Source organism: Pararcticibacter amylolyticus, assembly GCF_003130405.1.
GTDB lineage: Bacteria > Bacteroidota > Bacteroidia > Sphingobacteriales > Sphingobacteriaceae > Arcticibacter > Arcticibacter amylolyticus.
This window is the reverse complement of sequence record NZ_QEAS01000001.1, coordinates 443,793-485,719: the sequence shown is the minus strand read 5'-3', so window position 1 is coordinate 485,719 and position 41,927 is coordinate 443,793. Positions and strand designations below refer to the sequence as shown.

Genomic DNA, 41,927 nt, shown 5'->3' with positions numbered 1-41,927 from the left:
ACTCAAAAAATATCCGTCATGAACAAAACCATTATTATCAATATCAACGGCATGGTTTTCCATATTGAAGAAGATGCCTACGAAGTGCTCAGGGCCTATATGACCGATGTCAAGCGCCATTTCGCCTATACAGCCGACAGTGAAGAAATTGTCACCGACATCGAGAACCGGCTTGCCGAGATGTTTAATGAGCGGCTCGCGGAGCAGAATAAACAGGTGATCGTCGTCCAGGATGTAACAGAAATTACTGCCCGGATGGGAAGTGCCAACGATTTTGACGTGCAGGATGAAGATAGTTCCTATAATACGTCCGGCTTCAGGGCAGAAAGAAAGCTTTACCGCGACACAGACGACCGGATAATAGGAGGAGTATGCTCCGGGCTCGGTCATTACTTTGATATGGAAGCGAAATGGATCAGAGTGATCACCTTGATTATTACACTCTTATGGGGAACCGGCCTGATTGTTTATATCATCCTTTGGATCGTCATGCCCGCTGCAAAAACGCGTACAGAAAAGATGGCGATGAAAGGTGAACCCATCAATCTTCAGAATTTTAAGAAGAATTTCGACGAAGAGCTTGAAGCTGTCAGGGGAAACCTCAACGACTTGCATAACTCCGCCAAACCCGGAATCAGGAGAACAGGAGATTTCTTTTCGGAATTTTTCCGCAATACCGGTGATGTGATCGGAAAAGTGGTTGTATTATTTGTCAAAATCATCGGGGGGATCATTATCTTCAGTGGGGTGATGTCTCTGTTCTTCCTGGTTATGGGACTGATATTCGCTGTTGGATTTTGGGACACCACAGGCTTCCAGGTCTTTCCGATCAATGTAATCAACCCGGAATACCGGAATCCTATATTTTTCAGCGCCTTTTTACTCCTGCTCATCCCTTTAATCGCATTGGTGCTGTTCGCCATCCGTGTGCTGTTCAACCGCAAGGTCATCACCAGAACCGGTTCATTCGCTTTGCTGATATTATGGATCACCGGCTTAGGAATGGCTGTGTTCTACGGATCAAAAGTAGGATCTGAATTCCAGGAAGACGCCCGTTTTGAGCAAACTACTGCATTGAAGCCCGAACCTGTGCTGTATATCCGTCAAAATTCAGCGAAGTTCCTGACACATGAGGATAGCCTGCGGTATGATATTGCAAAAGACCGTTTTGCAGGCCGCATCCTGATCGATGATGAGGACAATGAGATCGGAATGGCTACAAAATTCGACTTCTACATCGAAAAAAGTACCGATGGCACCTATTCGGTTACAAAGGAGATCACTGCCCGCGGCAGAAATTTCGAAGCGGCACTCAAAGCGGCCCAGAAGACGCTGTACCGCTTTGTACAGGCGGATTCCGTCATCACCTTCGACAAATATTTCTATTTAAGTGACAACACACCATACCGCGGACACGAGGTAAAAGTGATCCTCCGGGTACCGGAAAATACCAAACTGGTGATTGACCGGGAGCTGAATGGCCGTCTTCATAATTATAATCTGGATGAGTGTGTTCCTTCTGAAAGCAAATGGGAAACACCCTCTCAGTGGATAATGACGACAGATGGAATGACTTGTGCGATAGACAGCTTAAGGAAGAAAAGAGAAGCCGAATAAAATTTTGCCCAAATATCCTGTAACCTTACCCCCAGGCAACGCGTCATAGTACTGAAAGAAGATAACATCTTAAATAAACAATAAAATTTAAAAGATATCCTGAAAAGGGCCTCACGGCCCTTACAGGATAAGTATGCTCCTTTCAAAACACTAATCGCACGGAAATGAAACCAACATTATTTAAGCTCTTATTTGCACTGACCATCAATTTTCTGTTCCATCTTCCGCTTAAAGCACAGGAACTGAGCGTATCAGGAACCGTAACAGATGCCGGTAAAAAGCCTCTTGATTATGCTACGGTCTCTGTTCTGACGAAAGCAGACTCCAGCGTTGTTAAAACAATGTTTACAAACGATAAAGGACATTTTAACTTCAGGGGATTGAAAGAGTCTGAATATTTTGTATCGGTAAGCTCCGTCGGATTTAAAAAGTTTACTGGTAAATCGTTCAGCCTGTCGTCTCAAAACCCTCAGTTCCACGTGGAGCCGATACAGTTACAGCCTGAAAGCCGCGAACTTAAAGAAGTGAGTATCACAGCTCAGAAGCCTTTTATTGAACGCAAAGCTGACAAACTGATCGTGAATGTTGAGAATAGCAGTGTCTCTGTTGGCTCTACCGCTCTCGAAGTTCTTCAGAAGGCACCTGGCGTCAGTGTAGATAAAGATGACAACATCGCGCTGAAAGGACAACAGGGCGTGATGATCATGGTAGACGGGAAGCAGACCTATATGAGCAATGCCGACCTGGCTAACTTTCTGCGCAACATGCAGAGCAATGAGATCGAATCCATTGAAATCATCAATAATCCTTCTGCCCGTTATGAAGCAGCGGGGAAAGCGGGCATCATCAATATTAAGCTGAAGAAAAACAAAAGTTACGGAACCAACGGGACGTTAAATGCAGGCGGGGGGTACGGCAAAAGATATAAATCCAACGCCGGAATCTCTTTTAACAACCGAAACAAAACCGTTAATATTTTCGGCAGCTATAATTATTCCAATAATAAGCGCTTCCAGGATATGAAAATCGACCGGATCAATTCTGATGCCGGTAAAAACACCTACTTCTACCAATTTGGTAATTCTGACAGAAAAAATCAGGACAATAATTTTAAGCTGGGTGCCGACTATTTCATTGATAAGAACAATACGATAGGAGCATTAATGACCGGTTACATTAATAACGGGGGTGAGCTGTATGGCAACAATACCTTGATCGGAGCTACCCGCGGTGCGAACGATTCTTCTGTAGTGGCATTGAATGAAGGCAACTATAAATACCGCAACTTCAGCTACAATGTAAATCTCAAGTCGGTGCTGGATACTTCAGGACAGGAACTGCAGGTGGATCTGGATTACTCGAACTATTATGGGAATGATAACACCTTATACGATAATATCTATTACTACAATCCTTCAGCTACGAATGGAAATCCGGAACTCCTCCGGAATCATACACCTTCAAAAATTCATATTTACTCAGTAAAAGCAGACTATACCTATCCGCTTTCGAAGCGGATGAAACTGGAAACCGGGCTTAAGAGCAGTATGGTTAAGACTGATAATAACTTCCAGTTTAACCGCTTTCTGGAGGAAGCGTGGCAGAACGACCCTCGCCGCAGCAATCATTTCATCTATGACGAAAATATCAATGCGGCTTACATAAACTACCGGATAGAATGGAAGAAAACCACTCTTCAGGCTGGTTTACGGGGAGAACAGACAAACTCTAAAGGAAACCTCGTTACCACCGACTCTGTTGTGAACCGTCACTATTTCAACCTGTTTCCGAGCGGTGTGATTAGCCATAATTTTACCGATAATCACACAATAGGACTTTCTTATAGCAGGAGAATCAACAGGCCCAGTTACGATGCATTGAACCCTTTTGAATATTATCTCGACAAATACACTTACAACCAGGGAAATCCTTTCCTTAAACCTGAGTATACCAATGCATTTGAGCTTTCGTACACTTACAAAAAAGCATATACTGTCTCCTTTGGCTACAATATTACCAATGATCTGATCACGGAGGTACTGCTGCCTAATCCGCAAAAGGGAGCATTATATCAAACCAATCAGAATCTGGCTAAGCAAAACGCTTACAGCGCTACTGTCAGTGCGCCTTTTACATTTACAAAATGGTGGAGCAGTAATAATAATATAAACATCTTTTACCTCGGATTTAAGACTCCCAACCTGAATGGCCAGGAAATAGACAATGGGAAAACTGCATTTCAGATCTATTCGAGTCAGAATATAAAACTTGGAAAGACTACTTCGCTTGAGCTGAACGGCGATTACCAGTCGTCTCTGATCTACGGGACAATCAAAATAGAACCCCAATATGGCATCGACATGGGATTAAGCCAGTCTCTTTACAACAAAAAGCTCAATGTGAAGCTCGCGCTGAATGATGTCTTTAACACAAGGACCCAAAAAATATCCAGCGCCTATCCCGGCCTTTCTTACTCTTTGAGTCAGAAACGTGAAACACAGGTGGTGCGTCTGAGCTTATCCTACCGCTTCGGAAGCAATGAGATAAAGGCAAGCAGACAGCGCTCTACCGGACTTGAATCTGAGGCAAACAGAATTAAAAAATAACCCGTTGCGCATTTTGAGTAAAAGCAATAAATGAAAAGAAAAAGGCAATAAAATTGCGCATGTCAGGCTTGGCTCTTGTATAGCTTTTTAAATTTGCTCCCCGGCATTCGCCTGATTGGCGTCTGATCTGTAACGCTACTGCAACGCTTTCCCTACGCTTTTGCTTCGACAATTCCCGAACGGAAAGCGTAGGGAAAGCGTTCCGAAAGCGTAGGGAAAGCGTTGCAGATCCGAAGCCAATCAGGAGACAACCCGGATATCAGGACATGCCAAAGTAATCTGAAGACCAATCCCTGACAATACCGGGACAGTATCGGGATGATTCGCAGTGGTCTGCGACTTTTTTACGTGTCTTCTGCGAGTCGGCTGCGACTCAAACCCGAGGCCGACACGAGCACGACTCGCGGAAGACACGCAGAAAACACGTAGCCTCCCGCCTGTTGTCCCGGAACTGTCCCGGAAAAGAGCTGGAACTGTTTTATCACGGAATAGCTATTTGCCTTATGAGGTAATTGTTATTCATCCACTCCCTAAAGCAAAAAAGCCCGGATCATTCCGACCCGGGCTCTCACTATTTATTTACTTTAAACTTTTAACACTTTACGTTCCACTCCTTAAGAGCATCCTCCCTGTGTACCACAGTTCAGACACTTATAACATGTACCAGAGCGAACCATGATATGACCACAATTTGTACACGCAGGAGCGTCAGACTGAGCACCTCCTGAAATATCAAGAACTGGCTTATATACCTTATCTGAAGCAACTTTCTCAGTGGGAGCTTCGGTTGCGAAAGAATTTTCATAAGGATTTTCATCCTCGTCTTCCAGCTGCGGATTACCCAGAACTGCATTCCCCTCTGTTACCACGTGAACAAGATCAGAGCGGTCGAGATAATCATAACCCAGTAAGCGGAAGATATAATCGATGATGGAAGTCGCACTCTTGATATTGTCATGCCCGGCTACCATACCCGATGGCTCGAACCGTGTAAACACAAATTTATCAACAAATTCTTCCAGCGGAACACCATATTGCAGGCCAATGGAAACTGCAATTGCAAAGCAGTTCATCAGAGAACGGAATGTTGCTCCTTCCTTATGCATATCGACGAAGATCTCTCCTAAAGTTCCGTCTTCGTATTCACCGGTACGAACATAAATGGTCTGGCCACCAACGGCAGCTTTTTGTGTAAAGCCGCGGCGCTTGCCCGGAAGCACCTTCCTTTGTACTACCGAAGAAAGCTGACGCTTGAATGTAGTATCTGTAGATTTCTCTATAATAGCACGGGCTGCTTCCAGCACCTGCTCAGGAGTAAGATCGCTTAGTTTTACATTTGCAGCTTCACCAAGAACTTCTTCTACGCTATCCAGTGATTCTTCGTCGTTATTAGAAGCTTTGGTAGAAAGAGGCTGGGATAATTTACAGCCGTCGCGGTAAAGAGCATTTGCTTTCAGAGCAAGCTTCCATGACAGTTCATAACAATCCTTTATTTCTTCTACAGTTGCTTCATTAGGAAGATTAATGGTCTTGGAGATCGCTCCTGAAAGGAACGGCTGAGCAGCTGCCATCATCTTGATATGCCCGTGAGCGTGGATATAGCGTTGTCCTTTAGAACCACATTTATTGGCACAATCAAAAATAGGGTAGTGGGCTTCCTTCAAATAAGGAGCGCCTTCAATGGTCATCGTTCCGCAGACATACTCATTTGCTTCAGCAATCTGCTGACGGCTGAAACCAAGAGCCCTTAACAGGTTAAATTCAGGTGAATTGTATTTCTCCGGTTTGAATCCAAGGCGCTTGAGACAATCTTCTCCGAGGGTCCACTGGTTAAACACAAATCCAATTTCAAAAGCTGAAATCACTGCTTTATCGAGCTTTTCAATTTCTGCCTGTTTAAAACCTTTTGCTAACAGCGTATCGAAATTAATATGCGGTGCTCCTTTTAAAGTAGCAGTACCTTTTGCGTAATTGACGATCGTTTCGATCTCATGCTCCTGGTATCCAAGGTTCTTCAATGCAGCAGGTACCGCCTGGTTGATGATCTTGAAGTAACCGCCACCTGAAAGCTTCTTAAATTTGACCAATGCAAAATCAGGCTCTATACCTGTAGTATCACAGTCCATCACCAGGCCGATAGTTCCGGTTGGCGCAATTACTGTAGTCTGAGCATTGCGGTATCCATATTTTTCTCCAAAGTCTACTGCCTTATCCCATGCGTTGCAGGCGGCAGAAAGAAGATAATCCGGGCAATATTTCGGATCAATTCCCGGAGGCGCTATTTCAAGTCCTTCGTAGTTCCCGGTTGAGTTATATGCAGCAAAGCGATGGTTCCGCATTACCCGGAGCATGTGCTCACGATTGTCTTCGTAACGTTTGAATGCTCCCAGTTCCCTTGCCATCTCGGCTGAGGTAGCATAAGCAGTACCCGTCATAACAGCTGTAATAGCTCCGCCGATGGCTCTTGCCTTTTCACTGTCGTAAGGGATACCGGCAACCATCAGCATAGAGCCGAGATTAGCATATCCGAGTCCGAGAGTGCGGTAGTCATAGGATAACTGGGCTACTTCTTTTGATGGGAATTGAGCCATCAGCACGGAGATCTCCAGAACTACTGTCCACACACGGCAGGCATGTTCAAATCCCTTTACATCAAAAATAAAGGTATCGGGATTGAAAAAGTGAGCCAGGTTGATAGAGGCAAGATTACATGCAGTGTTATCCAGGAACATATATTCTGAACAAGGGTTGGATGCATTGATCCGCCCCCCTTCAGGACATGTATGCCATTCATTGATGGTAGTGTCGTACTGTACCCCGGGGTCAGCGCAAGCCCATGCGGCAAACGCGATATCCTGCCAGAGTTTTTCAGCAGAGATCGACTTCATGATCTTACTGTCAGTACGGGCTTTTAAATCCCATGTTTTTCCTTCTTCCAGTGCCCGGAAGAAAGCGTTAGGGATACGAACAGAGTTATTTGAATTCTGACCAGCTACGGTGCGGTAGGCTTCTCCTTCGTAGTCAGATGAATAACCCGCAGCGATCAGCGCTGCAACTTTTCTTTCTTCTTCAACTTTCCAGTTAACGAAATTTTCAATTTCCGGATGATCGAGGTCAAGACAGACCATTTTCGCAGCGCGACGGGTTGTTCCGCCAGACTTAATGGCGCCGGCAGCACGGTCTCCTATTTTAAGGAAGGACATGAGGCCGGAAGAATAACCGCCTCCCGAAAGTCTTTCGTTTTCTCCGCGGATCGAAGAGAAGTTTGTTCCTACTCCTGATCCGTATTTAAAGATCCTGGCTTCACGTACCCAGAGGTCCATAATACCTCCTTCGTTTACCAGGTCGTCATTAACCGACAGGATGAAACAGGCATGAGGCTGAGGACGCTCATAAGCCGAAGTTGACTTCTTTAGTTCTTCTGTCTCAGGATCCACAAAATAATGTCCCTGCGGCTTTCCTGTAATTCCGTATGCTGTATGTAAACCGGTATTAAACCATTGAGGTGAATTAGGTGCAGCAAGCTGACCGACAATCGTATAAACTAATTCATCATAAAAAATATCTGCGTCTTCCTTTGTAGCAAAATACCCGTAGCGTTGTCCCCATTGTCTCCAGCAGTCGGCCATCCGGTGGGCAACCTGCTTTATGCTTTTTTCAGATCCGGTTGTGCCATCAGGTTGCGGCACTCCCGCTTTTCTGAAATACTTTTGCGCAAGGATATCTGTAGCGACCTGGCTCCATGAAGCCGGAACTTCGACATCCTTCATTTCAAAAACTGCATCACCCGCTGGATTCCGGATGACCGATGAGCGCTTCTCGTATGTAAAAAGGTCATAAACGTTCACTCCCTCCTTCGAGAAATAACGCTGGAACCGCAGTCCGCTGCCGGCCCCCTTCACTGTCTTTGCTGCTGTGCTTTTGCCCATAGTTTGACTTTATTTATATACAATAATTTCTTAAGTTTTCTTTCTTCGGTATTCTCGTCACAGGTAGAACCACTGTAAAATTCAGGGGTTTTTATCCAAATTTAATACTAAGGTTACCTATGATGAATTTTCGTTTTCCACAGGGTATATGAACAATGTGCCCTCACTGCATAAAATGCAGGAAAGAGGCCTGATTTATAAAGAATTGTCTTGTGGAAAACTAGGGCTTCCTGCGGAAGCCCGACATCAGCTGTTAGCTTTCGGCGTCAGCATCTACTCATCGCTTTAAAAACCAGAAAGAGGCTGTCTGATGGTTCAGACAACCTCTTTCTGTAACTTATTATATTCCTGCTGACTGCTGATTGCTGACAGCTGAAGGCATTATTCCACAATCGTTACCCTGATCATGTTCGTTTTGCCTCTCTTCTCGATAGGCATGGCTGCGGTATTGATTACTGCATCGCCGGGAACGATCATTTTCTCTTCTTTGAGAATACGGTTAACGTCGCTGATAGTCTTGTCTGTACTTTCCTGCTTGTCGTAATAGAAACCTCTTACACCCCAGAGAAGACTGAGAGTATTCAGCAGGTTCTTATTATTCGTGAAGATATAAGTAGTGGCTTTCGGACGGTGGCTGGAAATTTCAAAAGCAGTATAACCGGATGATGTCATAGAGATGATACCACAGGCGTTTGTCTTTTCAGAAAGATATACTGCTGAACCGCACACCGCATCGGATATGTAAGTTGCTGAATCCGGATGTAACTTCTTAGGTGTATAATAAGGATAAGCAGTCTCTTCGATATTCCGGATGATCTTACTCATGGTGTCGACTACGATCACGGGGAATTCACCAACAGAGGTTTCACCGCTAAGCATAACAGCATCAGCACCATCGAGAACAGAGTTAGCTACGTCGTTCACTTCCGCACGGGTTGGGCGCGGTGTAGTGATCATACTTTCAAGCATCTGAGTGGCAATTACCACCGGCTTGGAAGCTTCACGGCATTTCCTTGCGATCATCTTCTGCAATACCGGAACCTGCTCCATCGGCATTTCCACACCGAGGTCACCACGGGCAACCATCACTCCGTCTGTAGCACGGATGATTTCGTCGATATTTTCTACAGCTTCAGGTTTTTCGATCTTTGCAATCACCCTGGCAACTTTCCCGCTGCGGTTAATGATACGCTTCAGGTCGATAATATCTTCTCCTGTACGAACAAATGACAGGCCGATCCATTCTACATCATTCTTAAGAGCAAATTCAAGATTGCTCAAATCCTCTTCAGTAAGACTTGGGATAGAGATCTTGGTGTTCGGAAGGTTCACCCCTTTGCGTGAAGTCAGAATACCTCCGTGTACTACTTCGCAGGTAACAGTATCCTTATTATTGGTATCCAGTACGCGAAGCTGAAGTTTTCCGTCGTCGAGAAGGATGATCTCTCCTGCTCTTACATCTTTGGGGAAATTCTGATAGGTAATATAGATCTGTTTGTCGTCACCGACCATTTCATTGGTGGTAATTTCGATCTGATTTCCGTTTATCAGCTGGATACCGCCGTCTTTTACCATCCCGATACGGATCTTAGGACCCTGAAGGTCGGCAAGGATCCCTACATGGATTTTATACTTCTGATTGATATCACGGATCAAATCGATCACCTTCTGATGATCTGCCTGACTTCCGTGTGAAAAATTAAGGCGGCAAACGTTTACGCCGACCTTGATCATACTTAACAGTGTTTCTTTGCTGGCCGATGCCGGCCCTAATGTTGCCACTATTTTTGTACGTTTGTGAACTTGTCTCATCTTAACCAATTATAAATATCTGTTTAACCGGTGCAGGCGCACCTTTATTAACTGTCCGTTTAATTTTGCTTATTGTGCGTATATTTCTGCTAAAATACCAGATTTTCTTTAGATTTTAACTTTCCGGGATTTACTTCTGCGGCAACTACTATCTCCGGTATCCTGTTTAAGCCTTCCATAAAATTGTCAGTATCCTCCTCGTCAAGGTAATTTTTGATGAGAATAAAATAATCTGTCTGTTTCATTTCGGGAATTAAATATCCTTCTGTACCTTTATTTGCTAACAGGAAAAAATCTGTTTCTGTTTCAGGAATCCTGTAATGATATCTTGAAAAGTAACTTGGTTCCCCAGAGGAAGTTAGCTCCAGGGATAATTCTGAAATACGAACAAAATCGATAGAAAGCGCCCTGTTGATCTTGAAACATAGCAGATAATCCTTCAAAGAAGAGGTAACCGCTATCAAAACAAAATCGAGGTCTGGTTCGTATTTTAGTGTAAGCCTGTTCAAAATAAAATAAAAACGGCACGAAGGTACAAAAGAATACCAATTGTAGATGCATGTTATTCATTTTTAACCAAAAACAAAAAGGTTTGATATTTACCAGAATTTATTTTTCTTTGCACAGAATTTTTAACCATTAAAATATAAAAATCATGTCTGATATCGCTTCAAGAGTAAAAGCAATTATCGTTGAAAAATTAGGTGTAGATGAGAGTGAAGTGACACCTGAAGCATCATTCACTAATGACCTGGGTGCAGACTCTTTGGACACTGTAGAATTGATTATGGAGTTCGAAAAAGAGTTCAACGTTGCTATTCCTGATGACCAGGCTGAGACCATCGGTACAGTTGGCCAGGCTATCGCTTATTTAGAAAAAAACGTAAAGTAAATCACGCTGCCACACTATAAATGGAGCTAAAAAGAGTTGTAATAACAGGACTTGGTGCGCTTACCCCAATCGGCAATACCTTAACAGAATACTGGAACGGATTGATAAATGGGGTGAGCGGTGCTGCTCCGATTACAAGGTTTGATGCTACTAACTTCAAAACAAAGTTCGCCTGTGAAGTAAAGAACTTTAAAGCCGAGGATTTTCTCGACAGGAAAGAAGTTAGGAAACTAGATCCCTTTGTCCAGTATGCATTGGTTTCCACAGACGAGGCTGTACAAGATGCAGCCCTCGACTTTGAAAATTTGGATACCAACCGCATCGGAGTGATCTGGGGAGCCGGAATCGGAGGATTAAAAACATTTTTGGATGAAGTAAGCAGTTTTGCTAAAGGCGACGGCACTCCGCGCTACAACCCGTTCTTCATTCCCAAGATGATCATTGATATCGCAGCCGGACATATTTCGATGAAGTATGGTTTGAGAGGTCCTAATTTTTCGACTGTCTCTGCATGTGCTTCATCTACCAATGCGTTGATCGATGCTTTTAATTACATCCGTCTTGGTGTTTCCGACATCATTATCTCCGGAGGATCAGAAGCTATTATTAATGAGGCTGGAATCGGCGGATTTAACGCCATGCACGCCCTCTCTACCCGTAACGAAGATCCGGCAACGGCTTCACGGCCTTTCGATAAAGATCGTGATGGTTTTGTTGCAGGAGAAGGTGCGGGTACTGTTATCCTGGAAGAGCTGGAACATGCAAAAGCCAGGGGAGCTAAGATCTATGCTGAAATTGTAGGCGGAGGTATGAGTGCTGATGCGAATCACATTACTGCCCCTCATCCCGAAGGACTTGGTGCCAGACTGGTGATGTCTAATGCTCTGAAAGATGCTGGTATGACTACTGCTGATATTGATTATATCAATGTTCACGGAACGTCTACCCCCCTTGGAGATATCAGCGAATCCAAAGCGATTATTGATTTGTTCGGAGAAGATGCATTCAGATTGAATATCAGTTCGACCAAGTCGATGACAGGTCACCTGCTTGGCGCAGCCGGAGCTGTAGAAGGTATTGCTGCAATACTTGCAGTGAAACATGATATTGTTCCGCCGACGATCAATCATTTTACTGACGATCCTGAAATTAATCCTCGTTTGAACCTTACTTTCAATGTCGCTCAAAAGCGCACGGTAAGGGCTGCTCAAAGCAACACTTTTGGATTTGGCGGACACAACGCTTCTGTGATCTTTAAGAAATACGAAGGATAAACTTCAATAGGGAGCTGGAAAAGGATCTGGTTTTTGCAGCAGGGTTTACTGTTACGATTTAACTTTAGACTATAGTTTTAGCAAAAGAATAAAACAATATTCGATTTTAATGATTAGCTATATACTATTATGCAACAATTAAAAAAATCAGACCGGATTTCCGGCTCTTTATTTTTGACTCTCCTTTAGCAATGCCTTTCTCAACTATTTATAAGCTATATTTCTCACCTAAACGAAAATACATTCAGATATTAAGGAACCTCCTCGGCTTTGTACCTGGTAATGTGACGCTCTACCGCATGGCTTTCAGACATCGTTCAGTAGCCATAATTCTGAAGAACGGCACCAAAAACAGTAACGAACGCCTTGAATTCCTTGGAGATGCCGTGCTTGGTTCAGTTATTGCCGAAGAGCTTTTCAAATTATATCCCTATAAGACTGAAGGATTCCTTACTGAAATGCGCTCAAAGATCGTGAGCCGTGCCAACCTGAATCAGCTTGCAAGAAAACTTGGACTGGGGGAACTAATTGAGTATGATAACCGCATTGTTAACTTCCCGAATAAACAGAGTTCCTTGCTGGGAGATGCCTTTGAAGCGCTCATAGGGGCTATTTACCTGGATAAGGGCTATAATTTTACGAGAAGTTTCATTATCAACAGGATTATAAAGCCTCACGTTGACATCATCATGCTCGAAAATACCGAATCAAACTTTAAGAGCAAACTGATAGAATGGTGCCAGCGGCAGGGCAAGGAAATCGTCTTTGAGCTCGTTGAAAACGAGGAAGGCGAAAGCTCCAAGCTTTTTACTATCTGCGTTATAATTGACGGGGAAACCAAGGGTATGGGGAGAGACTACAACAAGAAAAATGCCGAGAAACTTGCTGCGGAAAAAGCATGCGAAGCGCTCAGCATTTAATTCGGAAATCTTCCCCTTCTGACAAGATTTCTTTTTTATCTTATCGTCATCTGCCTAATCTTCTTTAGGCGGATTCTTTTTGAAATATCTTCTGAGCAAAAAGTTATGCTGCAAGGCTTTCAGATTCTCATCAAGCTTTTGCGAGCTGGTCTCAAGATTCTTTAATGTCCTCTTCAGGCTTTCGGCCGATTGCTGATCATTTAGAAGCACTCCTACAGGATTGTCTGTCTGATTCAGTTTTTTACCGGCATTATCAAGGTTTGCTGATAGCGAAGAAGCGGATACGCTAAGTTTCTGGATCTCTGCCATAGAGTTCTTAAGATCATGAAATATAGTTGTATCAGTCAGAAGCTCATCAACAAGCCCTCCTTTTGTATTTAACTTGGAGGAGAAGCGGGAAAGAGAGACCGCAGTCTGGTTAATGTTACCGGATGCATCGCGCAGTCCTGCCATTGTCTGGCGCAGATTAAGTGCCATAACCGAGTCGGTCATAAGTGCACCGATAGTGCCTTCGCCTTTTGCGATCCCGGCAGTGATCACCTTCAGGTTGGCTGTGATATCCATCAGGTTCCTGTTATTCACCTGCAGATCTGCCAGCATCTTATCTGTCCCGACAGAGCTTTTAACACGGATGTTATCCCCGTTTTCTACAATGGGCAAATTGGCACTGCCGCCCTCTATTACAATGATCCGGTTCCCGATAAAGCCTTCTGAGCTGATTTGCGCCATTGCATTTTTATGAATGTATTTCTGCGCTTCTTCCTCCACACTCATCCTGATCCTCACCTGTGAATTACCATAAAAGTCAATTTTTTTCACGGTACCCACCTTCACACCCGAAAACCAGACATTATTGCCCACTTTCAAACCTGCAACATCATCAAATATAGCGGTTAGTTCGATGCTTTTTACAAATCGCTTCTGCTGACCGGCAAGAGTGAAAATCCCGGCAATAAAGATGACTATTCCGAGCAGAACGAAAATTCCCAGTATCACAGACCGTTTATTTTCTGTAGCTTCCATTAAGTTGTAAAATTATAATTATAAAATGTTCTGACTCTTTCATCGTCAGTCTGAAAAACCTCTTCAAAAGTACCCTGCCGCTCAAAACGACCATCGAGCAGCATCATTATCCTGTCCCCGGTAGACTTTGCACATGTGAGATCATGGGTAATAATAATGGATGATGTACTATATTTTTCCTGAACCTCATTGATCAGGTTATTGATATCAATAGATGTAATCGGATCAAGGCCTGCAGTAGGTTCATCATAAAGCATGATCTGCGGACGCATGATCAATGTCCGGGCAATTCCGATACGCTTACGCTGACCACCTGAAAGCTCACTGGGCATTTGATTTATCGCCTGGAGCAGACCAACTCCGTCAAGTACCTCTTCAATCGCGTGATCCTTCTCTTTCCGGCTCAGATGCTTTGAATTCCTGACTAAAGGAAATTCAAGGTTCTCTTTTACCGTCATACTGTCGTACAAGGCACTGTTCTGAAATGAGAAGCCGATCTTCAAACGAAGCTGTTGTAAGTCTTTTGACGATAATTTGTCTACCTGCTGACCCAGAACATTCACCGCACCCTTATCTGGCTTCAGAAGGCCTGAAATGATCTTTATTAAAACGGATTTACCGGTACCTGAACGTCCCAGAACTACCAGGTTCTCGCCCTGATAGAGATCAAGATCGACACCCTTTAATACATCAAGCTCTCCAAAAGACTTCTCCAGTCCCCTGATGCAGATCACGCAATCATTTCTATCTATAGGTGCGGCCTTCTTTTCCATTATCTTATAGCGTTCACAACCTGTACAACCAAAATTTCCTCAATAAAAATAAGGAACATAGATACCACCACTGCTGAGTTTGCTGCTTTACCCACACCTTCTGTTCCCTTCGATGAATTATAGCCCTGATAGCATCCTACCGCCCCGATTGTAAACCCGAAAACAGTTGCCTTAAAAAGTGAAGAAAACAAGTCAAGAAAGGATATACTCTTAAAAGCGTCTTCCAAAAAGGCTGACAAGCTGGTTTGCTCGTTCTGACTTACATTGATGAACGACCCCAGCATGCCGACAAAACCTGTATACATGGCCAGTATTGGAATCATCAGGGTAGTAGCAATTATCCTGGTAACAACCAGAAACTTAAAAGGGTTGGTTGCTGATACCTCCATGGCATCGATTTGCTCTGTCACCTTCATAGAGCCCAGCTCAGCGCCAATATTGGAGCCAACCTTACCTGCTGCTATCAACGCTGTAACAAGCGGCGCCAGCGCTCTTATAATAGCTATAGCGACCAGGCTTGGCAGCCAGGAGGCAGCACCAAATTCGGCAAGGGAAGGACGTGATTGTTTGGTGAAAACCAGGCCTGTAATAAAGCCGGTAAGTGTAATCAGGGCCAGCGACTTGTATCCAATCTCATAACACTGCCTTACCATCTCCTTAAATTCATAAGGGGGAAGGAACACCTCTTTAAAAAAACGGATTATGAACTGGTAGATATCGCTTAGCTGTAATAAGAGCTTATCAAAACGCTTTGATATGACATATCTACCTGATCTTTTCATCCTTATACTAACATTTAAATAATGTGGATCTCCGTCATCAATAAGAGTTACTATTGATTGTTCAGCACCTGCTGCATTACTGCTTTTTCTTTTACTGACTTTTTGACCCCGAAAGTCCGGTGCATGCAACGCCGCGCAAACTTAATGGAAAAATAAAAAACATCCGTATTTATATTCTCATTTTTACCAAATAGTGTCATGATTCCACGGTTGCAAAGCACAGACCTCCTGCTTCTATTCCTTATTACCGAGGCCTCTGCCGGTCTTATGCTGCAATTCATCGATCTTCTTTGAGGCTTCCGCTTTGCTTAAAGTTTCATCAAAGTCTTCACCAGCCTCATCTGAAAGCGTTTTAAGATAAGATTCCTGAGCCCCGGTCATCGGTTCATCACCTGTTGTCCAGTCATCCGGATCTTTCAGTTTATTCGAGCCTTTCAAATTATCAGTGTTGTCCTGAGATCCTGTATTCTCCGGATCTTGTGACGTTTTATTGTCTTCGTTCATAGCAGATGATCTTATATCTAATACTATTAACTTAAAAGTGGCTTTGTTGTTTGCTAATATATTTAGCATATTTGTATATGCCTTTTGAAAATAACGACGATTACTTTAAGGGAAGAGGAGCGCAGGTGAACACGCATAACAAGTTCCTTAAAAATAAATATGTAACTGATCATATAGAGGGGATCGATGAAATACTGTATGAGAACACCAGTACCCAGGTCATAGAAGAGTTCCCAAAATCGATTGTAAGTATTTCAAACAGCCCGGATCTTGCCTTTTCACATTCCATCAATCCGTACCGGGGTTGTGAGCACGGCTGTTTGTATTGCTATGCCAGGAATTCGCATGAATACTGGGGCTTCAGTGCGGGACTGGATTTTGAGAGAAAGATCATAGTAAAAAGGAATGCTGCTGAGCTTCTCGAAAAATTCTTCAACAAGCCAGGATACAAGCCGGAGCCGATCATGTTATCGGGTAATACAGACTGTTATCAACCCCTCGAAAGAAAACTTAAAATAACAAGATCATTGCTGGAGGTCTTCCTGAAATATAAGCACCCGGTCAGCATTATCAGTAAAAATAACCTGATACTAAGGGATATCGATATTCTGACTGAACTCTCAAAACTCCAGTTGGTTCATGTGAATGTAACCATTACATCGCTCAACGAAAGTCTCCGGCAGAAGCTGGAACCAAGAACGGTAACTGCTAAAAGCAAGCTGATGGTTATAAACAAACTAGCTTCAGGGAACATCCCGGTAAGGGTGATGATGGGGCCGGTCATTCCCGGGCTTAACAGTGACGAAATACCTGCCCTGATCCAGGCAGCGGCAAACGAAGGGGCTATGGGGGCTATTTTTACGTTGATCCGGTTAAATGGTGCAATAGGAGAGATCTTTACCGACTGGATACATAAAGCATATCCTGACCGGGCGGAAAAAGTATTAAACCTGATAGCTTCATGCCATGATGGAAAGCTTAATGACAGTCGCTGGGGAAACAGGATGAGGGGTGATGGTAAAGTTGCTGAAAGTATACATCAGCTGTTCAGGATCTCCGTCAACAGGTTTCTTAAAGGCCGCAGCCTGCCTCCTTTAGAGCTCCGTCATTTTGTTCCGGCAGCAGGCAGGCAGGAAAAGCTTTTTTAAGATACAAAACAGAAAGAGGCCATCACATTAAATGACGGCCTCTTTCCGTTTTGTATCTCTGTACCGCAACCTGAACCAGCCAGGCTACGCATTCAATATTCTTATTCCACCACTTCTTCCTGGTGTTCGTTCGTCAATGCTTCATCGATCAATATTCTTCCGCAGTGCTCGCAAACAATGATCTTCTTATGCTGACGAATATCGAGCTGACGCTGAGGAGGGATCTGATTGAAACAACCAGAACATGAATCACGCTGGATAGTGACAACGGCGAGACCGTTCTTCGCATTGTTACGAAGTCTTGAGTAAGCAAAAAGAAGACGTTCTTCGATATTCTCTTCAGCTTCTTTAGCTTTCAAAGCCAGCTCCTGCTCGTCTTTCTCGGTTTCAGATGTAATATTGTTGAGCTCAGATCTCTTTGCATCAAGATCTTTACGGCGCTCTTCAAGATCAGCTAAAGCCTTATCATAAACCTGCGTCTTATTGGTAATTTCGAAACCATGCTCCCTGATCTTCTTTTCACATACCTGAATCTCAAGACCCTGAATCTCTATTTCTTTCGAAATAGCATCGTACTCACGGTTATTTTTCACTTCGTTCAGCTGAGTCTCATATTTCTTAATATTCGCCTGAGCATCACGGATCATATTCTTCCTTGTGACAATCGAGTCCTCGAGATCATCGAGTTCTGCTTTAATCTTTTGTATGCGGGTCTCAAGGCCGGCTACTTCATCTTCAAGATCAGATACTTCCATTGGAAGTTCACCCCTTACCTGCCTGATTTTATCAATTTTAGTATGGATGGTTTGCAGTTCGTATAAAGCCTTCAGCTTTTGTTCTACGGTTTGTTCCATTAAATTAAATAATTTATTGGGTTTGTATGTATTGATGTTAAATGGAGTGCAAAGTTAGGAAATTTTTTTGTAATAATTTCAAATAACAAATCCTGTGTAAATTGCTCACTTTCAAAATGTCCGACATCGGAAATTACTATTTTTCCTTCAGCATCAAAAAACTCGTGATATTTATAGTCGGAGGTAACAAAAACATCGGCGCCCGCAGCAATTGCCTTGCCCAGCAAAAAGCTTCCTGATCCGCCGCACACGGCTACTCTTCTCACCTTGTTCCCCCGTAATGATGTGTATCTGATCACTTTAGCATTCAGGCGTTCTTTCACCAGTTTTAAAAACGTGAGTTCGTCCACCTCTTCATCCAGGTTACCGATCATCCCCGATCCTACTTCAAAAGTATTTGTAAGAGGATACAAATCATAGGCTACCTCCTCATAAGGATGAGTCTGCAAAAGGGCGATCAACAGCTGCCGTTCGATAGCCGCCGGATAAATTGTCTCTATCCGCACCTCCTTTTCATGATGCTGTACACCTTTTTCACCCACAAAGGGATTGGTGTCGCTGCCAGCCAGGAAAGTCCCGAAGCCTTCGGTATTATAACTACAGTCAGAATAGTTTCCTATGTGACCGGCGCCTGCATCAAAAAGAGCCTGCCTGACTTTATCCGCCTGTGCGACTGGACAGAAGGTAACCAATTTCTTCAGAAGGCCGTTCTTCGGAGCCAGGATGCTAAAATTCTTTATACCCAGCTTCCCGCATATCCTGGCATTCACGCCATTTAAAACATTATCAAAGTTGGTGTGGATAGCATATATAGCTATATCATTTTTAATAGCCTTCATTACAACCCGCTCCACGTAATTCTTCCCGTTAAGTTTTTTAAGACCCTTAAAAACAATCGGATGATGGGAAATAATGAGATTGCAGCCCTTACTGATTGCTTCATCTACCACTGGTTCTGTACAGTCCAGGGAAATTAAAGCAGCGCTTATCTCCATATCGGGGTTACCGGTGATCAGGCCTGAGTTATCATAGTCTTCCTGGTAGGAGAGAGGGGCTAAAGATTCGAGAAATGAACTTATTTTGCTTAATTTCATAGTTTAGTGTCCTCCTCTTCATTATTAAAAAGATTATTTTCGTTCCTGATGATCTTCATGTACCAGTTTACCTTTCTCCAGTAATCTATTAAAGAAAAGATCTGAAGGAGGCCGAGCAGACTAAAGAACATCATCCACGTTTCAGGGATTTGCAGATTGAATGGAATTTTTAATAATAGCGGAATAATTCCAAGGGCTGCAAGGATAGCATAGACTATCCCCGATACAAAAGCCGGCCTCTTTATCAAATCGTAATTCCGGCTTTGTAATTCATTTTTTATAGATACACTGACCCCCGAAACGACGAAGAAATTCCATACGAGATTAAATCCGGGAATAAAGAGCAGCCATACAGTCAGGGGATGCAGCTTCCTGTTTTCGGTTTTAATGATATTAAGGGTAGTATAAAGCGTGAGATAAAACAATATGGTCATAACCAATGCGGCAAAAGCCACAACAGCACCCCAGCCGGACGTAAGCAGATTTTCTTGCATGAGAACACAAACTTATATAATTTCCGGCATAATGATAAAGAACTAAGCTATTGGAATGTTCAGTAAGCGATAAACCGCTTAACGAAAAAGACGGATGATCAGGTTAATGATAAGGCTGATGATGATCATCGTGGTAAAGGGAAAATAGAATCTGAAATTCTCCCTTTCAATTTTTATATCGCCCGGAAGATTTCCGATCCAATGTAATTTATCATGAAAGAAATATACAACAATACCTGCAAGCAGGATGACCAAACCTGCAAGTATTATCCATTTCCCGGTTTCTCCGCTCATTGATAGGGGATCATTTTAACCATCTGGGCACATTCTATAGCTGCCTGCTGATTGAACTCCATAGCAAGGCTTTTATGATTGATGGCGTCTACAATGGTTCCGATCAGGCACAATCCACCGGTAAAGAAGTAGAGGATACCCATTCCGATCTGACGGGTCATAAAACGCTGGATGCCGGCGACACCGAAAAATCCGATCAATGTAAATAACAGGATGTCTGTCGGGCTTTGCCGCTTGCCTGAGTAAAACATAACAAATCTCTGCGCTTGTTCAGGCGTCATACCTTCCATTATTCTTTGAAGAAAAGAAAATTCTTCGGGTGTTAATCCTTTAAGATTGTAAAGTAAATTTTGATAGTCCATTACTTTGGTTTGTTTGCGAAATATACTAAAGTTTTTTTAGACAGCCCGGCAATCCGGAATGATAAAAAAACAATTGCAGGGATACCAAACCAATGAAACTTAAAGGATTGTAAAAAATCACCATGAAAGATGCAGGCAATTGCCCTGCCAAGGCCGCATCCGGGACACCAGGTTATTCCAAGACTGGCAAGAGGGCACAATGTAAAATGATGATCCCCGGGATTACTGAAAGCCAGACTTGTGAGGCCGGCAATCCAGATGCTCAGTTCGAAGATATAGTTCCTGGGGTTCAATATCAGAGATTTCTTTGTTTATTCATCAAAAGTAATGAAATTGCCAGGGTAAATAAAACACCAATCAGTCCTGCTCCTCCAATCCTTCCCATTACATCCATCTTCAATGTCTGCACCACATACTGAATATAAACTGTAGCGAAAAAAGCAGCGATTATCCCACCAACGATCATGATCTTGAATCCTTCGAAAATTCCTTCAAAGAACTCCATTTTTCCCCCGTTATAGTTGTCCCTAAAGCTTTTAATCCCAAAATAGAGACCTATGAAAGGAATGATGATTGAAGCATATTCCAGCCAGGACGATTTGTCGGATTGCGGATATGCATTTTCGTATGCACCGGCAAAGTGAAGAATCAGAATCCATATCCCGCTCAGGACGCCGATGATGACCCCGTATTTAATAGCATTTTTCATATTTCAAAAGGTTAAATGTAATTGCCTTTTTAACATCCAAAATACAAAAATTGTTCCCCCTGAAAATTAACTTAGTTGAAATTTTTTTACCGGAGTTATACAGAACGATAGTGAAGAAGCGCTATAGCAGCGCAATAATCCTTTGAAGAAAGCCTTTTTCGCAGATAAGATTAAAGCTCATACAAGTCATATCAGAAACTGAAATCTATATCGGTAACACAATCTTAAAACTCCTTAAACAAAAATGCGCGGATGACATTTATTTGTAGACAGTAGCATAAAGCACTGACGATAGCTCATTGAAAAAATTATATTTGCGCTGATTTTTGAAAAGTGAACGCCCGGGATATATTAGATCTGTATAAAAAAGATCCGGCAGTGGAAAAACTTTTAGCTGCGTTAAATTCGGCTAAAAGTCCAAGGATCCATTTGAAAGGCCTCGTCGGTTCAGGCGATGCAATGGTAGCGAGTGCTTTCTACTTTTTACAGCACCGCCACATCTTATTCGTAATGCCCGACCGGGAAGAAGCGGCTTATTTCCAAAGCGATCTTGAGAATCTTTTTGATAAGGAGATCCTTCTTTTCCCTTCTTCTTACAGAAAGCCTTTTGATTTTACCCAGGCAGACAGTGCCAATGTGTTGCAAAGAGCAGAGGTACTTAACGAACTTATCCACGAATCGGAATTCGGAAAGCTGATCGTCACGTATCCTGAAGCTTTGGCTGAACGGGTAATTAACAGGGATTCTCTTGAAAAAAACACTTTAGAGATCAGCACGGGAAACAAACTGGGAATTGACTTCATCAACGAGTTCCTGATAGAATATGATTTTGAAAGGGTGGACTTCGTTTACGAACCCGGGCAATTTTCTATAAGAGGTGGTATCGTGGATATTTTTTCATTCTCCCATGATCTTCCGTTCCGGATAGAATTTTTCGGTGACTTCATTGAAAGTATCCGGACGTTCGAAGTAGAAAACCAACTTTCCCAGGAACAGATAAAAAGCATCACCATTGTTCCGAATGTGCAGTCGAAGTTCCTGACCGATCATAATATCTCTTTACTGGAATATATCGATAAGGACACCTCCATCTGGTTCAAAGATGTGCAGTTTACCCTTGACATACTGAAGGATGGTTATAAAAAGGCGGGAGAGTTATGGAAGGCGCTTCCTGCTGCTGATAAGCAGAGAAACCCTGAATGGATCGATCCCAAATTCAACTTTACGGACGACAAGTTACTGGCTGACCAGCTGAAGGATTTTGCTGTAGTGGAATTTGGCAAGCAGTTCTTCTATGAGCCGGTACAGGTGATTGAGTTTGATATAAAGCCACAGCCTTCTTTTAACAAGGACTTTAATCTGCTGATTCATAATATTCGTCAGAATGAATCTCAGGGCATTACCAATTTCATATTCACAGACTCGGCTAAACAGGTTGAGCGATTATATACCATTTTCGCTGACATTGATAAAACTGTAAAGTTCACCCCTGTTAATATAGCACTCAGAGAGGGATTTGTTGATCATAGTCAAAAAATTGCCTGTTATACAGATCACCAGATTTTTGACAGGTATTATAAATACAAACTTAAAAAGGGCTATGCACGATCGCAGGCCATCACGCTTAAGGAACTCCGCGAATTAAAACCAGGTGATTATATTACACACATAGATCACGGTATCGGAAAGTATGCAGGCCTCGAAAAAGTAGAAGTAAACGGCAAGGCACAGGAGATGATAAGGCTGATCTATGCTGACAATGATCTTCTCTATGTTAATATAAATTCGCTTAACAGGATTTCGAAATACACCGGAAAAGAGGGAACGGTGCCCCGGATGAATAAACTGGGAACCGACACCTGGGAGAAGCTTAAAAAGACCACAAAAAAAAAAGTAAAGGACATAGCCAGGGACCTGATTAAACTTTATGCCCTGCGTAAAGCACAAACAGGTACAGCATTTCTTCCAGATACCTATCTTCAAACTGAACTGGAGGCATCCTTCATTTATGAAGACACTCCCGACCAGGAAAAGGCTACAGCAGATGTGAAGAAAGACATGGAATCGCCAAATCCCATGGACAGGCTGGTTTGCGGAGATGTTGGTTTCGGTAAGACTGAAATAGCTATCCGCGCTGCTTTTAAGGCTGTAGCCGATAGTAAACAGGTTGCCGTACTGGTGCCTACCACCATTCTTGCGTTACAACATTACAAAACCTTTACATCACGACTGAAAGGGTTTCCGTGTACAATTGATTATGTTAACCGCTTCAAATCAAGCAAACAAATTAAGGAGACTGTTCAAAAGTTGCAGGAAGGAAAAATAGATATCATTATAGGTACGCACAGGCTTGTCAGTAAGGATGTTAAGTTTAAGGACCTGGGATTGCTTATCATTGATGAAGAACAGAAATTCGGAGTTGGTGTAAAGGAGAAGTTAAAACAGATAAGAGCAGACGTAGATACGCTGACTTTGACTGCCACCCCGATTCCACGTACTTTACATTTTTCCCTCATGGGAGCCCGCGATCTTTCTATTATATCGACTCCTCCTCCAAACAGGCAGCCTGTGGTAACAGAACTTCATGTTTTTAATGAAAAGCTGATTAAAGAGGCAGTTGAATTTGAAGTAAACAGGAACGGGCAGGTTTTCTTTATTCACAACAGGGTCCAGGATCTGGCGCAACTGGGAGCGTTGATCAAAAAACTGGTACCAAAGGCTCATATAGGCATAGCGCACGGTCAGCTGGAAGGGGATGACCTGGAAGATGTCATGCTAAAGTTTATCAACGGCGAGTATGACGTCCTGGTTGCAACCACGATAATTGAAGCGGGTCTGGATATTCCAAATGCGAATACCATCCTGATCAATCATGCCCACATGTTTGGACTGAGCGATCTTCACCAGATGAGGGGAAGGGTAGGACGTTCTAATAAAAAAGCATTCTGTTATCTACTGAGTCCTCCGTTATCAACTCTTACTCCCGAAGCCCGGAAACGTCTTAGTGCAATAGAAGAGTTCTCTGACCTGGGCAGTGGATTTAATGTGGCTATGCGCGATCTTGATATACGGGGCAGCGGAAATCTACTTGGGGCAGAACAGAGCGGATTTATAGCCGAAATAGGTTTTGAAATGTATCACAAGATACTCGACGAAGCTATTCAGGAATTAAAAGACGAAGAATTCAAGGATCTGTTTAAAGATGATAAACCACGTCCGGTCATTTCTTTTACCCAGATCGATACAGACCTGGAAGTGATGATCCCGGACATTTATGTCACTAATATAACCGAACGGTATAATCTTTATACTGAAATCTCCAAGCTTGAAAACGAAACTCAGCTGGAGCAGTTTTCCGGGAACCTCGCTGACCGTTTCGGTCCTGTTCCAAAAGCAGTCAAAGAGCTTTTGAATACTCTTAAGCTGCAATGGATAGGGAAGGAAATCGGTTTTGAAAAAATATCCTTCAAAAAACATACGCTGAAGGGATACTTCGTATCTGACCAGCAGTCACCGTATTTCGAAAGCGAACAATTCAGTAATATTCTCCTTTTTGTACAGGCAAATGGCCGTCGCTGCAATCTGAAAGAGGTAAAGAAAACTCTGCGGATTTCGGTAGAAAATGTTAAAGACCTTAATGAGGCAATTGAAATCATGGAGAGCATGCTGATAGGGGCAGCCGTATAGCAATTGTCAGAAGTCGGCTATCGGCTTAGCAGTTAGCTTCCGTCCTCTCTTTCCACTCGTAACTCATATCTCACTCAAGCTATTAGCTTATTCAAGCTGAAACGCTACAGGGAGCACGCAAAAAGTTCTTACCGGGGTTCCTTTTACTGTTCCTGGTTTCCACTTAGGCGAGTTTTTCAGCACTCTAACAGCCTCTTCATCACAGCCGCTTCCGATACCCTGTTTTACCCTGATATCATTCAGACTTCCGTCTCTTTCTACTATAAAAGACAAATAAACTTTTCCTTCCACATGGTTCTGACGTGCAGCAGAAGGGTACTTTATATTGTTTGAGATATATTTACTTAAGTCACGCTGGCCGCCGTTGAATTCAGGCTGAACCTCAACAACACTCATATCGAATACCTTTGAATCAGATGTCTGACCGCTTTCCTCCTCCATATTTTCCGTTGCCGGCACAAGCATTGAAGAATCGGGCTCTACCTTGCTTACCTGTTCATTTTTCTTTTCCAGCTCTTTTAGGGCAACTATTTTTCCATCTTCATCAATAGTCATCTCATATTTAATATCTCCGGAGTATTGTTCATTGAGAGAAGGCCTGAAATAACTTTCACGAGCCCAATACGTAGCGATAATCCTGGAATCGCTCCTTTCAAAATCCAGGGATGATACTATCCAGTTTCTGCTGAAATTATGCATGTCTTCCATCCTTTTCCAGTAGAGATCTTTCAAACGCTGATAATTCAGGTTGTGATAGTTGTAAAAGGTCTCCGTTATCTTGGCGAAATAACTTGGAGGGTCAAAATAGCCCTTCTTCTGATCATAGTAAAATGCTTCAATAAATTTCACAAGTGATTCCCGTACCTGGTCCTCACTCATAGACTGGCTTTTGTTTAGGATAGACGGGTTTTGGCTCCCCTCTATTTTTCCGGGTTTATCTTCCTCTTTACGAAAAGATTTCCAGGGATCATCTACAAACAGGGTAAGATATCCCATAATGAGGATCACAACACCTAAGCCAATCCCCATATACATGAGCGAACGGTCTTTATAAACCGGGATATCTTCTTCAGTATTTTTTTCAGTTTCTTCCATTTTCATTTTATAAAACCGCTATCATAATATAGACAGTGAACCGCTGAACATTCCATACCCTAACGATGACCGGCGTCGCGGCAAGGTTGGCTTCAACAGTGCTTTTCAGGTAAATACCTGTTCGCTTCGTTTAAGGAGTATGCATGCTCCTAATTATATTGAAAAACACAATATAAATATACATAAACCAATGGCGCTGATAAAAGCAAACCATCAAACCGGTCGAGAAGCCCCCCATGTCCGGGAAGTAAAGATCCTGAATCTTTCACTTCCATACTTCTCTTTAACATTGATTCAAATAAATCGCCAAAAGTCCCGCATACAACAATTATCAGGGACATAACGGCCCAGCTCACCTGAGAAATCCCGGTAAATTGAGTACTCAGGATAAATGCCGCCAGCAAACTCATAAACATCCCGCCCAAAAAACCTTCCCAGGTCTTCTTAGGTGAATGGCGTTCAAAAAGCTTGTTCTTACCAAATTTCATGCCGGCCAGGTAAGCACCGGTGTCACTGGACCATAGAAGAATTAAAAAGCCAAGAGAATAGTGATAATTATATTCTCCACCGGCAAAAGCTGCTCCTATGTAAAAACAGAAAGGGGCAATAACCATTAAAACTCCCAGAAAAGTGTATGATACAGAATGAAATGGTTTTCGTTCTTTTCTATATAATTCGGCGATACATAAAATGACTGAAACCGGGATAACCGCCAGCAAAAGAGACAAGTCTTTATTAAGAATTAAATGGAGTATGAAAGCGATAAAAGCAGTCAGTCCGAGTAAAATTCCCCCGGCCCGCAGAGGTCTTATTTCATCTGTTTTTACCAGCCGGTAAAACTCATCGAGGCTCAGAAGTCCCAGGAGAGAGAAAAATATAACAAAGGTGATTTCTCCCAATAAAACAGAGGAAAGCATCACCAGTACAAAGAAAAAGCCTGTTATTGCCCTGGTCTTCATAGTTCAGAGCTTAAAATCACCTCCGTAGCCCGCTGAAAATTATCTTTGTGAGTGTATACTTCTACTTCTCCAATACGATAAGGAAAACCGCTCTTATCAAGCAATACGGCTTCAATTTCGTTCTCTATTAAAACCTGTTTTACTATTTCAGATTTGTAATAATCGTTTGAGGTATACACCTTGACCCAATCATTATTCATTTTCATAACTATTTAATTTTATCCTCTCAGAAAGAGTACGAAAAACCAGCATGAGCAGCAAAGTAAAAACGAAGCTCGCTATCACTGCATATATCGAACTGCTTTGCATATTGTCGAGATCATCAAGAGAGCGGCCATTTTTTTGAAGGAAGTAAGCTGCCGCTACTGCCATACCATTGTTTACAAAATGACCAAGGACCGGAAACACGATGCTGCCGCTCCAAACAAAAATATACCCAAATAATACTCCTAAGAGCATCCGTGGTAAGAATCCAAAAAATTGTACATGGATCGCACTGAATATAATAGCAGAAACCCATACAGCCAAATGATAATTTCCGCTCCACCTGACAAGAATACTCTGCAAACCTCCTCTAAAAAGCAACTCTTCGCCTACTGCCGGTATAATCGCTATAACAAGCAAGTTAATTAAGAGGTCGGGAAAAGAACGCATAATCAACAGTTTGCTGGTAAGCTCTGCAAGGCCGTCTTCTTTCATCCGCATCCAGTTTTCTATCCATTTGAGGCTCTCAGGAAAATGCATTCCCTGGTTCACTCTGTTTATCCACTCGGCAAAGGGCGAAAAAACAAATAAAATAACAACTGTGAGGACTACCAGTGAAACATTCGGATTACGGATACGGCCGAAGTAATGATTCTTATAGTGTTGTTCGCTCCACGACAAAATGAGCGGAGGTACCACAAAAGCTCCTGTCGCAACAATTCCCTGGATCATCCTGATCGCATCTGGGCTCATCTGATCAAAAGAAAGTGCCGTTAAGCTTCCGCCATAAAAGAACACTGTTAGAAATACCGCTATAACGCCAAACACAAAATAGCAAATTGCGATAATTAACAGCAGCAAAAGCAGCGATGTAAAAGGATGACGCCTGGCTGACGTGTGAGGAGACACCATAGCTTTATTTTCGTATTTTTGCAATTTGCAAAGATATAGTATTGGAGAGAAGAGATGTCTGTAAAAATTGGAAATATTAATTTAGGTGAGTTCCCGCTGCTTCTTGCACCGATGGAAGATGTCAGTGATCCGCCATTTCGTTACGTGTGTAAGCAAAATGGGGTTGATATGATGTACACCGAATTTATTTCCTCGGAGGGGTTGATCAGGGATGCAGCGAAAAGCCGTCAAAAGCTGGATATTTTTGAATATGAACGCCCAATAGGCATCCAGATATTCGGCAGTAACATAGATTCAATGAGAGAGGCAGCTGAAATTGCTACAAAGGCAAATCCCGACCTCATCGATATCAATTATGGTTGTCCGGTAAAGAATGTTGCATGTAAAGGAGCAGGGGCGAGCCTTCTTCAGAATATCGACAAAATGGTCCAGATGACGAAGGCTGTTGTAGAGGCCACTCATCTCCCCGTAACGGTAAAAACCAGACTTGGGTGGGATGATCATACAAAGAACGTGTATGAAGTGGCAGAGAGGCTCCAGGACGTTGGGATAAAGGCCCTGACGATTCATGGCCGCACCCGGTCACAAATGTATAAAGGGAATGCAGACTGGTCCCTCATCAGGGATATTAAAAGGAATCCGTACGTAAATATACCGGTATTCGGAAATGGTGATGTTGATTCAGTAGAAAAGGCTGCCAACTGGAGACTTGAATACGAGGTTGACGGAATCATGATCGGGCGGGGGGCTATAGGCTATCCCTGGATATTCAGGGAAATAAAGCACTTTTTTAAAACAGGAGAATATTTAGCTGGTCCCACAATAGCAGAACGTGTAGATGTATGCTCCACACATTTGCAAAAATCAATAGAGTGGAAGGGAGAAAAAACAGGGATCTTTGAAATGAGAAGACACTACTCTAATTACTTTAAAGGCATTCCTAACTTTAAAGATTACCGGATGAGACTTGTTTCTCTGGAAAACGTTTCTGAAATTGCGTCTGTACTTGCTGAAATAAAAGAAAACTTTTTCGAAACTGCCCACGTATAATCCTTATCATCAGTATGAAAGGTAATTGATGAGTCATAGCTGGACAAGTTTGAATTGCTGGCTTGATTTTTGTGTTTTGGTTAAATGATTAAAAACGTTAGTTATGGTAACACAAATTACTGAAGGCGTAAAAATTTCCGTAGAAACAATTTATCAACCGGAGTATTCCAATCCGTTGTATGACCACTATATGTTTGCATACAAAATCAATATAGAAAACCTCACAGGGTACAGCGTGCAACTGATGAGACGTCACTGGCAAATTTTCGATTCAAACGGAACACACCGTGAGATTGAAGGCGATGGTGTAGTTGGTTTACAACCCGTTATTGAACCAGGAGCCTCTCATGAATATGTTTCAGGGTGTAATTTAAAAACGGACATAGGAAGCATGAAAGGCTGTTATGCGATGAGACGTCTGGTGGACAGCGAAGAATTTGAAGTGAACATCCCTGAGTTCATTATGATCGCACCATATAAAATGAACTAAATTAAGGGTACTGCTTATATTCTACCATATTTCTTCTTACTTTCCTCTTTAAGTGATTAATAAATAATAAACGGCCGTCGGCGTTGCCAGTGCCGGGCTATTATCCATCTTCTTTGCTAGAGTATAATCATCAGGTATGTCTATGCAAATAGGACAGGTCACCTGAAAGGAATGCACACCAATTATTAAGAGAAGTCCGTTCGGCATTGCATTCTTATTTATAGGTCCAGGGGCTTTCATACGACTTTTCTCCGGCAACAAAACTACAAAATCCAATCTGCGGGCAGCGAAATAGAAGTAAAAGCGACCGCTTGCGCTTGTATAGAAGAACAAGGGTGAAATAATTCTTATAAAAAGACTGTAAGAATTGAGGAATTCGCCATAAAAAAAGGGCACCACCGGGTGCCCCTCTATTTTTGCTAAACAAGTTTCTTATTTATATTAATCCCTTCTTCCGCCGAATAACATCATACCAATATATAACAGCTGAGCAAGGGAGCCTAAAGCAGCAACTACATAAGTCATAGCCGCCCACCAAAGCGCATTCTTAGCCTGGCCATGTTCTGTACTGGTTTGCATGATCCCGCGGTTTGTTTGCAGCCATGCTAATGCTCTGTTACTTGCATCAAATTCGACAGGGAGGGTTATCACGCTGAACAATGTCATAACAATCATTGCGCCGAAGGCTATTAAAAGCAAATTATATCCCATACTTGAGGCAGCCATGATAATACCCAGCATAAACACCCACTGGAGGAGATTTGCAGCCACATTAACCACAGGCACCATAGCTGAACGGAACTGGAGCCATGAATATGCTTTAGCGTGCTGAACGGCATGCCCGCATTCATGTGCTGCAACAGCGGCGGCAGCTATACTTCTTCCATGGTATACGTCAGGACTCAGGTTAACCGTCCGGTTCTGCGGATTATAATGATCCGTCAATGAGCCTTCCACTGATATAATCTGCACATCATAAATTCCATTATCCTGCAGCATTTTTTCAGCTATATCTCTTCCGGTCATTCCTGATGACAAAGGTGTTTCTGAGTATTCCCTGAATTTGCTTTTAAAACGCGCCTGCACTATAAAACTTATCAATGCAACGCCTATAATCAATATTAAACCTAATGATCCCATTTCCAATTAATTTTATTTAACGATCTCAAAAAGTATTCCTGCATGAAATTATCACTAATAATTTACATATAACACATTTATCAATGGTAGTGTTACAAAAGGCACTGACATTTCTTCATTCCCGAAAAACTTTTAAAGACAACTATTCAGGGTTCTTGAAAACCGGCCGCATCTCCGCATATTAAATAACACACATTCTTTAATCACATATTTTTGCCTAAATTTGATAAAAAAATTAGTAATGGAAGTTATTTATATAGGGTTAATATTAATTTTGTTAGTATTCATCTCACTCGTCTTCCTGAAAGGAAATGCTTCCTTAAAGAAGGATGTTGCATCACTGAAGTCGGAAAACGAACAATTAAAAATTGATCTAGCTAAAGCGGAAGAACGCTTTGGCAATGTATGGCAGGAAAAGGAAAATACAGTTTACGTTCTGCGTCAGGAACTACAGAAACTTCAATCAGAACTGCATCAGGAAAGACAGAACCTGGCTGCTGTTAATATTTCTTACGAAAGCACCCGCATTTACATCAAAACCCAGCAGGAGAAAATTGCAGAGCAAAAAGACGAGATAGAAAAGCTTCATATCAAACTAAGCAAGGATTTCGAATTGCTTGCAAACAGGATACTGGAGGAGAAAACACAAAAATTTACAGAAGTCAATCGTTTCAACCTTGATCTGCTTTTAAATCCGCTGAAAGAAAATATCCGTTCATTCGAAGAAAAGGTTGAAAAGGCATATTCTGCTGAATCGGCGGAAAGAAATGTACTGAAAGGGGAGATAATTAAACTGATCGAACTGAACAAACAGATAAGTGATGAAGCGAATAATCTGACAAAAGCCCTGAAAGCAGACAGCAAAAAGCAGGGGAACTGGGGTGAAGTAGTGCTGGACAGAATACTTGAAGCTTCAGGTTTGATAGCGGGCGAAAGTTATTCAAAACAAGCGAGTTTTACTGATGAAAGTGGAAACAGGCTTCAGCCCGATGTAGTGATTAACCTCCCTGACGATAAACACCTGATCATCGATTCGAAGGTGTCTCTCATCGCTTATAACCGCCTGGTTAACTGTGATACAGATAGCGAAAGGTTAAGTTACCTGAATGATCACATCACATCCATTAAAAATCATATTAAAAATCTTTGCAGCAAGAATTACTGTGATCTGTATGCCGTAAACTCTCCCGATTTCGTATTGCTTTTCATACCTATTGAATCATCCTTCGCCATAGCTGTTCAGCATGATATTGAACTGTTCGAGTTTGCCTGGAACAAACGGGTGGTTATCGTGACACCCTCTACACTTCTGGCTACCTTAAAAACGATCTCCTCTGTATGGAAACAGGAGAAACAGACCAGAAATGCAATAGACATTGCCACCCGGGCAGGTGCTCTTTATGATAAATTTGTTTCTTTTCTCAGCGATCTGAAGAGGGTAGGGGAGAGCCTTGATAAAGCACGTGATGCTTATGGGGAGGCCTTTAACAAACTTTCAAGCGGCAACGGTAATATTGTCGGCAAGATCGAAGCACTTAAAAAGCTAGGCGCAAAGGCTTCGAAGCAAATTGATTCAAGATTTATTGTGGAAGAATAAGATCTTCCACAATATTCTATTTAAATGAATTCCAGCCCTGAGCTTTCAGCGGGTGAACAGCCCCTGACTTCGATATCAGATTCATACCTGAAGCCTTATCTGTAATGTGTCCGATCACTGTAATATCCGGATTATTCTGAATTTTCGGATAATCTGACTGTGCAACAGTGAACAGCAATTCATAATCTTCACCTCCTGAGAGAGCACATACCGTAGGATCAAGATTAAACTCCCGGGCAGTCTCATAGGTCATAGGATCTAAAGGAATTTTATCTTCATAAAGATTGCATCCCTTTTCCGATCCTACACAAATGTGTATCACTTCAGAAGAAAGGCCATCAGAGATATCAATCATCGCCGTGGGCTTTACTTTCAGATCTTTCAAAAGCAGAACGATGTCCCTTCTTGCTTCCGGCTTCAACTGTCTTTCCACGATATAATCCTTACCTTCCAGGTCAGGCTGAATCTTAGGATTTTCAAGAAAAATTTGTTTTTCTCTCTCCAGGAGCTGCAGGCCCAGATATGCTCCTCCTAAATCTCCTGATACACAGATAAGGTCGCCTTCATTAGCTGTGTTTCTGTAGCAGATCTCCTGTTCGTCAGCATAGCCAATACTGGTGACACTTATGACCAGCCCCTGCCTGGAGGATGTTGTATCACCTCCAACGATATCCACATTATACTTTTTACAGGCAAGCATCATACCCTCATATAACTCTTCTACAGCCTCAAGAGGGAATTTACTGGAAAAGCCGAGCGACACTGTTACCTGCGTAGCTGTCCCGTTCATGGCATAGATATCGCTCAAATTTACCTGAATGGCCTTGTAACCAAGGTGTTTTAAAGGAGTATACGCCAGATCGAAGTGAATGCCATCCAGTAGAAGATCAGTAGAAATGAGCGTTTTCTTTCCTTCAAAATTCAGTACAGCAGCATCATCACCTACTCCCTTCAATGTGGATAAGTTGTTAATTTCTATATTCTTTGTCAGGTAGTTTATCAGACCAAACTCCCCGAGTTTATCTATTTCCGTTTTATCTTTATTTTCAAACATTGCTTCTGGCTATAGGCTATCAGGAATAAGAAGTCAGCATATTCCCAATATACCATCATTTTTTAATATGGGTCAGCTTTCATCAGCCGGCCACTAGTACCTTTTACTCCAATTTAGATACTCATGATTCAGAAATCAGCTTACCTGATATACCGAAATCGTAAATCTAAAACCATAGACCCTAAAGTCCCAGCCTAGCTGAAATCTCCAGCATGCGTTCTATCGGCTTACGGGCTTTTTCTACGATATCCATCGGAACTGTTACCTCCGGAAGCTCATTTTTGATACATAAGTATAATTTTTCTAATGTATTCCTTTTCATGTGAGGACAATCATTGCATGCACAAGTGTTGTTTGGAGGAGCTGGAATAAATACCTTTCCGGGATTTTCCTTTTCCATCTGATGTATGATACCGCTTTCAGTTGCCACAATGAATTCCTGAGCATCACTTTTCATCGTATAATTCAACAAGCCGGTAGTTGAACCTGCATAATCTGCCATTTGCAGAATTGCCTCTTCACATTCGGGGTGAGCGATAAACTTCGCCTGTGGATGTCTTTCCTTCAACCTCACTATTCGCTGGAGCGAAAAAATCTCATGAACCATACAGGCTCCGTTCCACATCACCAGGTCTCTTCCTGTCTTTTTCTGTACATATCGTCCCAGATTCTTGTCCGGGCCGAAGATGATCTTCTGATCTTTGGGGAGACTATCGACAATCTGAACTGCATTTGAAGAAGTACAAACAATATCGCTTAAAGCTTTCAGTTCTGCAGAACAATTAACATATGTGATTACCAGATGGTCGGGATAATTCTCTTTGAATTTCGAAAAAAGATGAGGAGGACAGCTGTCGGAAAGAGAACAACCAGCTTTCAAGTCGGGCAATAACACCTTCTTCTCAGGAGATAAAATCTTAGCTGTTTCGGCCATGAAGTGTACGCCGGCAAATACGATAATCTGAGCATCTGTTTTAGCAGCCTGCTGAGAAAGCCCGAGACTATCTCCAATGTAATCAGCAATATCCTGAATATCAGGCTCCTGGTAATAATGCGCAAGAATAACTGCATTTTTTTCCCTTTTTAAACGTTCAATCTCATCAAAAAGATCCAAAGCAGGATCTATAGGTTCATCCACAAAACCCTTAATGTTTAACTCCTCAAAAGTATCCATTCTCGACATTTCAATAAAATACAATTATTTTTAAATAAGATCTTTTTATGGTTTATTAGGATGTTAGTAATGTGAAGAAGATGGCGTATAATTTCTTTGAAATTTTTGTTTTCATGCTTTTATCCACATCTTACTAACATTGTTATTTAATCAATAGCTTAGAAAGCAAGCAGATGTATTTTTCAAATTTTTCCTGGTTATTTTATCCTGTGAATTTTTCGTGTGTCTAAAAAAGTTAAAAACTCCAGATTTCTGTGATGAAAACTTTCTCAAAATTCCTCTAATTTGGCTTCAAATTAACAGCAAGGATTTGTTATTAAAAATTATTAGACTTGCTTTTATACAAAATTAACATCTTTACCGTGTTTATCCACATTGACGATAAAAGATTACATTATACAAATTAGTTTTCCATGAAGTATGTTGATTTCCTCGTAGTAGGGTCGGGTATTGCGGGACTCAGTTTTGCTCTTAAGGCGGCGAAACATGGTAAAGTTCTGATAGTTACAAAATCAAATGAAGACGAGTCTAACACTAAGTATGCCCAGGGGGGGGTTGCTGTAGTTGTGGATAAAGAAGATTCTTTCGACAAACACATAGAAGACACCCTTATTGCAGGGGATGGTTTATGTGACCGGGAGGTTGTGGAAATCGTAGTGAAAGAGGGTCCGGCTCGTATCCAGGAGATTATTGAGTACGGAACAAACTTCGATAAGAATCAGCAGGGAATCTATGATTTGGCGAGGGAAGGTGGTCATTCTGAGCACCGTGTGTTACATTATAAAGATATAACGGGATTTGAAATTGAGCGGGCTTTACTGGAAAAGGTTCATAAAGATCCCAATATTGAGATATTAACACACTATTTTGCCGTTGAATTGATCACGCAGCATCATTGCGGCGCTTTTGTAGACAGGAGGACTGAGGATATTACCTGTTATGGTATTTACGCATTGAATACACGTACAGGTAATGTGGAAAGGTTTCTCTCTAAGGTGACCGTTATGGCGAGTGGTGGGGCAGGACATATATATTCTAACACCACCAATCCTACTATAGCTACCGGTGACGGAATTGCAATGGTATATCGGGCCAAGGGAAAGGTTAGGAATATGGAATTTATGCAATTTCATCCTACTGCTCTTTATAATCCGGGCGAGTACCCGTCTTTTCTTATTTCGGAAGCAGTAAGGGGCTTCGGCGGTGTGCTGAAAGACAGGAATGGTAATGAGTTTATGCACTTGTATGATGAACGGGGATCGCTTGCGCCAAGGGATATTGTTGCCAGGGCTATTGATTCGGAAATGAAAAAAAGCGGCGATGATTTTGTGTATCTCGATATAAGGCACAGGAATAAAGAGGAGATACTGAATCATTTCCCTAATATTTATGCAAAATGTCTTAGTATAGGGATCGATATGACAAAGGATATGATTCCGGTTACCCCTGCTTGTCATTATATGTGCGGAGGGATCCTGGTCGATCAGTTAGGCAGGTCGTCTATAAAGAGGCTGTATGCCTGCGGAGAGTGCTCTTCTACTGGTCTTCATGGTGCTAACAGGCTGGCTTCTAATTCGCTGCTTGAGGCTACTGTTTTTGCGCATAGAATATATTTGTCAGCATTGGAGGAACATTCTTTGAATGTAATTCCGGATAATATTCCTGAATGGGACGAAACTAATACCCGGCTTTCAAATGAGGATATCCTGGTGACTCATAATATAAGGGAAACTCAGAAGATAATGAGCGATTACGTTGGTATTGTGAGATCTGACTTCCGGCTTGAGCGAGCAATGCGGAGATTGGGCTTATTATATGAAGAAACGGAGTCCTTTTATAAGCAAACTAAGTTATCTGTGAAGTTATGCGAGCTGCGAAATATCATTCAAACTGCCTACATTGTTATTAGGTCGGCCATGAAACGCAAAGAGAGCAGGGGCTTACATTATACTACGGACTATCCCGGACACCAGGAACAGATCCGCGACACAATTTTATAGAATGAATACTCACGGTTGCAGATAATTGTCTGTATTCGTGAGTACTGTTATTTGAATAGTTAAACAGAGAACGAGCGGAAAACGGGATTCGAACCCGCGACCCTCAGCTTGGGAAGCTGATGCTCTACCAACTGAGCTACTTCCGCTGTTGTTAGAATGGAGATGTAAATATATGCCACTTATTTTATCTGTCAATGGAAAATTTCCAATTTTTGACGAAAGCTGTTTTATTGCCGAAAATTCTACGATAGTTGGCGATGTTAAACTTGGGAAAAACTGCTCTGTCTGGTTTAATGCCGTAGTAAGAGGGGATGTTAACTATATTATTGCCGGTGATAACGTTAATATTCAGGACGGAGCGATTATCCATTGTACTTATCAAAAGGCTCCTACGGTGATCGGAAATAATGTTTCTATCGGACATAGGGCCCTGGTTCACGGCTGCGTAGTGAAGGATAACGTTCTCATAGGCATGGGAGCTACTGTTATGGATCATGCGGTTGTAGAGGAATTTTGCATTATAGCAGCCGGAGCTGTAGTACTGGAGAATACAATATGCGAATCTGGTTTTATATATGCGGGAATGCCTGCCCGCAAGGTAAAGCCGATAAATGCCGGGCAACGAGAGTTACTGGAGTCATTGCCTGGAAGATATATTATGTATTCAAGCTGGTTCAATCAGCAGGAGGAGGAATAGATAGTTTTTCTTCCAGGTCCCAATTTGCCCTGAGAGTTATTTCTGTATTGCTGTTCCATACCTTTTCCGGCTGAATTTTCTTTGAAACATCGCCGGTATCCCATTTATTATTCCTGTTTTCGTCATAGATGACCCTGAAATGGTACTTTCCAAGTGAATAGGTTGTGTAATGAACTGTCTCGTTTTTTGTCAGGATATTCATTTTGACCAGCTCATCGCGTTCGTTCATTAGTTGTAGTATATACTGCTTACTCGTGTCGGGAACTGTGACAGAGAGGGTGAGATTACCGTAATTTACTTCTTCGTCGCGGGTGAATTGCTTGGTAAAGGGCTTGTTGAATCCGCCAAATTTTCCGCCTATTGCGTTAGTATCAATCTTCAATATATATTGCTTTTCTGTTCGCCAGGGATACCTGAATATATATTTTCTGTTTGAGAGCGTATCCTTCACTATTCGTAGTCCGCTTACCGGGACAGAGTCCTGAAGAAGGCTTATTTTTCGCGGGTCTATTGATCCTGCTGGTGAAGAAAGCGAGAGGATAAGCTCAGACCCCGGTTTTATTTTATTGGAAGGAAAGTTGTCGGCGATTTTTACCTCCCGGTCGTATTTGTCGCGGCTGTTTTTTCGGATAACAGTCGTGTCAATTGGGACGTCTTTATCAAGTATGGCTACCTGAATAGAATCAAAATCCATGTTCTTTGTCCATACGTGAGCTGTATCATGAGTGGTGCTAAATTCAACTATTTTATCCTTGTCAAGTTCTTCCGGTTTTAATATCCGGATGGATGGCTTTTCGAGCTTTTGATTGAATATGTACATGATACGCGCATCTTTCTCGATTTTTCTGTCCGTTATCCTGAATACTTTCGGTTCCTCCTTGAAGAGTTCGAGTTTAATTGCGGTGGTGTCCTTGGTAAGCTTTATAGAGTCCTTTAAGAAGGCTATTTCTTCATTTGTTGAATTATATATTCTGTCTCCTCCTTCTTCTTTCAAAGCGTATATACGATACGTATCCTGGCGTAAGTAGCGGAGATTGAAGTTCCCTGAAGAGTCGGTAGTTGTGAATATGCTGGCGCGCTTTTTACCAAAAATTGTATCCTGTGATATCGGTATTATAAATACAGTAGCGTCGAGTACTGGCTTTTTTGTTAATGTATTAGTCACTGTTCCTGATATCGAAAGGGAATCTATTTTGTTCCCCGTGGAAAATACATATACGTAATTCTTAAGAACGTTTCCTTCGTTGTAATCCACTAATCCACGGCCGAAATTTATTGTGTAAGTTGTGTTAGCTGCCAGAGTATCTTCAAACTTTATATTTAGTGTTTTTTTTCTGATTTTGAAGTATGGCGTTTTTTCAAGTGCGGGAGACATGCTGAATTCTTTAGATTCATTGTTGATCTTGAAGTATTCATCAAACTCGATATTAATTTCTTTGCTTTTGAAATTAAGCGTGAAGTTCTTCGGGCTTTCTTTCATCACCTTGGGTGGTTCTTTGTCCCTGGGACCTCCGGTTGGCTGTTGAATACTTGCGCACCCTATTACCAGTAAAACCAGCGTGGTTAAAGTAAAAAAATTTAACTTTAAGTACTTATTTAAGAAATGTGGCATTTATAAGCGTTTTAACGAGTTTTTTCTCTTCAGTGAGGAATATGTCGAATTTATGAAAATAACGTCTCAGATGAGCTTATTTTATGTCTAATATTTTAATTTATAAAATATTGATAATCAGTATCTTATTATTCATTTACTAATATGTACCATCAAAACAGAGATATCTGAGGGCGAAACACCTGAAATTCTTGATGCCTGACCGAGGGTTCTGGGTTTTATCTTCATCAACTTTTCCCGGGCCTCTTTTGAAAGAGATACCATGTTGTGATAATTGAAATCTGGATTAATTTCCTGGTCCTCCATCTTTCTCATTTTGTTGACTATCTCAAGCTCTTTTTCAAAATAGCTTTCATATTTAACCTTTATCTCAGCTTGTTCTATTGTTTCTTTATCATAGGAGTTGAGCAGATTATTAAATGTTGGGATTGCTTTTCTCAGATCACTCATATCTACCTGGGGTCTGGAAAGCAGAGAAAACATTTTAACATTTTGACTGAGGGGACTGGTTCCTAACTCTTCCAGGAAGCTATTGACTTCCGAAGCTTCAATTGAGGTATTTTTAAGATATGTTACCAGGAAGTCAGAGTCTTTTATTTTTTTGGTTACTTTCTCAAGTCGTTCATCGTTTATGAGACCGAGCTTATGAGCAATAGGGGAAAGACGTATGTCTGCATTATCTTGTCGTAACAAGAGACGGTGCTCTGCTCTGGATGTAAACATCCTGTAGGGCTCTTCGGTTCCCTTTGTCACCAGGTCATCAATCAGTACCCCTATATAAGATTCTGATCTTTTCATGATCAATTCATGCTGATCTTTTATCTTTTGATGAGCGTTTATCCCTGCAATGAATCCCTGACTTGCTGCTTCCTCATAACCTGTTGTGCCGTTTATCTGTCCTGCGAAGAACAGGTTTTTAACCACCTTGGTTTCCAGTGTGAGACTCAGTTGGGTGGGAGGGAAGTAATCATATTCTATTGCATACCCAGGTCTGAACATTTTCACGTTTTCAAATCCTGGAATCTGAGTTAATGCACGGTACTGAACATCCTCAGGAAGGGACGTAGAAAATCCGTTTACATATATCTCAACTGTATTCCATCCTTCCGGCTCAACAAATATCTGATGTCTCTCGCGTTCAGCGAAACGGTTAATTTTATCCTCTATTGAAGGGCAGTATCTTGGGCCTAGACCTTTTATTCTGCCCGTAAACATAGGGGACTTTTCAAAACCCTCTTTCAGCGTATCGTGAACAGCCTGATTGGTATATGTGATCCAGCAGCATCGTTGATCTGAAGACATCTCTACATCTGTAAAAGAGAAGCGGCCCCTGACCGGATCACCCCACTGCTCTTCCATTTTAGAATAATCCAGACTTCTTCCATCTACACGTGGAGGGGTGCCTGTTTTCATTCGTCCAGCTTCGAATCCTAATTCCACTAGCTGCTCGGTGAGCCCTGTAGACGACTTCTCAGCTGTCCTACCCCCGCCGAACCGTTTCTCTCCTATATGGATGATGCCATTTAGGAACGTACCGTTAGTTAGTACGACAGCTTCAGATTCAATTTCTATACCGAGTGATGTTTTTACTCCTGAGACCTTGTCTCCTTTTGTCAGGATTTCTTTTACAGTATCCTGCCAGAAATCCACGTTAGGAGTTTTTTCCAGCATTGACCTCCATTCTTCTGAGAAACGCATACGGTCATTCTGAGTTCTCGGACTCCACATAGCCGGGCCTTTAGACAGGTTGAGCATCCGGAATTGTATGGTTGATTTGTCTGCTACTATACCAGAATATCCACCCATAGCGTCAATTTCTCTTACAATTTGTCCCTTTGCAACGCCTCCCATAGCTGGATTGCAGCTCATTTGAGCAATTGTCCCCATATTCATAGTAATGAGGAGAACCGAGGATCCCAGATTAGCAGCAGCAGCGGCAGCCTCACATCCAGCGTGACCTGCACCAACTACTATAATATCGTATTTTTTAAACATAATTAGCTTTCTGTTCCACGTGGAACCTTTTCAATAGTTCCACGTGGAACTTATACTTAATATCCTTCTTTTGTTTCATTTAACTCGAGCCAGCGCATACTTATCTCATCCAGATAAGTTTTCTTTTGTTCTATTTCCTCTGATATGCTCAGTAATTCCGCATGGTCATGAGTAATTGAATTTAATTTGCTTGTTAATTCAGAAATGAGGTGTTCAATTCTTGGAATTTCATCCTCAATACTGTCAAGCTCTTTTTGTTCTTTGTAAGAAAGCTTATTTTTCTTTGAAGAAACAGGAGTGGAGCCAGCCGAAGCTTTATTGGTCTCCCTGGACTTTACGGAGTTCTCTTTTTCAATTCTATAATCTGTATAGTTTCCGTTGTAGATCTTTATTTTGCTGTCCCCTTCCAATATAAATAGCTGGTCAGTTAGTTTGTCCATTAAATATCTATCGTGAGAAACAAGTACCAGTACTCCTGAATAATTTTCAAGAAATTCTTCAAGAATATTTAAGGTATCAATGTCCAGATCATTAGTAGGTTCATCTAGTATTAGAAAATTTGGGTTTTTTATTAAAACTCTCATTAGCTGGAGCCGTTTTTTTTCTCCTCCACTTAAATTTCCTACTATATTATGCTGTTTTGCCGGAGGAAATAGAAAGTGGGTGAGGAGCTGAGATGCAGTGATGGTTTTTCCATCCGCCATCGTTATAAACTCCGCCACATCCTTAACGACATCTATGACTTTTTCTGAATCATAGCTTTCGAGTCCACTTTGTTTGTAGTAACCGAATACAGTGGTTTCTCCTATAGCTATAACTCCTTTATCAGGACTTATAACTCCTGTAATCAGATTTAAAAACGTAGACTTACCAGAGCCATTCTTTCCTGCAAGCCCAATCTTGTCTCCCTTTTTAAATACATACGAAAAATCTTCTATTATAAGCTTGTTATTATAACCTTTATATATATGATGAACTTCCAATATTTTATTTCCCTGGCGGCTTACTTTAGTACTTAACTCCAGCTTCTGGTTGTTTTTGGAGTTTTTAGTCTTTTCTTCAAGATCGTAAAATGCATCTATCCGTGCTTTCGACTTGGTAGCCCGGGCCTGCGGCTGTCTTCTCATCCATTCCAGTTCTTTCTTAAGAAGGTTGCGGTTCTTTTGAAGAGTGG

At 42.0% G+C, this 41,927-nt stretch carries 36 protein-coding genes and 1 tRNA gene; 12 read left to right on the top strand and 25 right to left on the bottom strand.

Annotated elements, in window-relative coordinates; genetic code table 11:
- A partial coding sequence (locus tag DDR33_RS02055) for a PspC domain-containing protein (protein WP_238387624.1) occupies positions 1-1,617 on the top strand: 1,617 nt, incomplete at its 5' end.
- A 164-nt stretch (positions 1,618-1,781) separates the two neighbouring features.
- Positions 1,782-4,223 (top strand): TonB-dependent receptor domain-containing protein, encoded by a 2,442-nt coding sequence (locus DDR33_RS02050; RefSeq protein WP_109414082.1) that lies wholly within the window; start codon positions 1,782-1,784, stop codon positions 4,221-4,223.
- A gap of 614 nt (positions 4,224-4,837) precedes the next feature.
- On the opposite strand, the gene DDR33_RS02045 is transcribed toward DDR33_RS02050, so the two are convergent.
- The 3 genes from DDR33_RS02045 to DDR33_RS02035 form a co-directional block, all read right to left on the bottom strand.
- A complete protein-coding gene (locus DDR33_RS02045; RefSeq protein ID WP_109414081.1) occupies positions 4,838-8,152 on the bottom strand; it encodes a vitamin B12-dependent ribonucleotide reductase in 3,315 nt (1,104 codons plus the stop codon).
- Between the two features lie 381 nt (positions 8,153-8,533).
- Positions 8,534-9,964, bottom strand: a complete 1,431-nt coding sequence (pyk, locus tag DDR33_RS02040) for a pyruvate kinase (protein ID WP_109414080.1) — start codon at positions 9,962-9,964, stop codon at positions 8,534-8,536.
- 89 nt (positions 9,965-10,053) lie between these two features.
- Complete coding sequence (locus DDR33_RS02035) at positions 10,054-10,473, bottom strand: IPExxxVDY family protein (protein WP_109414079.1); 420 nt, start codon at positions 10,471-10,473, stop codon at positions 10,054-10,056.
- A 146-nt stretch (positions 10,474-10,619) separates the two neighbouring features.
- Here DDR33_RS02035 and DDR33_RS02030 point away from each other — a divergent pair, with 146 nt between their 5' ends.
- The 3 genes from DDR33_RS02030 (at position 10,620) to rnc (ending at position 13,050) form a co-directional block, all read left to right on the top strand.
- The gene (locus tag DDR33_RS02030) at positions 10,620-10,856 is read left to right on the top strand and encodes an acyl carrier protein (RefSeq protein ID WP_008508386.1); all 237 of its coding nucleotides are present in this window, start codon (positions 10,620-10,622) and stop codon (positions 10,854-10,856) included.
- A gap of 20 nt (positions 10,857-10,876) precedes the next feature.
- On the top strand, positions 10,877-12,130 hold the full coding sequence (gene fabF, locus DDR33_RS02025; RefSeq protein ID WP_109414078.1) for a beta-ketoacyl-ACP synthase II: 1,254 nt from the start codon (positions 10,877-10,879) through the stop codon (positions 12,128-12,130).
- A 191-nt stretch (positions 12,131-12,321) separates the two neighbouring features.
- Entirely contained in the window at positions 12,322-13,050 is a 729-nt protein-coding gene (rnc, locus tag DDR33_RS02020) for a ribonuclease III (protein WP_202913628.1), read from the top strand.
- A 54-nt stretch (positions 13,051-13,104) separates the two neighbouring features.
- Here rnc and DDR33_RS02015 read toward each other — a convergent pair whose 3' ends face one another.
- The 4 genes from DDR33_RS02015 to DDR33_RS02000 all read right to left on the bottom strand — a co-directional run bounded on the left by DDR33_RS02015 (position 13,105) and on the right by DDR33_RS02000 (position 16,201).
- Positions 13,105-14,073, bottom strand: a complete 969-nt coding sequence (locus DDR33_RS02015; RefSeq protein WP_109414077.1) for an MlaD family protein — start codon at positions 14,071-14,073, stop codon at positions 13,105-13,107.
- Positions 14,073-14,846 carry an ABC transporter ATP-binding protein gene (locus DDR33_RS02010; RefSeq protein ID WP_109414076.1) on the bottom strand — a complete coding sequence of 258 codons (774 nt, stop codon included), beginning with the start codon at positions 14,844-14,846 and terminating at the stop codon, positions 14,073-14,075. Before DDR33_RS02010 ends, DDR33_RS02015 begins: the two co-directional genes overlap by 1 nt.
- Entirely contained in the window at positions 14,846-15,628 is a 783-nt protein-coding gene (locus tag DDR33_RS02005; protein ID WP_109414075.1) for an MlaE family ABC transporter permease, read from the bottom strand. Before DDR33_RS02005 ends, DDR33_RS02010 begins: the two co-directional genes overlap by 1 nt.
- A 234-nt stretch (positions 15,629-15,862) precedes the next feature.
- On the bottom strand, positions 15,863-16,201 hold the full coding sequence (locus DDR33_RS02000) for a DUF3072 domain-containing protein (RefSeq protein ID WP_238387623.1): 339 nt from the start codon (positions 16,199-16,201) through the stop codon (positions 15,863-15,865).
- An 8-nt stretch (positions 16,202-16,209) separates the two neighbouring features.
- Between DDR33_RS02000 and DDR33_RS01995 the strand changes: the two genes are divergently transcribed.
- Complete coding sequence (locus tag DDR33_RS01995) at positions 16,210-17,280, top strand: PA0069 family radical SAM protein (protein WP_202913627.1); 1,071 nt, start codon at positions 16,210-16,212, stop codon at positions 17,278-17,280.
- Positions 17,281-17,381: 101 nt separating this feature from the next.
- Here DDR33_RS01995 and DDR33_RS01990 read toward each other — a convergent pair whose 3' ends face one another.
- The 7 genes from DDR33_RS01990 to DDR33_RS01960 form a co-directional block, all read right to left on the bottom strand.
- Entirely contained in the window at positions 17,382-18,134 is a 753-nt protein-coding gene (locus DDR33_RS01990) for a zinc ribbon domain-containing protein (protein WP_109414072.1), read from the bottom strand.
- Positions 18,134-19,228 (bottom strand): Nif3-like dinuclear metal center hexameric protein, encoded by a 1,095-nt coding sequence (locus tag DDR33_RS01985; RefSeq protein ID WP_109414071.1) that lies wholly within the window; start codon positions 19,226-19,228, stop codon positions 18,134-18,136. Before DDR33_RS01985 ends, DDR33_RS01990 begins: the two co-directional genes overlap by 1 nt.
- Positions 19,225-19,722 carry a hypothetical protein gene (locus DDR33_RS01980; protein ID WP_109414070.1) on the bottom strand — a complete coding sequence of 166 codons (498 nt, stop codon included), beginning with the start codon at positions 19,720-19,722 and terminating at the stop codon, positions 19,225-19,227. Before DDR33_RS01980 ends, DDR33_RS01985 begins: the two co-directional genes overlap by 4 nt.
- Positions 19,723-19,800: 78 nt before the next feature.
- Positions 19,801-20,016 carry a DUF2905 domain-containing protein gene (locus DDR33_RS01975; RefSeq protein ID WP_109414069.1) on the bottom strand — a complete coding sequence of 72 codons (216 nt, stop codon included), beginning with the start codon at positions 20,014-20,016 and terminating at the stop codon, positions 19,801-19,803.
- Complete coding sequence (locus DDR33_RS01970; RefSeq protein WP_109414068.1) at positions 20,013-20,378, bottom strand: TM2 domain-containing protein; 366 nt, start codon at positions 20,376-20,378, stop codon at positions 20,013-20,015. The genes DDR33_RS01975 and DDR33_RS01970 overlap by 4 nt, the downstream gene beginning before the upstream one ends.
- Positions 20,378-20,578, bottom strand: coding sequence for a DUF2752 domain-containing protein (locus tag DDR33_RS01965; protein ID WP_238387634.1), 201 nt, complete (start codon positions 20,576-20,578; stop codon positions 20,378-20,380). The genes DDR33_RS01970 and DDR33_RS01965 overlap by 1 nt, the downstream gene beginning before the upstream one ends.
- A gap of 95 nt (positions 20,579-20,673) precedes the next feature.
- A complete protein-coding gene (locus DDR33_RS01960) occupies positions 20,674-21,087 on the bottom strand; it encodes a DUF4199 domain-containing protein (RefSeq protein ID WP_109414066.1) in 414 nt (137 codons plus the stop codon).
- 333 nt (positions 21,088-21,420) lie between these two features.
- Between DDR33_RS01960 and mfd the strand changes: the two genes are divergently transcribed.
- Positions 21,421-24,774 carry a transcription-repair coupling factor gene (mfd, locus tag DDR33_RS01955; protein WP_109414065.1) on the top strand — a complete coding sequence of 1,118 codons (3,354 nt, stop codon included), beginning with the start codon at positions 21,421-21,423 and terminating at the stop codon, positions 24,772-24,774.
- Positions 24,775-24,861: 87 nt separating this feature from the next.
- Here mfd and DDR33_RS26435 read toward each other — a convergent pair whose 3' ends face one another.
- The 4 genes from DDR33_RS26435 to DDR33_RS01935 form a co-directional block, all read right to left on the bottom strand.
- Entirely contained in the window at positions 24,862-25,869 is a 1,008-nt protein-coding gene (locus DDR33_RS26435; RefSeq protein WP_202913626.1) for an energy transducer TonB, read from the bottom strand.
- A 149-nt stretch (positions 25,870-26,018) separates the two neighbouring features.
- A complete protein-coding gene (locus DDR33_RS01945) occupies positions 26,019-26,828 on the bottom strand; it encodes a phosphatidate cytidylyltransferase (RefSeq protein WP_109414064.1) in 810 nt (269 codons plus the stop codon).
- On the bottom strand, positions 26,825-27,034 hold the full coding sequence (locus tag DDR33_RS01940; protein WP_238387622.1) for a putative signal transducing protein: 210 nt from the start codon (positions 27,032-27,034) through the stop codon (positions 26,825-26,827). The genes DDR33_RS01945 and DDR33_RS01940 overlap by 4 nt, the downstream gene beginning before the upstream one ends.
- The gene (locus DDR33_RS01935) at positions 27,021-27,968 is read right to left on the bottom strand and encodes a CPBP family intramembrane glutamic endopeptidase (RefSeq protein ID WP_146198675.1); all 948 of its coding nucleotides are present in this window, start codon (positions 27,966-27,968) and stop codon (positions 27,021-27,023) included. The genes DDR33_RS01940 and DDR33_RS01935 overlap by 14 nt, the downstream gene beginning before the upstream one ends.
- A gap of 30 nt (positions 27,969-27,998) precedes the next feature.
- Here DDR33_RS01935 and dusB point away from each other — a divergent pair, with 30 nt between their 5' ends.
- Both dusB and apaG read left to right on the top strand, forming a co-directional pair.
- Positions 27,999-28,994 (top strand): tRNA dihydrouridine synthase DusB, encoded by a 996-nt coding sequence (gene dusB, locus DDR33_RS01930; RefSeq protein ID WP_109414062.1) that lies wholly within the window; start codon positions 27,999-28,001, stop codon positions 28,992-28,994.
- A 103-nt stretch (positions 28,995-29,097) separates the two neighbouring features.
- Positions 29,098-29,484: a Co2+/Mg2+ efflux protein ApaG gene (gene apaG / locus DDR33_RS01925; RefSeq protein WP_109414061.1), complete on the top strand. Its 387-nt coding sequence runs from the start codon at positions 29,098-29,100 to the stop codon at positions 29,482-29,484.
- Positions 29,485-29,925: 441 nt separating this feature from the next.
- On the opposite strand, the gene DDR33_RS01915 is transcribed toward apaG, so the two are convergent.
- Complete coding sequence (locus DDR33_RS01915) at positions 29,926-30,624, bottom strand: zinc metallopeptidase (RefSeq protein ID WP_109414059.1); 699 nt, start codon at positions 30,622-30,624, stop codon at positions 29,926-29,928.
- A gap of 241 nt (positions 30,625-30,865) precedes the next feature.
- Here DDR33_RS01915 and rmuC point away from each other — a divergent pair, with 241 nt between their 5' ends.
- The gene (rmuC, locus tag DDR33_RS01910) at positions 30,866-32,221 is read left to right on the top strand and encodes a DNA recombination protein RmuC (RefSeq protein ID WP_109414058.1); all 1,356 of its coding nucleotides are present in this window, start codon (positions 30,866-30,868) and stop codon (positions 32,219-32,221) included.
- 16 nt (positions 32,222-32,237) lie between these two features.
- Here the strand turns inward: rmuC and thiL are convergent, their stop codons facing one another.
- Positions 32,238-33,275 (bottom strand): thiamine-phosphate kinase, encoded by a 1,038-nt coding sequence (gene thiL, locus DDR33_RS01905; RefSeq protein ID WP_109414057.1) that lies wholly within the window; start codon positions 33,273-33,275, stop codon positions 32,238-32,240.
- Positions 33,276-33,456: 181 nt separating this feature from the next.
- The gene (gene nadA / locus DDR33_RS01900; RefSeq protein ID WP_109414056.1) at positions 33,457-34,449 is read right to left on the bottom strand and encodes a quinolinate synthase NadA; all 993 of its coding nucleotides are present in this window, start codon (positions 34,447-34,449) and stop codon (positions 33,457-33,459) included.
- A 413-nt stretch (positions 34,450-34,862) separates the two neighbouring features.
- Here nadA and nadB point away from each other — a divergent pair, with 413 nt between their 5' ends.
- Positions 34,863-36,449 (top strand): L-aspartate oxidase, encoded by a 1,587-nt coding sequence (gene nadB, locus DDR33_RS01895; protein ID WP_109414055.1) that lies wholly within the window; start codon positions 34,863-34,865, stop codon positions 36,447-36,449.
- Positions 36,450-36,522: 73 nt separating this feature from the next.
- On the opposite strand, the gene DDR33_RS01890 is transcribed toward nadB, so the two are convergent.
- Positions 36,523-36,595, bottom strand: a tRNA-Gly gene (locus DDR33_RS01890).
- 26 nt (positions 36,596-36,621) lie between these two features.
- Between DDR33_RS01890 and DDR33_RS01885 the strand changes: the two genes are divergently transcribed.
- Positions 36,622-37,146, top strand: a complete 525-nt coding sequence (locus DDR33_RS01885; RefSeq protein ID WP_109414054.1) for a gamma carbonic anhydrase family protein — start codon at positions 36,622-36,624, stop codon at positions 37,144-37,146.
- Here the strand turns inward: DDR33_RS01885 and DDR33_RS01880 are convergent.
- From DDR33_RS01880 to DDR33_RS26580, 3 genes are all read right to left on the bottom strand, one after another.
- Positions 37,124-38,758: an Ig-like domain-containing protein gene (locus DDR33_RS01880; protein WP_109414053.1), complete on the bottom strand. Its 1,635-nt coding sequence runs from the start codon at positions 38,756-38,758 to the stop codon at positions 37,124-37,126. The two genes, DDR33_RS01885 and DDR33_RS01880, sit on opposite strands and share 23 nt — an antisense overlap.
- Positions 38,759-38,890: 132 nt before the next feature.
- The gene (mnmG, locus tag DDR33_RS01875) at positions 38,891-40,753 is read right to left on the bottom strand and encodes a tRNA uridine-5-carboxymethylaminomethyl(34) synthesis enzyme MnmG (protein ID WP_109414052.1); all 1,863 of its coding nucleotides are present in this window, start codon (positions 40,751-40,753) and stop codon (positions 38,891-38,893) included.
- Between the two features lie 56 nt (positions 40,754-40,809).
- On the bottom strand, positions 40,810-41,927 hold a 1,118-nt coding region (locus DDR33_RS26580; RefSeq protein ID WP_238387621.1), incomplete at its 5' end, for an ABC-F family ATP-binding cassette domain-containing protein.

Excerpts from the sequence above, each read along its gene's own strand:
- DDR33_RS01975 (WP_109414069.1), bottom strand. The coding sequence starts at position 20,016 with ATGAGCGGAGAAACCGGGAAATGGATAATACTTGCAGGTTTGGTCATC.
- DDR33_RS01940 (WP_238387622.1), bottom strand. The coding sequence starts at position 27,034 with ATGAAAATGAATAATGATTGGGTCAAGGTGTATACCTCAAACGATTAT.
- apaG (WP_109414061.1), top strand. The coding sequence starts at position 29,098 with ATGGTAACACAAATTACTGAAGGCGTAAAAATTTCCGTAGAAACAATT.
- DDR33_RS02050 (WP_109414082.1), top strand. The coding sequence starts at position 1,782 with ATGAAACCAACATTATTTAAGCTCTTATTTGCACTGACCATCAATTTT.
- nadB (WP_109414055.1), top strand. The coding sequence starts at position 34,863 with ATGAAGTATGTTGATTTCCTCGTAGTAGGGTCGGGTATTGCGGGACTC.
- DDR33_RS01970 (WP_109414068.1), bottom strand. The coding sequence starts at position 20,378 with ATGGACTATCAAAATTTACTTTACAATCTTAAAGGATTAACACCCGAA.
- DDR33_RS01945 (WP_109414064.1), bottom strand. The coding sequence starts at position 26,828 with ATGAAGACCAGGGCAATAACAGGCTTTTTCTTTGTACTGGTGATGCTT.
- mnmG (WP_109414052.1), bottom strand. The coding sequence starts at position 40,753 with ATGTTTAAAAAATACGATATTATAGTAGTTGGTGCAGGTCACGCTGGA.
- nadA (WP_109414056.1), bottom strand. The coding sequence starts at position 34,449 with ATGGATACTTTTGAGGAGTTAAACATTAAGGGTTTTGTGGATGAACCT.
- DDR33_RS01880 (WP_109414053.1), bottom strand. The coding sequence starts at position 38,758 with ATGCCACATTTCTTAAATAAGTACTTAAAGTTAAATTTTTTTACTTTA.
- DDR33_RS01960 (WP_109414066.1), bottom strand. The coding sequence starts at position 21,087 with ATGAAAAATGCTATTAAATACGGGGTCATCATCGGCGTCCTGAGCGGG.
- dusB (WP_109414062.1), top strand. The coding sequence starts at position 27,999 with ATGTCTGTAAAAATTGGAAATATTAATTTAGGTGAGTTCCCGCTGCTT.
- DDR33_RS02005 (WP_109414075.1), bottom strand. The coding sequence starts at position 15,628 with ATGAAAAGATCAGGTAGATATGTCATATCAAAGCGTTTTGATAAGCTC.
- DDR33_RS02000 (WP_238387623.1), bottom strand. The coding sequence starts at position 16,201 with ATGCTAAATATATTAGCAAACAACAAAGCCACTTTTAAGTTAATAGTA.
- thiL (WP_109414057.1), bottom strand. The coding sequence starts at position 33,275 with ATGTTTGAAAATAAAGATAAAACGGAAATAGATAAACTCGGGGAGTTT.
- DDR33_RS02015 (WP_109414077.1), bottom strand. The coding sequence starts at position 14,073 with ATGGAAGCTACAGAAAATAAACGGTCTGTGATACTGGGAATTTTCGTT.
- DDR33_RS02045 (WP_109414081.1), bottom strand. The coding sequence starts at position 8,152 with ATGGGCAAAAGCACAGCAGCAAAGACAGTGAAGGGGGCCGGCAGCGGA.
- DDR33_RS01985 (WP_109414071.1), bottom strand. The coding sequence starts at position 19,228 with ATGAAATTAAGCAAAATAAGTTCATTTCTCGAATCTTTAGCCCCTCTC.
- DDR33_RS26435 (WP_202913626.1), bottom strand. The coding sequence starts at position 25,869 with ATGGAAGAAACTGAAAAAAATACTGAAGAAGATATCCCGGTTTATAAA.
- DDR33_RS02010 (WP_109414076.1), bottom strand. The coding sequence starts at position 14,846 with ATGGAAAAGAAGGCCGCACCTATAGATAGAAATGATTGCGTGATCTGC.
- DDR33_RS02030 (WP_008508386.1), top strand. The coding sequence starts at position 10,620 with ATGTCTGATATCGCTTCAAGAGTAAAAGCAATTATCGTTGAAAAATTA.
- DDR33_RS01995 (WP_202913627.1), top strand. The coding sequence starts at position 16,210 with ATGCCTTTTGAAAATAACGACGATTACTTTAAGGGAAGAGGAGCGCAG.
- pyk (WP_109414080.1), bottom strand. The coding sequence starts at position 9,964 with ATGAGACAAGTTCACAAACGTACAAAAATAGTGGCAACATTAGGGCCG.
- rmuC (WP_109414058.1), top strand. The coding sequence starts at position 30,866 with ATGGAAGTTATTTATATAGGGTTAATATTAATTTTGTTAGTATTCATC.
- DDR33_RS01885 (WP_109414054.1), top strand. The coding sequence starts at position 36,622 with ATGCCACTTATTTTATCTGTCAATGGAAAATTTCCAATTTTTGACGAA.
- DDR33_RS01915 (WP_109414059.1), bottom strand. The coding sequence starts at position 30,624 with ATGGGATCATTAGGTTTAATATTGATTATAGGCGTTGCATTGATAAGT.
- fabF (WP_109414078.1), top strand. The coding sequence starts at position 10,877 with ATGGAGCTAAAAAGAGTTGTAATAACAGGACTTGGTGCGCTTACCCCA.
- DDR33_RS01990 (WP_109414072.1), bottom strand. The coding sequence starts at position 18,134 with ATGGAACAAACCGTAGAACAAAAGCTGAAGGCTTTATACGAACTGCAA.
- DDR33_RS01980 (WP_109414070.1), bottom strand. The coding sequence starts at position 19,722 with ATGCAAGAAAATCTGCTTACGTCCGGCTGGGGTGCTGTTGTGGCTTTT.
- rnc (WP_202913628.1), top strand. The coding sequence starts at position 12,322 with ATGCCTTTCTCAACTATTTATAAGCTATATTTCTCACCTAAACGAAAA.